Origin of the sequence: Leeia sp. (assembly GCF_041909055.1) — a bacterium.
GTDB classification, from domain to species: domain Bacteria; phylum Pseudomonadota; class Gammaproteobacteria; order Burkholderiales; family Leeiaceae; genus Leeia; species Leeia aquatica.
The window spans coordinates 112,907-169,556 of sequence record NZ_JAYREC010000005.1; the positions used below are offsets into that span (position 1 = coordinate 112,907).

Annotated in this window: 52 protein-coding genes and 1 tRNA gene (2 of these 53 cut by a window edge); 25 read left to right on the forward strand and 28 right to left on the reverse strand. The window is 61.1% G+C overall.

The features are described from left to right. Positions 1–350 carry the start of a nucleotide sugar dehydrogenase gene (locus ACE3O2_RS13420; protein ID WP_374338277.1) on the reverse strand. 940 nt of this gene lie to the left of the window's left edge, so the window shows 350 of its 1,290 coding nt (coding positions 1–350); its start codon is at positions 348–350; its stop codon lies beyond the left edge, outside the window. A 239-nt stretch (positions 351–589) separates the two neighbouring features. On the opposite strand from ACE3O2_RS13420, the gene ylqF reads away from it, so the two are divergent. Both ylqF and ACE3O2_RS13430 read left to right on the forward strand, forming a co-directional pair. After that, the gene (gene ylqF / locus ACE3O2_RS13425) at positions 590–1,498 is read left to right on the forward strand and encodes a ribosome biogenesis GTPase YlqF (RefSeq protein ID WP_374338279.1); all 909 of its coding nucleotides are present in this window, start codon (positions 590–592) and stop codon (positions 1,496–1,498) included. Further along, entirely contained in the window at positions 1,473–1,985 is a 513-nt protein-coding gene (locus tag ACE3O2_RS13430; RefSeq protein WP_374338282.1) for a DNA-deoxyinosine glycosylase, read from the forward strand. The genes ylqF and ACE3O2_RS13430 overlap by 26 nt, the downstream gene beginning before the upstream one ends. On the opposite strand, the gene ACE3O2_RS13435 is transcribed toward ACE3O2_RS13430, so the two are convergent. Both ACE3O2_RS13435 and ACE3O2_RS13440 read right to left on the reverse strand, forming a co-directional pair. After that, a complete protein-coding gene (locus tag ACE3O2_RS13435; protein ID WP_374338284.1) occupies positions 1,971–2,891 on the reverse strand; it encodes a tol-pal system YbgF family protein in 921 nt (306 codons plus the stop codon). The two genes, ACE3O2_RS13430 and ACE3O2_RS13435, sit on opposite strands and share 15 nt — an antisense overlap. Before the next feature lie 88 nt (positions 2,892–2,979). Further along, the gene (locus ACE3O2_RS13440) at positions 2,980–3,288 is read right to left on the reverse strand and encodes a hypothetical protein (RefSeq protein WP_374338286.1); all 309 of its coding nucleotides are present in this window, start codon (positions 3,286–3,288) and stop codon (positions 2,980–2,982) included. A 178-nt stretch (positions 3,289–3,466) separates the two neighbouring features. On the opposite strand from ACE3O2_RS13440, the gene ACE3O2_RS13445 reads away from it, so the two are divergent. The 4 genes from ACE3O2_RS13445 (at position 3,467) to ACE3O2_RS13460 (ending at position 10,545) form a co-directional block, all read left to right on the forward strand. Further along, the gene (locus ACE3O2_RS13445; protein WP_168877504.1) at positions 3,467–4,945 is read left to right on the forward strand and encodes a PLP-dependent aminotransferase family protein; all 1,479 of its coding nucleotides are present in this window, start codon (positions 3,467–3,469) and stop codon (positions 4,943–4,945) included. Between the two features lie 49 nt (positions 4,946–4,994). Next, positions 4,995–6,212 carry an aminotransferase class I/II-fold pyridoxal phosphate-dependent enzyme gene (locus ACE3O2_RS13450; protein ID WP_374338289.1) on the forward strand — a complete coding sequence of 406 codons (1,218 nt, stop codon included), beginning with the start codon at positions 4,995–4,997 and terminating at the stop codon, positions 6,210–6,212. Positions 6,213–6,409: 197 nt separating this feature from the next. After that, positions 6,410–8,233 (forward strand): ATP-binding protein, encoded by a 1,824-nt coding sequence (locus tag ACE3O2_RS13455; protein WP_374338291.1) that lies wholly within the window; start codon positions 6,410–6,412, stop codon positions 8,231–8,233. Between the two features lie 35 nt (positions 8,234–8,268). Beyond that, complete coding sequence (locus tag ACE3O2_RS13460; RefSeq protein ID WP_374338293.1) at positions 8,269–10,545, forward strand: hypothetical protein; 2,277 nt, start codon at positions 8,269–8,271, stop codon at positions 10,543–10,545. A 70-nt stretch (positions 10,546–10,615) separates the two neighbouring features. Here ACE3O2_RS13460 and ACE3O2_RS13465 read toward each other — a convergent pair whose 3' ends face one another. Genes ACE3O2_RS13465 through gltX form a run of 13 tightly spaced genes read right to left on the reverse strand, consistent with a single transcriptional unit; the run spans position 10,616 to position 24,993 of the window. After that, positions 10,616–12,454, reverse strand: coding sequence for a polysaccharide biosynthesis protein (locus ACE3O2_RS13465; protein WP_374338295.1), 1,839 nt, complete (start codon positions 12,452–12,454; stop codon positions 10,616–10,618). A 26-nt stretch (positions 12,455–12,480) separates the two neighbouring features. Further along, complete coding sequence (locus ACE3O2_RS13470) at positions 12,481–13,074, reverse strand: sugar transferase (RefSeq protein WP_168877507.1); 594 nt, start codon at positions 13,072–13,074, stop codon at positions 12,481–12,483. A 1-nt stretch (position 13,075) separates the two neighbouring features. Beyond that, positions 13,076–14,263 carry a DegT/DnrJ/EryC1/StrS family aminotransferase gene (locus ACE3O2_RS13475; protein ID WP_374338297.1) on the reverse strand — a complete coding sequence of 396 codons (1,188 nt, stop codon included), beginning with the start codon at positions 14,261–14,263 and terminating at the stop codon, positions 13,076–13,078. After that, positions 14,263–15,516, reverse strand: coding sequence for a glycosyltransferase family 4 protein (locus ACE3O2_RS13480; RefSeq protein WP_374338299.1), 1,254 nt, complete (start codon positions 15,514–15,516; stop codon positions 14,263–14,265). Before ACE3O2_RS13480 ends, ACE3O2_RS13475 begins: the two co-directional genes overlap by 1 nt. Next, the gene (locus ACE3O2_RS13485) at positions 15,513–16,622 is read right to left on the reverse strand and encodes a glycosyltransferase family 4 protein (RefSeq protein WP_374338301.1); all 1,110 of its coding nucleotides are present in this window, start codon (positions 16,620–16,622) and stop codon (positions 15,513–15,515) included. The genes ACE3O2_RS13480 and ACE3O2_RS13485 overlap by 4 nt, the downstream gene beginning before the upstream one ends. Next, entirely contained in the window at positions 16,619–17,713 is a 1,095-nt protein-coding gene (locus ACE3O2_RS13490) for a glycosyltransferase (RefSeq protein ID WP_374338303.1), read from the reverse strand. The genes ACE3O2_RS13485 and ACE3O2_RS13490 overlap by 4 nt, the downstream gene beginning before the upstream one ends. Next, positions 17,710–18,936, reverse strand: coding sequence for a DegT/DnrJ/EryC1/StrS family aminotransferase (locus tag ACE3O2_RS13495; RefSeq protein ID WP_374338305.1), 1,227 nt, complete (start codon positions 18,934–18,936; stop codon positions 17,710–17,712). The genes ACE3O2_RS13490 and ACE3O2_RS13495 overlap by 4 nt, the downstream gene beginning before the upstream one ends. A 1-nt stretch (position 18,937) precedes the next feature. After that, a complete protein-coding gene (locus tag ACE3O2_RS13500) occupies positions 18,938–19,492 on the reverse strand; it encodes a DapH/DapD/GlmU-related protein (protein ID WP_205882043.1) in 555 nt (184 codons plus the stop codon). Beyond that, the gene (locus ACE3O2_RS13505; RefSeq protein WP_374338308.1) at positions 19,489–20,763 is read right to left on the reverse strand and encodes a lipopolysaccharide biosynthesis protein; all 1,275 of its coding nucleotides are present in this window, start codon (positions 20,761–20,763) and stop codon (positions 19,489–19,491) included. The genes ACE3O2_RS13500 and ACE3O2_RS13505 overlap by 4 nt, the downstream gene beginning before the upstream one ends. Before the next feature lie 16 nt (positions 20,764–20,779). Beyond that, positions 20,780–21,871, reverse strand: a complete 1,092-nt coding sequence (locus tag ACE3O2_RS13510) for a DegT/DnrJ/EryC1/StrS family aminotransferase (protein ID WP_374338310.1) — start codon at positions 21,869–21,871, stop codon at positions 20,780–20,782. 39 nt (positions 21,872–21,910) lie between these two features. Next, positions 21,911–22,480 carry an acyltransferase gene (locus ACE3O2_RS13515; protein ID WP_168877515.1) on the reverse strand — a complete coding sequence of 190 codons (570 nt, stop codon included), beginning with the start codon at positions 22,478–22,480 and terminating at the stop codon, positions 21,911–21,913. An 8-nt stretch (positions 22,481–22,488) separates the two neighbouring features. Continuing rightward, positions 22,489–23,592 carry an acyltransferase gene (locus tag ACE3O2_RS13520; protein ID WP_168877516.1) on the reverse strand — a complete coding sequence of 368 codons (1,104 nt, stop codon included), beginning with the start codon at positions 23,590–23,592 and terminating at the stop codon, positions 22,489–22,491. A gap of 6 nt (positions 23,593–23,598) precedes the next feature. Then, positions 23,599–24,993: a glutamate--tRNA ligase gene (gene gltX / locus ACE3O2_RS13525; RefSeq protein ID WP_374338312.1), complete on the reverse strand. Its 1,395-nt coding sequence runs from the start codon at positions 24,991–24,993 to the stop codon at positions 23,599–23,601. Positions 24,994–25,098: 105 nt separating this feature from the next. Here gltX and ACE3O2_RS13530 point away from each other — a divergent pair, with 105 nt between their 5' ends. Then, on the forward strand, positions 25,099–27,621 hold the full coding sequence (locus tag ACE3O2_RS13530) for a DNA translocase FtsK (protein ID WP_374338314.1): 2,523 nt from the start codon (positions 25,099–25,101) through the stop codon (positions 27,619–27,621). A gap of 106 nt (positions 27,622–27,727) precedes the next feature. On the opposite strand, the gene ACE3O2_RS13535 is transcribed toward ACE3O2_RS13530, so the two are convergent. From ACE3O2_RS13535 to ACE3O2_RS13545, 3 genes are all read right to left on the reverse strand, one after another. Continuing rightward, entirely contained in the window at positions 27,728–28,831 is a 1,104-nt protein-coding gene (locus tag ACE3O2_RS13535; RefSeq protein ID WP_374338316.1) for an ABC transporter ATP-binding protein, read from the reverse strand. A gap of 50 nt (positions 28,832–28,881) precedes the next feature. Beyond that, the gene (locus ACE3O2_RS13540; protein ID WP_374338317.1) at positions 28,882–30,564 is read right to left on the reverse strand and encodes an ABC transporter permease; all 1,683 of its coding nucleotides are present in this window, start codon (positions 30,562–30,564) and stop codon (positions 28,882–28,884) included. Positions 30,565–30,782: 218 nt separating this feature from the next. Continuing rightward, positions 30,783–31,880 (reverse strand): ABC transporter substrate-binding protein, encoded by a 1,098-nt coding sequence (locus tag ACE3O2_RS13545; RefSeq protein WP_168877521.1) that lies wholly within the window; start codon positions 31,878–31,880, stop codon positions 30,783–30,785. A gap of 177 nt (positions 31,881–32,057) precedes the next feature. On the opposite strand from ACE3O2_RS13545, the gene ACE3O2_RS13550 reads away from it, so the two are divergent. From ACE3O2_RS13550 to coq7, 5 genes are all read left to right on the forward strand, one after another. Further along, positions 32,058–32,744, forward strand: a complete 687-nt coding sequence (locus ACE3O2_RS13550) for a response regulator (RefSeq protein ID WP_374338318.1) — start codon at positions 32,058–32,060, stop codon at positions 32,742–32,744. Next, positions 32,731–34,110, forward strand: a complete 1,380-nt coding sequence (locus tag ACE3O2_RS13555) for a sensor histidine kinase (protein WP_374338320.1) — start codon at positions 32,731–32,733, stop codon at positions 34,108–34,110. The genes ACE3O2_RS13550 and ACE3O2_RS13555 overlap by 14 nt, the downstream gene beginning before the upstream one ends. 63 nt (positions 34,111–34,173) lie before the next feature. Continuing rightward, positions 34,174–34,494: a hypothetical protein gene (locus ACE3O2_RS13560; RefSeq protein ID WP_374338322.1), complete on the forward strand. Its 321-nt coding sequence runs from the start codon at positions 34,174–34,176 to the stop codon at positions 34,492–34,494. An 11-nt stretch (positions 34,495–34,505) separates the two neighbouring features. Further along, positions 34,506–34,904 (forward strand): VOC family protein, encoded by a 399-nt coding sequence (locus ACE3O2_RS13565; RefSeq protein WP_374338324.1) that lies wholly within the window; start codon positions 34,506–34,508, stop codon positions 34,902–34,904. Positions 34,905–34,979: 75 nt separating this feature from the next. Next, positions 34,980–35,609: a 2-polyprenyl-3-methyl-6-methoxy-1,4-benzoquinone monooxygenase gene (gene coq7 / locus ACE3O2_RS13570; RefSeq protein ID WP_374338326.1), complete on the forward strand. Its 630-nt coding sequence runs from the start codon at positions 34,980–34,982 to the stop codon at positions 35,607–35,609. A gap of 37 nt (positions 35,610–35,646) precedes the next feature. Here the strand turns inward: coq7 and ACE3O2_RS13575 are convergent. The 3 genes from ACE3O2_RS13575 to ACE3O2_RS13585 all read right to left on the reverse strand — a co-directional run bounded on the left by ACE3O2_RS13575 (position 35,647) and on the right by ACE3O2_RS13585 (position 37,553). Continuing rightward, a tRNA-Lys gene (locus ACE3O2_RS13575) sits at positions 35,647–35,719 on the reverse strand. A 51-nt stretch (positions 35,720–35,770) separates the two neighbouring features. Continuing rightward, complete coding sequence (locus ACE3O2_RS13580) at positions 35,771–37,105, reverse strand: hypothetical protein (RefSeq protein ID WP_374338328.1); 1,335 nt, start codon at positions 37,103–37,105, stop codon at positions 35,771–35,773. 28 nt (positions 37,106–37,133) lie between these two features. Continuing rightward, complete coding sequence (locus ACE3O2_RS13585) at positions 37,134–37,553, reverse strand: OsmC family protein (RefSeq protein WP_374338330.1); 420 nt, start codon at positions 37,551–37,553, stop codon at positions 37,134–37,136. Between the two features lie 315 nt (positions 37,554–37,868). Here ACE3O2_RS13585 and rplM point away from each other — a divergent pair, with 315 nt between their 5' ends. From rplM to erpA, 6 genes are all read left to right on the forward strand, one after another. Beyond that, positions 37,869–38,297: a 50S ribosomal protein L13 gene (gene rplM / locus ACE3O2_RS13590; protein ID WP_374338332.1), complete on the forward strand. Its 429-nt coding sequence runs from the start codon at positions 37,869–37,871 to the stop codon at positions 38,295–38,297. A gap of 15 nt (positions 38,298–38,312) precedes the next feature. After that, a complete protein-coding gene (gene rpsI, locus ACE3O2_RS13595; RefSeq protein ID WP_168877528.1) occupies positions 38,313–38,705 on the forward strand; it encodes a 30S ribosomal protein S9 in 393 nt (130 codons plus the stop codon). Positions 38,706–38,890: 185 nt separating this feature from the next. After that, positions 38,891–39,919: an N-acetyl-gamma-glutamyl-phosphate reductase gene (argC, locus tag ACE3O2_RS13600; RefSeq protein ID WP_374338694.1), complete on the forward strand. Its 1,029-nt coding sequence runs from the start codon at positions 38,891–38,893 to the stop codon at positions 39,917–39,919. 4 nt (positions 39,920–39,923) lie between these two features. Continuing rightward, entirely contained in the window at positions 39,924–40,637 is a 714-nt protein-coding gene (locus tag ACE3O2_RS13605; RefSeq protein WP_374338334.1) for a DUF6776 family protein, read from the forward strand. A 13-nt stretch (positions 40,638–40,650) separates the two neighbouring features. After that, positions 40,651–41,070, forward strand: coding sequence for a polymer-forming cytoskeletal protein (locus ACE3O2_RS13610; RefSeq protein ID WP_168877530.1), 420 nt, complete (start codon positions 40,651–40,653; stop codon positions 41,068–41,070). 65 nt (positions 41,071–41,135) lie between these two features. Further along, positions 41,136–41,486: an iron-sulfur cluster insertion protein ErpA gene (gene erpA, locus ACE3O2_RS13615; protein WP_168877531.1), complete on the forward strand. Its 351-nt coding sequence runs from the start codon at positions 41,136–41,138 to the stop codon at positions 41,484–41,486. A gap of 47 nt (positions 41,487–41,533) precedes the next feature. On the opposite strand, the gene ACE3O2_RS13620 is transcribed toward erpA, so the two are convergent. Together ACE3O2_RS13620 and ACE3O2_RS13625 are read right to left on the reverse strand one after the other, a co-directional pair. After that, positions 41,534–42,625, reverse strand: coding sequence for an anhydro-N-acetylmuramic acid kinase (locus tag ACE3O2_RS13620; RefSeq protein WP_374338337.1), 1,092 nt, complete (start codon positions 42,623–42,625; stop codon positions 41,534–41,536). 70 nt (positions 42,626–42,695) lie between these two features. Continuing rightward, the gene (locus ACE3O2_RS13625) at positions 42,696–44,006 is read right to left on the reverse strand and encodes a peptidoglycan DD-metalloendopeptidase family protein (RefSeq protein ID WP_374338339.1); all 1,311 of its coding nucleotides are present in this window, start codon (positions 44,004–44,006) and stop codon (positions 42,696–42,698) included. Positions 44,007–44,153: 147 nt separating this feature from the next. Between ACE3O2_RS13625 and tyrS the strand changes: the two genes are divergently transcribed. Beyond that, a complete protein-coding gene (tyrS, locus tag ACE3O2_RS13630; protein ID WP_374338696.1) occupies positions 44,154–45,356 on the forward strand; it encodes a tyrosine--tRNA ligase in 1,203 nt (400 codons plus the stop codon). Positions 45,357–45,419: 63 nt separating this feature from the next. Here the strand turns inward: tyrS and ACE3O2_RS13635 are convergent, their stop codons facing one another. Further along, positions 45,420–45,788 (reverse strand): hypothetical protein, encoded by a 369-nt coding sequence (locus ACE3O2_RS13635; protein WP_374338341.1) that lies wholly within the window; start codon positions 45,786–45,788, stop codon positions 45,420–45,422. Between the two features lie 147 nt (positions 45,789–45,935). After that, positions 45,936–46,736, reverse strand: coding sequence for a class II glutamine amidotransferase (locus ACE3O2_RS13640; protein ID WP_374338343.1), 801 nt, complete (start codon positions 46,734–46,736; stop codon positions 45,936–45,938). 254 nt (positions 46,737–46,990) lie between these two features. Here ACE3O2_RS13640 and ACE3O2_RS13645 point away from each other — a divergent pair, with 254 nt between their 5' ends. The 5 genes from ACE3O2_RS13645 to ACE3O2_RS13665 all read left to right on the forward strand — a co-directional run bounded on the left by ACE3O2_RS13645 (position 46,991) and on the right by ACE3O2_RS13665 (position 53,257). Next, positions 46,991–47,434, forward strand: a complete 444-nt coding sequence (locus tag ACE3O2_RS13645) for a hypothetical protein (protein ID WP_168877538.1) — start codon at positions 46,991–46,993, stop codon at positions 47,432–47,434. Positions 47,435–47,556: 122 nt separating this feature from the next. Continuing rightward, positions 47,557–49,578, forward strand: coding sequence for an autotransporter domain-containing protein (locus ACE3O2_RS13650; protein WP_374338345.1), 2,022 nt, complete (start codon positions 47,557–47,559; stop codon positions 49,576–49,578). 393 nt (positions 49,579–49,971) lie between these two features. Next, a complete protein-coding gene (locus ACE3O2_RS13655; protein ID WP_374338347.1) occupies positions 49,972–50,415 on the forward strand; it encodes a hypothetical protein in 444 nt (147 codons plus the stop codon). Positions 50,416–50,534: 119 nt separating this feature from the next. Next, complete coding sequence (locus ACE3O2_RS13660; protein ID WP_374338349.1) at positions 50,535–52,595, forward strand: autotransporter domain-containing protein; 2,061 nt, start codon at positions 50,535–50,537, stop codon at positions 52,593–52,595. Between the two features lie 77 nt (positions 52,596–52,672). Further along, the gene (locus ACE3O2_RS13665) at positions 52,673–53,257 is read left to right on the forward strand and encodes a hypothetical protein (RefSeq protein WP_374338351.1); all 585 of its coding nucleotides are present in this window, start codon (positions 52,673–52,675) and stop codon (positions 53,255–53,257) included. A 63-nt stretch (positions 53,258–53,320) separates the two neighbouring features. Here the strand turns inward: ACE3O2_RS13665 and gabD are convergent, their stop codons facing one another. Together gabD and gabT are read right to left on the reverse strand one after the other, a co-directional pair. Then, positions 53,321–54,781 carry an NADP-dependent succinate-semialdehyde dehydrogenase gene (gabD, locus tag ACE3O2_RS13670; RefSeq protein ID WP_374338354.1) on the reverse strand — a complete coding sequence of 487 codons (1,461 nt, stop codon included), beginning with the start codon at positions 54,779–54,781 and terminating at the stop codon, positions 53,321–53,323. A 50-nt stretch (positions 54,782–54,831) separates the two neighbouring features. Continuing rightward, positions 54,832–56,106 carry a 4-aminobutyrate--2-oxoglutarate transaminase gene (gene gabT / locus ACE3O2_RS13675; protein WP_374338356.1) on the reverse strand — a complete coding sequence of 425 codons (1,275 nt, stop codon included), beginning with the start codon at positions 56,104–56,106 and terminating at the stop codon, positions 54,832–54,834. A 293-nt stretch (positions 56,107–56,399) separates the two neighbouring features. Here gabT and ACE3O2_RS13680 point away from each other — a divergent pair, with 293 nt between their 5' ends. After that, positions 56,400–56,650 carry the 5' portion of an amino acid adenylation domain-containing protein gene (locus ACE3O2_RS13680; protein ID WP_374338359.1) on the forward strand. Its footprint extends 6,181 nt past the window's final position, so the window shows 251 of its 6,432 coding nt (coding positions 1–251); its start codon is at positions 56,400–56,402; its stop codon lies off the right edge, out of view.

Below are 56,650 nucleotides of genomic sequence, written 5' to 3' on the forward strand. Positions count from 1 at the left end.
TCATACACCACGATATCACCCGGCTTCAAGGCCTTGCCAACGGTTTCCGACGCCTTCAGCATCGGCGTCAAGTCCGGCTGGTGCGCATCATCCACCGGCGTCGGCACGGCCACAATATGAAAGTCAGCCTGCGCCAGCTCTTCGGTCTGATCGGTATAATGCAGCTGCAAGCCCTGCAGATCCTCCGCGGCCACCTCTCCGGTGCGGTCATGACCGCGACGCAACTCATCCAGGCGTTCACGGTTGATGTCGAAACCGATGGTCGGCGCCGTACGGCCAAACGCCACCGCCACGGGCAGACCCACGTAACCGAGGCCGATTACCGATACCTTGCGTTGTTTCTGCATCATTTATTCTGCCCAGCATTGACATAAAGCACACATACCGTACTCACCCGCCATGACGGCGAGTCAGCATCAATCCATGGCGGATCCAGCAAGCCGCTTCCGCTGGCTCGCCCCAAAGGCCATATCTAGGCCTGCATTCTAACGCAAGTTCCCCGGTTTCACGCAGCATAACGGATGTCATCGCTGCAACAGGTCAAAAGCGCGGTAAAATGATCCGTTTGTCACACACGGTCGATCACCCCATGTCTATCCAATGGTTCCCCGGTCACATGAACGCTGCCCGCAAGAAGGCGGCGGAGAGCATGGAGAAGACCGATCTGGTGATAGAGGTACTGGACGCGCGAGTCGCGCATGCCAGCCGCAACCCAATGATCAATGAGCTGCGACTGTTCCGCCAGCGCCCTGCCCTGCTGATCCTCAACAAAGCCGATGCGGCAGATCCAGAGTGCACCCGTTTGTGGTTGCAGCGCTACCAGACCCAGCCCGGCGTCAAGGCGATTGCCATCAGCTGCAAGAAGCCAGGCGACGTGGCGCGCATCCCGGACGTGTGCCTGACCCTGGCCCCCCATCGCGGCACGGTGCAAAAGCCCCTGCGCATGATGATCATGGGCATTCCCAATGTCGGCAAGTCCACCCTGATGAACGCATTGCTCAAGCGACGGGTGGCCAATGTGGGGGATGAGCCCGCTGTGACCAAAACACAGCAGCGGCTGGACATCAATGAACGCATGATGCTGACCGATACGCCAGGCATGCTGTGGCCGAAGATTGCCTATCCGCAGGACGGGCTCAAGCTGGCCGCCAGTCACAGCGTCGGGCGCAATGCCTATATTGAAGAAGAAGTGGCCGCCTTTCTGGGAGACTACCTGCTGGGTAATTACCCGGCCCTGCTGCTGGCGCGCTATGGCAAGCTGGACGGTATCGCCGATGGGGTGGCGCTGGTCGAGGCCATCGCCAAACGTCGGGGTTTCCGTCTCAAGGGTAATGTGCTGGACCTGGAAAAAGCCGCACTGACCCTGCTCACCGAGTACCGCAGCGGCACACTGGGGCGCATCAGCCTAGAAACCCCGGAGCAGGTAGACGCCATGCTGGCGGTGCCACCGGAAGCCGAGCCGGTTGATCTGGATGATGGCGACGGTAGCGACGCCTGATACCGCGCGCTGCTTCCCGCCGGTCATCAGCCCACACACGCGGCTGCTGATCCTCGGCAGCCTGCCCGGCAAAGCCTCGCTGGCCGCCGGGCGCTACTACGCGCACCCGCGCAACCAGTTCTGGCTGTTGTTGCAGAGCGTACTGCAGCAACCCCTGGCTGCGCTTGACTATGCAGCGCGCCTGCAAACCCTGCTGACCCACGGGGTGGGCCTGTGGGATGTGGTGGCGCAGGCCCGGCGTCACAGCAGCCTGGACAGTGACATCCGCGATGCCGAGCACAATGACTTGCGCAGCCTGCTGCAGCAATGGCCCACGATTCGTGCCGTTGCCTTCAATGGGCAAACCGCCGGACGCGCCGCCCGACAGCTTCCAATGGATCTACCCTTTACCATCCTGCCTTCCAGCAGTCCGGCGCTGACCCTGCCCTTGGCCAAAAAACAGCAGTGCTGGCAGGATCAGCTCCTGCCGCTACTACATCCCGGTTGAAGACAGGGTGCAACGCGCCAGCAAGTTGGACAGCCAGTACAACGCAAACAGCAGTCCAGCCAGCTGCAACAGGCCAGGCCAGGAACGATACCCGCGCCACAGCAGAGTCAGCAGGCCATCCGCAGCCAGATCACGCGACAGCGCAGGCTTGATCGCCACCAGCGCACGAATCACCGCATTCTTGTAGCGAACATTGACGGCCAGCGCTTCATTCAACAGCGCAGGCTGCGCCTCAGCCACCAGCAGCAGGTATTGCAGAAACTGGGTCTGCCGGTCCGCCAGCAGATGGCGGTCGCCGCCGGCATCCGCCATGATCTGACATTGAATCCAGCCATTCAGCGCGGCATGGGTGGCACCATGGGCATCGGGCACCCCCAGCACCAGTACCGACAGCACCACGTCCAGCCCCATCTGCAACTGCTGCATGGCGGGCTGCATGTTTTTCGCCATGCGGAAACGCGCCGATACCGAATAGCAGCCCTGTGCCAGTTGCTGCGCCAACTCCAGCAGCTGGCACACCACCTCACGCCAGCTGATCTCCTCCAGGCTGCTGTGCTGCGTCTCCCGATCCAGTTTGGACAGCATGTCACACAGGGCAGCAAAACGGGCCTCGACGGTCTTTGGCGTCATGCTCTTCAGATAACACCAAGCCAGGCACAGCTGCGCATCAACATGATCCGGCTGCACCGCCAGCACTTTCTGGAAGGCCTCCACTGCCTTGGCGTACTCGCCAGACTGCATCACCAGCAAGCCCATCTGGTAGCGCTCCTCTGCCTTACCCAGCGACACGGCCGCATGGCTGCTGGCATCCGGCAGGTTCTTGCCGCCACAGTAATTGCACACAAATCCGCTGCTACGGGCGTTGGCTGGCGCGGGTGCACCACAGCCCTCACAGATGGTTGACATACCCGGCTCCCAATCCGCTAAGTGGTCATTGTTTTTCAGCCCCGGCAAGGGGCCTCGCGCGCCACTCTAGCACAGGCCGCCCAAAGCGTCAGGCAGCAGTCAAACGGCGCAAGCAACGAACTCCCTTCAGCAACCGGGTCAAAACAGAATCACGGTCTGGCATCAGCAGCACACCGCGTACGGCATCAGTCGCCTGCAGTTGAATTATGCCCTCTACCGGCAGCAGGGTCTCGCACGGTACTGCAAGGCTGGGAAACAGAACGGTCTCTGCCTGCCACTGTACTGGCAAGTGCAGATGCGCCTGGCCTTGCAGCAGATACAGCTGGCAGCCTCCCGGCAGCTGCCAGATGGCGATTTCCCCGGCTTGCAGGGAGAAAACGCGGCGGGTTTGCGTCATGATCAGGCTCCGTATAAGGGATGCCTGCCATGCTAGTGCGGCAAGCCATTGCTCCACAGGTACAGCCCGGAACCCGGCAACCCATACAGTGCATAAATTCCTTATCTGTTACCATCAATGCTGCAGAAAACTATATCTGTTACAGATGCAGCAAACCGGGCATCATGCGGGCATGGATATGAGCACACCTCCCCTATATCGCCGCTGGGCCAATCATTACCTGCATGCCATCCAGAGTGGTGCGCTGTCACCGGGCGAGCGCATGCCCTCGGTGCGCAAATTGATGCAGACCCACGGCATCAGCCTCTCCACCGCACTGCAAGTCTGTCGCGTGCTGGAAGAAGATGGCTGGCTGGAGGCCCGGCCCCGCTCCGGCTACTTCGTGCAGCTGCCCAAGCGCACCACGGTGCCGCTGGATGAGCCCAGCAGCACCCGGGTCGATCCGGCACAGTTTGTCGGCATTCACGACCGGGTGTCCCGCTTCATCCTCAGCCGCCGCCAGCACCCGATTGCGCTCAACCTGTGTGGCTCGCGTGGCGAGCCGGACTTCTATCCGGTCAAGGCCTTGCACAAAGTCGCCCAGCACTGCCTGCGGCTGTATCCGGAGGTACTGGTGTCGCCGGTTGCCAACAGCGGGCACAGCAAGCTGCGCCACATCCTGGCCCGCCGATCACTGGCCCGTGGCATGACCTTGTCGCCGGACGATATCGTCATCACCCACGGCTGCACCGAAGCGCTCAACCTGGCGCTCCGCGCTGTCGCCAAACCCGGTGACACCATCGCGGTGGAATCCCCCACCTTTTATGGCCTGTTGCAGATTCTGGAAAGTCTCGGCATGCGGGCGCTGGAGATTCCCACCAGCCCACAGCACGGCATCTCGCTCGATGCACTGGAGCTGGCGATGCAGACCTATGACAACATCCGTGCCGTGGTGGTCATCCCCATCCTGCAAAATCCGCTGGGCAGCCTGATGCCGGACAGCCACAAGGCCCGCTTGGCTGACATGTGCGCCAAAGCCAATATCCCGCTGATCGAGGACGATACCTACGGCGAGCTGGCGGACAGTCCAACCCCCGCCCATACGCTGAAAGCCTGGGACCGCAACGGCAACATCATCTACTGCACCTCGCTGCACAAAACATTGGCACCCGGCATGCGCTTAGGCTGGATCAGCGCCGGACGCTGGCAGGCGCGGGTAGACATGCTCAAGCACACCCAGACCCGGCAGAATGAAGGCTGGTCACAACTGGCTGCCGCCGAATACCTGGGCAGCAGCGCGTATGATCGCCATATGCACCGGCTGAAAGCCCTGCTGCGGCAGCAACGCCAGCGCACGGCCGAGGTGATTGCCCGCCATTTCCCGCCCGGCACCCGCCTGACCAATCCGGCAGGCGGTTTCAGCCTGTGGGTGGAGCTGCCAGACCGCATTCCGTCCGAAGCGGTGTTCGAAGCCGCCTTGAATGAAGGCATTCTGATCGCGCCGGGCGTGCTGTTCTCCAACAGCAACCGCTGGGAGCACTATCTGCGCATCAACTGCGGGGTACGCTTCGGAGCCAAAGTCGAAGCCGGGCTGATCCAGCTGGGGCAGATCGTCCACACCTTGCTGCAGCAATCACGGCGCACCCGTAATTCTCCGGCTGTCCCGCTGGCGGGATAAGGTTTAAAATCATCCCTTTGCATTCCAACCCCTCACAGGTAATTCCCACATGACGCTCACCACTGCCCAAGCCGATTATGATGCCTTCCGTGCGCAAGGCCTGAAGCTGGACATGTCGCGCGGCAAACCCGCGCCGGAACAGCTGGACCTCTCCAACGACCTGCTCGGCCCGCTGGGCGACCATCTGGCTGCAGATGGCACCGACACCCGCAATTATGGCGGTGGCATTGGCCTGCCGGAAGCGCGTGCGCTGTTTGCCAGCCTGCTGGACCAGCCGGTGGCCAATGTGATTGTGGACAGCAATGCCAGCCTGTCGCTGATGCACGATGTCATCGTCTATCACCTGCTGCATGGTGCACCAGACCAACCGTCCTGGCTGTCGCAAAAACCGGTCAAGTTCCTGTGCCCGGTACCGGGGTATGACCGTCACTTCTCCATTTGCCAGTCGCTCGGCATCGAGATGATCAATGTACGACTGAACGACGATGGCCCGGATATGGACCAGGTCGAAGCCCTGGTCGCCAATGACCCGGCCATCAAGGGCATGTGGTGCGTACCGAAGTACGCCAACCCGAGTGGCGCCGTGTACAGCGACGCGGTAGTCACCCGGCTGGCGAACATGAAAACCGCCGCTGCGGACTTCCGCCTGATGTGGGATGACGCCTACCGTCTGCACCACCTGACCACCAGCCCGTGCGACGTGGCCAACATCCTGAGCGCCTGCGAAGCCGCGGGTCATGCCGACCGTGTCTTCATCTTCGCCTCCACCTCCAAGATCACGCTGGCGGGTGCCGGTATGGCCGCCATGGCCGCCTCCGCCAGCAATCTGCAATGGTGGCAAAAGCATGCCAACATCCGCAGCATCGGTCCGGACAAGGTCAACCAGCTGCGCCATGTTCGCTTCCTGAAAGACCGCGCCAACGTGGAAGCGCTGATGATGCGCCATCAGGCCATCCTGCGCCCCAAGTTTGATGCGGTACTGGCCCAGTTTGAGGCCCACCTGTCCGGCATCGCCGAAGTGAGCTGGACCCACCCGAACGGTGGCTACTTCATCGACCTGCAAACCCCGCCTGGCTTTGCCAAAAAGACCGTCGAGCTGGCCAAGGCTGCCGGTATTACCCTGACCCCGGCTGGCGCGGCGTTCCCGTATGGCAAGGACCCGCAAGACCGCCATATCCGGATTGCCCCGAGCTTCCCGTCACTGGGAGACATTACCGAGGCGGCCAAGGGTATTGCCCTGTGCCTGAAGCTGGCGCTGGCCAGCTAAGCGCGCTTTATACCACGGGCCTGAAACCAGGCCCGGCATGCCCTGCGCCCCACCCTCCCGGTGGGGTTGCTCCCTCTGGCGGAAAGTTTCTTCCGTCTGCTTGGCGTCCTGCCGTGCTCTTGTCATAATCGCAGCCGGGATTTGATGGCCTGCATCCGCCCCGCCCTTTTTTTGCCTTCACTATTTAGATACCACATATGAACGATACCCTCAGCCAGGTCTGTACGGCCGATGTGGACCTGGGTGGCTTGATGACGGTGCTGGGTCAGCACCTGTACTCCACCCCGGTCGTCGCCCTGCGTGAGCTGGTGCAAAACGCACACGATTCCATCGTTCGACGTCGCATGGAAGACCCCGCCGTGCCGGAGCAACATCTGATCCGGGTCGAAGGTGATCTGGCCGCTGGTATTGTGCGGGTGGTCGACAGCGGTGCCGGGCTGACCGATCAGGAAATCCACCGCTATCTGGCCACGGTGGGCGTGGGTTACACCCGCAAGCTGCGCGAAGAAACCCAGAGCGACGAACTGATCGGCATGTTCGGGCTTGGCTTTCTGTCGGCTTTCGTGCTGGCCAGCAGGGTCACCGTCACCACCACCTCCTGGCAAACGCCGGAGCTGGGCTGGTGCTATCAGTCGAGCAACGGTGAGCAATACACGCTGACTCCGGCAGAGCCCCGTCCGGTGGGGACCGTGGTGGAGCTGGTTCTGCGCGACAGCTACCGCAATCTGGGCGGCAACGGCATGCTGGCCAAGATCCTGCGCCGTTACTGTGCCCTGCTGCACGTGCCGGTGTATATTGGCCAGGATGACGAAGCACTGAACGGTGAGGCACCGCCGTGGCGCCAGGTGCAAGGTACCGTGGTTGAGCACGCGGTGCAGGCACGCCGCAAGGCGCTGGCGTTTGCCACCCGCTTTGAAGAGCGCTTCGAGCCACTGTGTACCCTGCCAATCACCCCAAGTCCGGGCAGTGATGTCCGCGGCTTGCTGTGGGTGCAGGATGGCGCCACCTACGGCACCAGTGACAACCGCAATCTCTCGGTGTTTGTGCGTGGCATGCTGCTGGACGATGATGCCCGTGACCTGCTGCCCGCCTGGGCCGGGTTTATCGGCGGCGTGATCGAATCCAACCGCCTGACGCCCACCGCCAGCCGGGAGGATCTGCAACGCGACGATGCCTACCATGCCGCCCAGTCCGCCCTGACCGAAGCGTTGATTGACGGTCTGGCGCAAGTGGCCCGCCAGCAGCCCGAAGCCTGGCGGAGGGTCCTCAGCCGACATAATGAAGCGCTGCTGGGCGCAGCCCTGTGCGACCCACGCTTGTTCGACCTGCTGGCCGAATCAGTACGCATTCCGACCTCGCAAGGGGACCTCTCGGTACGCAGCCTGCTCGACAAGGGTCGCATCCATATCAATATGGGTAGCCCCGGTGGTTTTGAGGACATGCTGTTCCGCGCGCTGCACATGCCGGTGGCCCGTGGTGATCGCTATGCGGTGGTGCCCTTCCTGCGCGAATGGGTCAGCCGTCATGGTGGCGTGCTGATTGAGCTGGGGACCGAGCACGGTAACCGCAAGCTGTTCAGTGAGGACAGCTTGCCCGCCAACGAGCTGGATTGGCTGAACCTGGTACTGGGTAATGGCGAAAAGTTGGTGCCAGCCCGCTTTGAGCCCACCGCCTTGCCGCTGGTGGTGGTGCATGACCGCGAGGCGGAGTTGAAACGCCGCCTTGAGGCCGATGAAGCGGACAAGCGCATCTCGGTCGCGGCCCTGCAGCTGGTGCGCGCCTTCACTGCACAACTGGATGACAGCGTGACCCGTCGCCTGTATCTGAATCTGGATAATCCGGCGGTCACACAACTGCTGCAGGCTTACCGCCAGGGTCACCCCCAGGCGGAGGAAGCAGCGGGCCTGCTGCAGGCGCTGAAAGTGATTCTGGCATCCGGCGCCGAACAAGGCGGCCAGCTGGACCTCAATGCCGCGCTGGGCCGGGTCAACCGGGTCTTCTCCTTGCTGCTGTCTGCTTGACGCGGCCAGTCGCTACTGACACTAAAGGAATTCACATGGATATCTGGGCCTGGGTCTTTGACCTGCAACGTGACTTGCGCGCAGCGGGTTATGACCGTGTTGCCGACCTGATGGACAGCATCCCGTCGGATGCCACCGAAGACCGCCCGGAACGGGTGGTGGCCGCCCTGCCGGAAGCGATTGCCGCTGCCCGTGCATTGAAGAACTCGTGGCTGGAAGTCTACTTCCGCCACTGGGGGCTGGGTAACCGCATGAACAACCTGTCCGAAGGCGAGGTTGCCCTTGGTGAAGCCGCAGACCTGCTGGATTTTGCCCACCGGGAGGAAACCCAGAGCTGCCCGCAGTCGGTCTGCGTCACTCAGGACATCGCCATCTGTTATGGCAATGTCGATGGTCCGGGCTGGGCGCGGGAGCGCTTGCAGGTGTGCGAGGAAACCCTGGCCCGCATCAACCCGGAATGGCCGTGCTTTACCTGTATCAGCCGTGAATACGCCGACGCCCTGCTGGACGACAAGCGTCCAGCAGAGGCCATCGTGTTTCTGGACCGCCAGGCCAAGGCCATTCTGGACAGCGGCGACACGCTGACCTCCACCTATCGCGGCGGCCAGGCGCGCGCACTGTGGCTGAATGGTCAGGTTGATGAGGCACTGGCCATGCTCGATGCCATTGATGAGGACGAAAAGGATGGCAGCGACGATCGCTGGCAGAGCCGTGCCTTGCTGCGCGCCATCATCCATGCCGAGCGTGGTGACCTCGATGCCGCCAAGGCAGCCCTGCCCTCCTTTGGTGATCTGGTCCCCTCGTCGCATATGGACTGGGCCATGGCCGCCCGCCTGATGGTGAAATTGGCACCGGACAGCAATCATTGGGGGCTGGGTAATGCCATGCAAAAGGCCATGGCACATGCCAGCACGGTCGGCGCACATCGCAAAGCGGTTAGCCTGGCACTGTGGCATGCCGAGCTGGCCTTGCTGCGGGGCGCACACCGCAGCGCACGCCAAGCCTTGCAGGTTGCCCAAACCCACCTGGCCCGGATGCGTAAACCGGAAGATTTGCGTGCCGATGTCGAGGCACTGGCGGCCCAGATCGCCACGCTGCCGGCCCACGCGGCGCTACCGGTACCGGCAGACGAGCTGGCAGCTTACCTGCCCACCCAGGAAAACCGCAGCCCGGAAGCGGAGGTGGACTGGCTGCTGACCGCCTGCGCCGAGCGCCCGGCCGACCCGGAGCTGGCTGAATTTGCCGCCAATGCCTTACATGCCTGTGGTGACCAGCAAGCGGCCCGTGACCACCTGTGGCAATTCGTGCGTCGCAACCCGACTGTCAACGGGCCGAATTATCAATTGCTGAACCAGCTGATGGAGCACGACCTGCAGGACGACGTGCAAAGCCTGGCAGACCTGCTGGAAGCGGAGAACCCCGCTTCAGCGCACTGGTGTCGTGGCCGTCTGGCCTTCCGCCGCCAGCAATGGGCGCAAGCCATTGAGCAGATGCAACACTATCTGCAGCATGATGCGGAAGCCATTGGCCCGCGCAGCCTGTGGGCCGACGCAGCGCTAGCACTGGGGCAACCACAGGTGGCGGTCGAACAGCGCCGCATCCTCGCCAGTCGCGCCGAGCCCGGCAAAAATGAGGACTGGGACCTGCTCAGTACGGCTTGTGCTGCACAGGACTGGGCCACCGCCCGTGAAACGGCTGCCCGGCTTGAGCTGAACATCGACGAAGGCGAAGGTGCCATTGAGGAAAACTGGGGGCGCTGCTTCATCCGCTTCGAGGAGAACGGTGAAAGCAAGCAATACTACGCCTACCGCACCGGCCCGGTGACCGCCCGCATTGCCACCTTGTCGATTGCACCGTGGCAGCAGCGGGTGCGTGATTGGGTGGCCTTTGATGCTGCCTTGCTGGAGGCCCCACCCGAGGATGAGGAAGAGCGCAAGGAATTCATCCCTACCTTCCGCCCAATCTACACCATCGAAACCGGTGGCTTTGGCGAGAGCTGCTTCGTGGATGGCGCCGCCGCACCGGACGAGCAGTTCCAGGCCTTTGTCGAGGCGCTGGATGGCATGGGCTGGGAATGGTGGGTCAATAGTCCCGACGACTATACCGTCACCGACCCGGCCAGTGAGGAGCCGCTGCCGGGCCGCTACTTCCAGGTGGCTGCTCCACGGGCTGTGACGCCCAAGCAGGTCGATCACACCCTGCGTGAGCTGACTCGCGACTGGGCCCACCCGGTGTGCTGGCCGCGCTATGCAGACCGCCACGGTCTGCCGATGGCGCAACACGAGGATATTGTCGCCCGCTATGCGTTATGAGTTAGTGCGTTTGTCCTGCTAAAACAACAACGCCACAGCACGCTGTGGCGTTGTTGTTTTAGGGCCAGGCTCAGCCCGGAATGCCAGGGCGGGAGAAACCCGCCACATGCTGGCTCAGCAAGGCCAGCAATTGTGTCGGCTGCGCGCTGGCAATGCTTTCGTGCAACACCGTGAGTGCCGCCTGCAAATCAGCCTCGGTCCAGCAGGCTTCGTTCGCCATCATCACGCGGGGATGCGAAGTCTGCACAGCGTTATCATCTACCAGCAGCTCTTCGTACAGCTTCTCGCCGGGGCGCAGGCCGGTCAGCTGGATGGCGATATCTCCTTCCGGGTGGCGCTCGTCACGCACTTCCAGACCAGACAAGTGAATCATCTTCACCGCCAGGTCGTAGATGCGCACCGGCTCACCCATGTCCAGCAGGAACACTTCACCACCCTTGGCCATTGCGCCTGCCTGGATCACCAGTTGCGCCGCCTCCGGTATGGTCATGAAGTAGCGGGTAATGTCGCGGTGGGTCAGCGTCAGCGGCCCTCCCTGCCGAATCTGCTCGCGAAACAGCGGCACCACTGAACCACTCGACCCCAGCACATTACCGAACCGTACCATGCTGAACACCGGCTGGCTGTGGCGGGTGGCCAGGCTTTGCAGCACCAGCTCGGCCATGCGCTTGGTCGCCCCCATCACATTGGGCGGGCGCACGGCCTTGTCAGTCGAAATCAGCACAAAGGTTTCCACCCCGCAGGCAATCGCGGCCTGTGCGGCGTGGAAAGTACCGAGGATGTTGTTGCGCGCGCCTTCCAGCGGGTTGTCTTCCACAATGGGCACATGCTTGTAAGCAGCCGCATGGTAGATGGTCTGCACCCCATGTGTGCGGCATACGGATTCCAGCCGGGCCTGATCCACCACCGACCCCAGCATGGCCACCAGCCCGACCCCGCCAGGCAACTGCAAGCGCAGTTCGCGCTCAATCTGGTACAAGGCAAATTCGGAGACCTCAAACAGCACCAGCGCCTTGGGCTGCTGCCGGATGATCTGTCTGCACAGCTCCGCGCCGATGGAGCCCCCCGCCCCGGTGACCATCACCACCTTGCTGGTGATATTGGCCTGCATCAGCGCTGGAATCGGCTCCACCACCTCGCGCCCGAGCAGTTCCTCGATGGTGACTTCCCGAACGTCGGCCAGTTCAATGCTGCCTTCCACCAGATCCTTCATGTCCGGCACGGTCTTCAGCTGCACATGCAGCGGTTCGAAGGCATTGAGGATCTCGCGCCGACGCGACTTGGGCAAAGACGGGGTGGCTAGCAGCACCTGGCGAATCTGCAGGGCCTGAATCAGGCTGGCGGCATCTGCAGGCGGGTAAACATGCACCCCGGCAATCACCCGTCCATGCAGGCCTTTATCATCGTCAAAGAACGCCACAACCTCGTAGTGACGATCCGCCGCCAGCGCCAGCGCCAGCTGCGAGCCTGCTCGCCCGGCACCATAGATGGCGACGGCGGTACGCTCCAGCTGCTGGTTTTCCAGCGTGCGCAACAGGCCCCGCGCCAAGTAGCGGGTGGCGCCGATATAGGCCATCGCCAGAATCCAGTAGATCACGATGGCGCTGCGCGGCATGTTGACGAAGCGCCCCATGGTCACCACCGTCGCCAGCAGCAGCACCGACAGCGACACCCCGCTGAAGACGGTGACCATGATCTTTTCGTCCATATAGCGGACGACAGCGCGATACAAGCCCATCTTGATGAAAACCGGGATGGCCACCAAGGGGGCAATCGGCAGCAGTGGCCAGTATTTGTCCAGATCATGAGGCCAGCCGCCAAAGCGCAATACAATGGCGGTGAGCAAGGCCATAGGCAGCAAGAGCGCGTCCAGCGCCACCAGCGCCCACAGGCGCTGCGATCGGCTCATTCGGTCTAGCATGGGATGCATGGTGATTACCGGAAAAGCACCTGCAGCGTACGCCACAGGATGCCGATGTCACTGAATAATCCGTGATTGTCCACGTACTGCAGGTTGATGCGCAACTTGTTTGGCATCACTTCGTGCAGATAGGTGTGCTCCGGATCACTGGATTCCCCCAGCAGCCGGTTTTCATGGCGGTATTCGATGCTGGCGAGGTCGGTGAGGCCCGGGCGGACCGACAACACCTTGTCGCGCACGTCTGCCGGGTAGTGAGCCACATAGCGCGGCACTTCCGGACGCGGCCCCACCAGGCTCATCTGCCCCAGCAGCACATCCAGCAACTGTGGCAGTTCGTCCAGCTTGTAGTGGCGCAGGAACTGGCCGCTGCGGGTCACCCTGGGATCCGCGCCAACCGTCAGCTGCAAGCCACGCGCTTCCGCATCCACATACATGGTGCGGAACTTGTGGATACGGAAGGGTTTGCCAAAGCGCCCTACCCGCTCCTGACGGAAAAATACCGGTCCCGGCGAATCCAGCTTGATCCACAACATGATCAGCAGCAACACGGGCAGCAGCAGCAACACACCGCAGCCTGCCGCCAGCAGGTCAAATACACGCTTTGGCATGTCAGGCAGCCGGACGCAGAATGCCCCGCAGCGCGGCAATCACCCGCTCAACATCTGCATCGCTCATGCGGGTATAAAGCGGCAGGCTGAACGCGCCCTGATATACCTGCAGCGCGTGCGGGAAATCTTCCGGCTTCAGCGCATAGGTATCACGCCAGTACGGCTGCAGGTGCAGCGGGATGAAATGTACGCTGCAGCCGATGCCACGATCCGCCATCGCCTGGATCAGCTGATCCCGGTTGATACCCGCCTCAGGCCGGACTTGCAGCACATACAGGTGCCAGGAATGGCTGTCACCGGCTATCGTCGCCTTGGGTGGCAGGATCAGCGGCAGGTCAGACAATGCTGCGTTATAGCGCTCGGCCATCTGCTGGCGCCGCTGCTGGAAGCGGTCGGCCTTTTTCAGCTGCTGGATACCCAGCGCCGAGGCAATATCGGTCAGATTGTACTTGAAGCCCGGGGCCACCACTTCGTAGTACCAGGCCGGGGTCTTGGACACATAGCGGTCGAAGGCATCCCGGTTGATGCCATGTAGACGCATGGTACGGCAGCGTTGCGCCAGCGCCTTGTCCCGCATTACCACCATGCCGCCTTCACCGGTGGTAATGGTCTTGGTGGCGTAGAAGCTGAACACCGTGGCCTCGCTTTGCAAGGTACCAATCAAGGCACCGCGATGGCGCGAGGGCAAGGTATGCGCCGCGTCTTCCACTACCTTCAGCCCATGCTGGCGTGCCAGCTGCAGGATGCGGGTCATGTCGCAGGCCAGACCGGCAAAATGCACCGGGATGATGGCGCGGGTGCGCGGGGTGATGGCGGCCTCAATCTTTTCCGGGTCGATATTGAAGGTGGCCGGGTCAATGTCCACGAACACCGGGTGTGCGCCCAGATAGCGAATCACCTCGGCACTGGCCGTAAAGGTGTAGGGGGTGGTGATCACTTCATCGCCAGGCTGAATGCCGATGGCCTCCAGCGCCAGATGCAAGCCGGCAGTGGCCGAGTTGACCGAGATGGCCTGCAATGGGTCCGCCTCACTACTGCCCAGATACTGGGCAAAGTCAGCCTCGAACTGACGGGTCTTGGGGCCGGTGGTCACCCAGCCTGAACGCAGGGCATCGACCACTTCGGCAATTTCTTCCTCGCCGATATCTGGCAGGGCAAACGGTAAGAATGGAGTAGCGTGTTCAGACATCAGGGTTCCCGCTGTTCATCATCAGTATGGCCCATGGCGCACAGAAACCGGCGCGCTAGGACAGGATAATCATGGTTTTGCATGACAAATTCACGCCCGCGCGCGCCCATGGCATCCCGCACGGATTCCGGCAAAGCCAGCATGCGGCGGATACCCTCGGCCAGCGCGGCGGGGTCTTCAGGCGGCACGGACAAGCCGCAAGCGGCATCCTGCACCGCATCGTTGCCCGCTTCTACCGCGTGCAGCACCGGCTTGCCTGCCATCATGTAGTCCATCAGCTTGTTCGGGTTGATGCCGAAGCGATAGATTGGCTGGCGCTGCCAGCCAATGTACAGAGCATCCATCCACGCCAGCGCGCTCGGCACCTGCGTTTTGGGAATGGCGTCCAGAAAGTGTACATTTTCCAGCTCCAGCGCGTGCGCCAGGCGCTGCAAGGCTGGTTTTTCCGGGCCATGCCCGATCAGCACAAAGCTCACTGGCAGGTCTTTCACCTGCGCAGCGGCATGCAGCAACACCTCCATTGCATTGGCCACCCCCATGGCACCGGCGTAGCCGATGACGAAACGGCCTTGCCGTCGCAGCTCCGGCAGCAGGCTGGCCATGTGCTCTGGCAAGGAGTCGCCCAAGTCTTCCTGCCAGTCTGCCACCACAATGCCATTGGGCACATAGTGGAAGCGATCGGCAGGCATGCCATGCTGCTGCAGATGGTGCGACGCTTTCGGCAGCATGCTCACCACCGTGTCGGCATGGCGGCAGATATGATTTTCCCCGGCCTGCAACAGCATGATGAAGGGGTGGCGTGCCGACATGCCCCCCAGCTCCATCGGCGACAGCGGCCACAGGTCGTGCAGCTCAAACACCAGTCGGGCGCCGTATTTCCGTGCCAGCCAGCGTGCCGGGTAGCCATCCAGCGGGTAGGTGGAAGACGCAATCACCACATCCGGCTTGAACGATCCAAGGTGACGGCGCAAGCCAAACAGGCGGCCCACAAAACGAAAAATGTTCAGCACCCGCCCAACACCATTGCCCTGATAGCGAGGCGTGTCCAGCCACAGGTAACGGATACCGTCCAGCCACTGCTCGGTGACCTTGCCGGCGCAATCCGGCTGACGGCTGCGGGTGTGGGCAAACGAAGCCGCCACCATGGTGACCTGATGCCCCATGCGCACCCATTCCCGCGCCATGTAATAGGGGCGGTATTCCATGCCCAGTTGCGGCGTACCCGCGTAGTGGTTGATATACAGGATATTCATGCGCCAGCAGCCTGCGCCAGTTGGCGGTACAAGGTCAAGAGCTTCGCTGCCTCAACCGACCATTGATAGTGTTGCTCCACCGCACGGCGTCCATTCATGCCCAGCACCTGAGCGCGTGCTTCATCGGCCAGCAGCTCGCGTATGGCCTGGGCGATGGCGGCCGGGTCCAGCGGGTCTACACACAGGCCGCAATCGGCATCCTGCACAATCTGTCGCCACAAGGGAAAATCCGACGCGACCACCGGAATGCCTGCGGCCATGTATTCAAACAGCTTGATTGGCAAGGCATCGAGGTAATTAATGATTGGATGCAGTGTCACCAGCCCTACCCGCGCCCGGCCCAGCACCTGCTGCACACCAGCGCGATCCACCACGCCCAGGTAGTCGGTTTGCTGCCAGCCGGGATGCGCGCGGGCCTCGTGCTCCAGCGCGGTTTCATTGAAGGCACCGGCCAGCAGCAAGCGGCTGTCGGTCTGCACCAGCGCCTCCAGCGCCTCCATGATACCGCGCACCCGGGTAATTCCCCCCAGATAGCACACCGCATGCTGCTTGTCCTGCCAATCCCCCGCCGGGGTCAGCTCGGACAGGATGGGAAAGTTGTTGACGTCCACCGTGCGCGGCTGATGTGGCAGAAAACGGTCACGAATGGTCGGCGTCGCCGCCACCACGGCGGAGAAGCAACCCGCAGCCCAGTCCTCCAGCCATTCGAACACCCGGGCAATGCCCCGCCGCAGCGCCGGGCGGATCCAGGGCTTGGCCAGAATCTGCCGGGGCACATCCTCATGCACGTCATACACCACCTGACGATCATCCAGCCGCAGCAGCAAGCCGACCGGGATCAGCTCCGGGTCGTGGAAATGGTAGGCATCGGCCTGCAGCTGCCAAGCCGCGCGACCGACCCGCCAGATTCCCTGCGTCATGCGACGCAGGCGCCCTGTCGGCTTGCCGACATCCTTGACCGTAATACCCTCCACCACGGCATCGCCCAGCCCATCGGCCACCACCAACGTGACCTGATGTCCGCCAGCAGCCAGGCTGCGGCACTGCTTGACGAAAATGCGGATGTCACCGCGCGGGTGAGCGCTGGTCAATACGGCGATCTTCATGCCCGCCCTTCCAGAATACGTTGGTACAAGGCGGCGCATTGCGCCATGTTCTGCGGGAACCAGGCGGTTTCCCGAATGCGTTGATGGTTAGCCAGCATCTGCTGCTGCCAGCGCTCCGGCTGTTGCTCACACCATTGCATGGCCCGCCACAGGTCGTCAGTCAGTTGCTTGACGTCGCGGCAAAGGAAGCCTTGCTGACCATCTTCCACCCATTCGCGGTTGGCAGGCAAATCGGAGAGTACCGGCAGGCAACCGTAGGCCATGGCTTCGAGCAGGCTGACCGGGGTGCTGTCACTCTCCGGCACGCTGACAAACAGCCGGGACCGCGCATAGGCTTGCAACAGCTCGGCGTGGGGCATGAAACCGGTGAACAGCACACTCCCACCCAAACCCAACTCACGGGCCAGCGCCTGTAGCGCCGGGGTGTCCGGGCCACTGGCGGCGACTTCCAGCTGCCAGTCCTGCCAATGCCCATGCTGCTGCAGCACCGCCACCGCTCGCAAGATGGCGTCCACCCGGTACAGGGGCTTATGCAAGCGGCAGGACAGCATGCGTTTGGGGCGGCTGGCCAGATCAAGCGGTGGTGACGGCAACTCGGGCAGACCAAACAGCAACCACTGTCCCGCAACCGTTTGCCCCGCCACCTTTTGCGCCTGCTGCAGCAGCACCTGGGAATCCGCCGTCAGCAAGCGCGCCGCCCGCAGATTGCCCCGCACCATCCAGTGGTGCAGCGGGCTGCGCTTTGGCAACAGCAGCACATCCGAGCCCCAGCAGGACAGCACCATCGGCAGCGCACTGCCTTTGAGGGCTCGCCTGGCATGCCAGGCCACGCTATTGGCTTGATGGACATGCACCAGTTGTGGCTGGTACTGCGCAATCACCTGCCGGATACGCCGGGCTGTGCGCCAGGCACGCAGGCCAAAATCGACCTGCACCACTTCACACAGATTGGGCGGGCACCACTCCGGCCCTGGTTCACCATTGCTGATCAGCACCACCTGGCGGCAATGCGGCGCAATCCCGGCCAGAAAACGATGGGTATGGATGGAGTGCGTGCCAATCAGCAGCAGGGTATCCAGTACCGGGCTCATGCCTGCGCCTCCTGCAGGCATTGCCGCAAGCGTGCCAGCCGTGCCGCACTGAGGCGGACATGGCGACCTAGCGGCAAGTTCAGCATGGTCGCCGCCACCTGCTCCCCCTGTGGGCATTGCCCATCCACATAGCCATGCCCGCTGCTGCCTGCCGGATGCACCACGTGGTTGAACCACATCCCGACCGGTAAACCCGTCGCGTCCTGCAGCGCCTGCATGATGGCCTTGCGTCGCGAGGCGAGCGTACCCTCCAGCAGCAAGGGGAACCGCAGCAAGGCAGCCCCGTCTGGAAGCGGCAAGCAGCGGACCCCTGCCAGCCCGGCCAGCGTCTGCTGATAGGCAATCGCCTGCTCACGTCGCAACTGCTTGGTTCCGGCATAGGCACGCAGCTGCTGCCAGCCCAGATGGGCCGCACCAGTGTGCAGCTGCAAAGGATAGTGTGCCGGGCGTAGCCCTGATAGCTCTTCCGAGGTCGCGTACAGCAGACCGAGGCGACGCAGCACGCCTTGTGTCCAGCGTCCGAGTGTCACCGCGCCGCTGGCGGCCAGCAGATGGCTGAACACCGTCATGCCTAGCTGCAGACGCTGGCGCAGACTGAATACCGGCAGTTGTAACCGCTTTTTTGCCAGAGTCTTCCGCAGTTCCGGTTCACGCACCCACAGCGCACCGCCCATGCCGGTAGTCAGGCACTTGGAGAATTCAAAACTGAAAAAGGCGGCATCCAGCGACCGTGTCGCCAGCACCGGTTCGGGCATGCTGCCCAAGGCATGTGCCAAGTCTGCCACCAGCAGCAGCTGGGGGAATCGCGCACGCAGCGTGTCCAGCCCCAGTAGCGGCAAACCATAATTGGCAGGCAACACCAGTACCCGGGTCCGCGCATTCACCGCTTCCAGCAAGCGTGGCAGGTCATACGTCAGCGTGTGCGGGTCGATGTCCACGTAGCGCACGGTGGCCCCGGCAAAATGGGCGGCATTGGGCACCACCACGCAGGTATAGGCGGGCAGGATCACTTCGTCACCGGGCTGCAGGGCCAGCTGATCCAGCCAGGCATACAGCCCCATGCGGCCCGCACCGTACAGCAACAGCTCGTCCGTCGGGCAACCCAGCTCGTCGGCCAGCGCTTGCTGAAAGCGTTGCAATGCCGGCGCGGCAGGCGTCCACAGCCGGTCCAGCTGCGCGCGCCACCACATCGGCCAGGTCAGGGCAGTACACACCAGCGACATGTCAGGCCGGGCCTCCTGCCAGGGGTTTCTTTTTCACCGCCGGGCTACCCGCGTAGAGCCACCCCCGCTCCAGCCGCCCCTGCACCACCGAATTGGCGGCCACGCACACATCATCTTCGATGAGGGTACCCGGCAGGATCACGCACTGCGAGCCGATAAACACATTATTGCCGATGGTCACGCCAGCCTTGTGTTTGACCGTCGCCATCGCCTGCGTCAGGGTGGGGACATTGCTGACACAAAATACGCTGCAAAAGGGGCCAATCGCCACCTGCTCACCAATCTGCAGGCACTGATCCTCGATCAACAGATAGCCCCAGGGTGCCAGGTGCGAACGTGCGCCCAGCTGGAACTGCCCGCCCGGGGTCACCATCACCTGCACCTGCTGGTAGAGCATGCTACCTGCCCCCAGTGTACAGGCAGATGGCGTCAGCAAGCGCACGCCCTGGTCGAGCCCCGCCCCTGTCGCGATGCGGGCACCTCGCCAGCGTGCCAGCGTCACCCGCAGTCGGCGTTTGGCATAACCCCAGCGTTGCAGCACGCGATCCAGACTCATGCTACCCCCCGTTGCCGGTCATCATGGCGGGCGATATGCCACAGCCAGAGCAGGAACACGGCAAAATAGGTGGTCATGAGTGCCGAGGTCAGACCCAGCCCCCATTCCACGTTGTGCCACACCGTGCTACCGATCAGCAAACCCAGCAGGTAAGCCAGGATGCCGACCACGGCGAAGGCAAAGGCCGTCCGTTGCCGCCCCAGCACCAGCGGCAGGGTCGACAGTGGCGAAGCCACGAAGTAAAGCAGCATGTACGGAGCCAGCCACTGCGCGTAACGACCCGCAGCATCCCACTGCGCGCCAAACAGCAGGGCAAACAGCGGCTCGCCCCACAGCAGCAGGATCACCACCGGCACCACCGCCAACCCACCCAGCATCAGCACCATCTGCCGCACCAGCGGGGCAATGGCCTGCCCGGCGTGGCGCTCAGTGGCAATGCGCTGGTACAGCACCTGAGCAACGACCCCGCCCACCAGCCCGATCGGCGCTTTCAACACCCGGATGGTCAATCCATAATAGCCCAAGGCACTGGCACCACCGGCATGTGACAGCACCCACAAGGCCCCCGTCTCCTGAAACGCAGTGACAAAGGCGTGCATGGCGTTAATGGTCGGGAATTCGCGATAGCGCCAAGCCACCACTTTGATCTGCTGCCAGCGCAAGCGCGCCAGCCAGTGCCCGCCTTGCCGCAAGGCGTCCACCGCCAACCAGACAGCCGCCAGCAGGGTACCCAGCAATTGCCCGAGGATCAGCCCACCTGAGCCAAACTTTGCCCAGCCTGCCAGCCATTGCGTTCCCACCGTGCCACCGCTTTGCAGGAAACGGGAACTGGCCATCACCCCGTCACGACGCCGCCGGTTGGCCCAACACCCCAAGGACTGACCGCACCCCACCGCAAACACGGTCACCGCCAGCACGGGCAGCCAGCGTGCCACTTCGGGGTGCCCCAGTACCCTGGCAATGGTGGTTTCTTCCACCAGACTGAGCGGCAGCAACAGCAGCATCCAGCCAAAGGCGATCAGCAGCGACAGGGCCAGCAGATGCAGCGCCTCGTCGTCGTCCTCCGGCAGCACAATCGCCATCTCATAGCGACCACCCGCCATGACCGCAATATTGCTCATCAGGCCGCTGAACAGGGCGAACAGGCCGAAGTCTGCCGGGCTGTACAGGCGTGTCAAGGCAGGCGCTGCCAGCAGGGGCAGTGCCTGCGCCAGTGTAGCGCCGGTCAGCAGGGTGAGGATGCTGCGGAGGAACCCGCGTTGCGCGGTCATGCCGGGCAAGCTTGCCTCAGGCGACCGCCGCCCGCACCGCATCCACAACACGGTCCTGGCTGGCTTCGTCGAGGAAGGGGTGCATCGGCAGGCTCATCACCCGACGTCCTGCGGCCTCAGCACGCGGGAAACTGCCCGCGCCCAGCCCCAGACCGGCAAACACCGGCTGCAGGTGCAGTGGAATCGGGTAATGCACCGCCGTCGGGATGCCCGCCGCCTTCAGGCTGGCTTGCACCGCATCACGGTTGTCCACTTCGATGGTGTATTGTGCGTACACGCTGCTGCAGCCTGGTGTGAGCTGCGGTGTGGTGACGATGCCGGCCAGCATGTCGCTGTAACGGGCGCCGATACGCTCGCGTGCAGCCACTTCGTCGGCAAAGGTCGGCCACTTGCCCAGCAAAATGGCGGCTTGCAGGGTATCCAGCCGGCCGTTCAGGCCGAGCAGCGGGTGGTGGTATCGGCGGTCCTGTCCATGCACACGAATCTGCCGCATGCGCTGCGCCAGCGCGTCATCATTGGTAAAGCAGGCGCCGCCATCACCATAACAACCCAGCGGTTTGGACGGGAAGAAGCTGGTGGTGGCCAGGGTGCTCAGACCGCAGGAGCGTCGGTCATGATAGCGCGCGCCGAAACTCTGCGCGGCGTCCTCAATCACTGGCAGGCCATGCTTGGCAGCCACTGCGTTGATGGCGTCAAAATCAGCACACTGGCCATACAGGCTGACCGGCATGATGGCGCGGGTGCGCGGCGTAATGGCCGCCTCCAGCAGGGCCGGGTCCAGGTTCCAGCTCACCAGGTCGATATCCACAAACACCGGTTTGGCCCCCACCAGGGCGATCATTTCACCGGTGGCGATAAAGGTAAACGGGGTGGTGATCACCTCATCACCCGGCTGAATGTTCAGCGCCATCAGCGCGATCATCAGCGCGGTGGTGCCATCGGCCACCCCTACACAGTGCTTGACGCCCACATAGTCGGCCAGCACCGCCTCCAGCTCGGCCACCTCCGGCCCCATGATGAACTGCCCGTGGTCCAGCACCTGCTGGATACGTTGGTCAATCGCCGGTTTCAGGTGGCGATACTGGCTTTTCAGGTCAATGAATTCCATGCAATAAGGCTCCAGGAGCGGTCCAGGGTTGCAATCCGGTTAAAGCGGCGAGCAGCGTTCGCTGTCGACCATGTAGCGGGCAGCGCAGGTGGCACAGCTCAGCTCACCGCTGCCCTTGGGCAATTTCTCACCGCACTGGCACATCCAGCCCATGCGCCGTGCCGGGGTGCCTACCATCAGGGCGTACGCAGGCACATCACGCGTCACTACGGCACCGGCACCGATGAAGGCATATTCGCCGATCTCGTTGCCGCAGACCACGGTGGCATTGGCGCCAATGCTGGCACCTTTGCGCACCACGGTGCGGCGGTATTCGTGCTTGCGGGTGACATGGCTGCGCGGGTTGTGTACATTGGTAAACACCATCGACGGACCGCAAAACACATCGTCTTCCAGGGTCACCGCATCGTAGATCGACACATTGTTCTGTACCTTGACGTTGTTGCCGATCTGCACATCGTTACCGACAAACACGTTCTGCCCGAAGGAGCACCGCTCACCAATCCGCGCACTGGCACAGATATGCACCCAATGCCAGATGCGGCTACCGGTGCCAATCTCGGCCCCTTCATCCACAATGGCGGTTGGATGTACGGTATATGCGGTCATTTTGCTTCCTAAGCAGTGCGTTCACGCCAGCGCTGGATCACACGCTTGCCCCAGTGATGTGAAGGCAGTTCAACATGATGATGGATCAACGCAGCCAACCCCAGAGCCAATCCAGCCATCAAGGGTAGGGCCACCAGCGGTGAAACCTGCCATTCTAGCATGAGGCGCAGGCCGCTGTAGCCCAGTACGGCATGGACACAGTACAGCGGGTAGCTGACATCGGCCAGCCAGCGGGTGGGGCGTTGCAGACGGATATGGGCGCGCAACAGATACAGCCCGCCAAACAGCCCGGCTGCAATAGCGTAGCTGAGCAGCAAGTTGGGTGGAAAATGCAGCCAGCGTGCCGCCAGCAGGAACCACAGGGCAAAGCCCAGCCCGATCCACAGCACACACTCCCACCACGGCCAGTTGCGCTGGTAGGCTTGGTGAAACACGATGCCGATGCAGGCGAACACCAAGTACAGCAAGGTTCCCGGTACCGCATGCCCGCTCATCTGCCAGCCTGTGGCCAGCAGCAGCAAACCGGCGGGCAGCAGCAACAGCCCGCGGCTGCCCCGCTGTAGCGGCCCGATGATCAGCAGCGCCAGCAGGTAGAACTTCATCTCGATGTCCAGCGTCCAGACGATACCGTCGATATTGGCTCCGCCCAGCATATCGCGCAGACCGGGCAGCAGATGTAACAGCACGTCTTTCAGGCGATGCGGGAAAGCGTGGCCCTGCCACGCGGCCACGGCCCACAACACCAGCAGCGTCACCGCGAACCCGGCCCAGTACGTCGGCAGAATGCGAAACGCCCGCCCGATCATGAAGCCGCCGCCATCCACTTGCTTGCGGAAGGAGAAAGGCAGCACAAAACCGCTGATCAGGAATAGTGCTCCCACCGCAATCGCCCCCAGATTGAGCGAAAACGCCTGCAGGAAAGCAGCATGCCCTGGCCACAGCGCCATACCTGCAGGCAGCACCGGCATGCCGGTCAGTTCCGCCACCCGCGCCGGACGTTGCCAGAACAGAATGCCGTAATGGAACAGCAGCACCGCCAGTGCCGACAAGCCCCGCAGCAGGTGGGCAAACTCGACCTGATCAGGTCCGGGTGCGGCCTGCGGCGGGCGCATGGACACTTAACCTGCCGCCAGGCGTGACAGCACCAGCTCGCGCGGCAAGGCGGCCAGCACGGCATCCAGGCTTGGCGTTTGCGTGGTACCACACAGCAGCACCCGTACCGGCATGGCCAGCTGCGGGAATTTCAAACCGGCCTCTGCCACTACGGCTTTAAGCTCAGCGGCAATACTGTCCTTGCTCCAGTCCACCAGCGCCTGCAGGCGGGACACCAGCGTCGGCAGGTGTGGCAGCACGGCATCGGTCAAATGCTGGGCTCGCAGTGCCGGGTCGGCTTCTGGCGTGCGGAAGCAGAACGCCAGCGCTTCTGCCAGCTGGCACAGGTTCTCCACCCGCTCCTTGTACAGGCCAACCAGTGCGGGCAGATCAATCGCCTCATCAACCGTCACGCCAATTTTCTCAAGGAAGGGGCGCACCAGCGCGGCGATGCGCCCGGCGTCAGCCTGCTTCAGATAGTGCGCATTCACCCACATCAGCTTCTTGCGGTCCAGCCGTGACGGCGAACCACTGATCTGGCGGGTATCAAACCACTCCACCAGTTGCGCCCGGCTGAACAGCTCATCATCACCATGCCCCCACCCCAGACGCGCCAGATAGTTGAGCAAGGCTTCCGGCAAGATGCCCATCTCGTAATACTGCATCACCGAGGCGGCACCGGTACGCTTGCTCAGCTTCTTGCCGTCTTCGTCGAGGATCATCGGCACGTGGCCATACTTCGGCAACGGCGCCCCCAGTGCCAGCAGGATGTTGATCTGGCGCGGGGTGTTGTTGACGTGATCGTCGCCGCGGATCACATGGGTGATCGCCATGTCCCAGTCGTCCACCACCACACAGAAGTTGTAGGTCGGTGTACCATCTGGTCGGGCAATGATCAGGTCATCCAGCTCGGTATTGCTGATTTCGATACGGCCCTTGACTTCGTCCTCCCATGCCACCACACCGTCCAGCGGATTGCGGAAACGCACCACCGGCTGCACGCCCGCTGGCGGCTCCGGCAAGGTCTTGCCGGGCTCAGGACGCCAGCGACGGTCGTAGCGTGGTTTCTCGCCACGTGCTTCCTGCTCCGCACGCAGTGCGTCCAGCTCTTCCTTGCTGCAGTAGCAGTAATAGGCCGTACCGGCCTTGAGCATCTCGGCCAGAACCTCTTTGTAACGGTCCATCCGCTGCATTTGATAGAACGGGCCTTCATCGTATTCCAGGTCCAGCCAGTGCATGCCGTCGAAGATGGCCTTGACCGATTCCGGCGTGGAGCGTTCGACATCGGTATCTTCCACCCGCAGGATGAACACGCCCTGATGGTGGCGGGCATAAGCGTAGGAAAACAAGGCGGTGCGGGCACCACCGATGTGCAGCTCGCCGGTCGGGCTGGGCGCAAAACGGGTACGGACTGGGGTCATGTCAGCTCAATCATCATGATGAATAGGGTTCAGACCGGATATTTTACGTGAAGCCCTCCCCTTCCGGCTATAATCGCCAGATTGTCCAAGCAATATCCATCCGGCATGTCGTCGAACAAACGCAACACGCGCAACACCGCCCAACCGGCCATGACGCCCCAACTTGGCAGCCTGCTGCGTGAATCGTGGTGGCTGCTGCTGGTGGCCGCCGCCATTTATCTGGTACTGATCCTGATCAGCTACGATCAGGCAGACCCCGGCTGGTCGCACAGCGCACCACCCGCTCCGATTCACAACACGGGCGGCAGCTTTGGGGCCTGGCTGTCAGACCTGCTGCTCTACCTGTTTGGCGGATCGGCCTGGTGGTGGGTCTTGCTGTGCCTCTCCGGCATCCTGTGGGGCTACCGGCGGCTGGATCGCGATGATGACACACCCCGCTACCCCTTATGGCTGTCGCTGGCAGGCTTCTTCGTAACACTGACGGGTAGTTGCGGGCTGGAATCACTGCGCCTGTACAGCCTGAAAATCGCGCTACCGGATGAGCCAGGCGGCATGCTCGGCGCCGCGGTCAGTACGCCGCTGGCCCATACCTTTGGCTTTACCGGTGCCACACTCGTCCTGCTGGCCAGCATCGCCATTGGCCTGTCGCTGTTTGCAGGGGTCAGCTGGCTGCAGTTTGTGGAGGGCCTGGGTCATGTACTGGAAGGCAGCCTGCAGCGCATCACCGGCATCTGGCAAACCCATCAGGACCGCAAGGCGGGCGAGGCCGCTGCAGCCGAACGCGATGCGATGGTGGCCGAAGAAAAACGCCGACAGCAAGACCGTGCGCCGGTGGAAGTGGTGGTGCCGGGTGAACGGGTTGAGCCCTTGATCCTCAACCACCCCACGGCCCCTGCCGAGCTGGAGCCCTTGACCACGGATGACGACACCTCCGTGCCGGAAACCGAGGACGATGTGGTTGACGAGCTGCCGCCTTGGCAGGAAGAGGAAGCGGAACCCGCGCCACCCCCACGCCCAGTCCGCCCGGAGCCGGTAGTGGAAGCTGCACCACAGCCGCGCCGCGACGCCATCCCTGCGGTCAAGATCGAGCCATCACGGCAAGCCATCAAGGAAAAGCAGGCGCCGCTGTTCAGCGACCTGCCGGACTCCCCCTTGCCACCGCTTTCGCTGCTGGCCATGCCGCCCCTGGAATCCGAGACCGTCGCCGCCAGTACGCTGGAATACACCTCACGCCTGATCGAGCGCAAACTGGCCGACTTTGGCGTGCAAGTGCAGGTGGTCGCCGCCTACCCCGGCCCGGTGATTACCCGTTATGAAATCGACCCGGCCAGCGGTGTCAAGGGTTCACAAGTGGTCAATCTGGCCCGCGACCTGGCGCGGGCGCTGGGGCTCGCCGCCATCCGGGTGGTGGAAACCATCCCCGGCAAGACCTATATGGCGCTGGAGCTGCCCAATCCAAAACGGCAGACGGTCAGGCTGTCGGAGATTCTGTGTGCCAGCGTGTATGGCAACTCGACCTCACCTTTGACCCTGGCGATGGGCAAAGACATTTCCGGTACGCCAGTCGTCACCGATCTGGCCAAGATGCCGCATGTGCTGGTGGCGGGGACCACCGGCTCCGGTAAATCCGTGGCCATCAACGCCATGCTGCTCAGCCTGCTGTACAAGGCCACCCCGCAGCAAGTGCGGCTGATTCTGGTCGACCCGAAGATGCTGGAAATGTCGGTCTATGAAGGCATCCCGCATCTGCTGGCCCCGGTGGTGACCGACATGAAACAGGCTGCCAATGCGCTGAACTGGTGCGTGGCGGAGATGGAAAAGCGCTACAAGCTGATGTCTCACATGGGGGTGCGCAATCTGGCGGGCTTCAACCAGAAGCTGGCCGACATGGAAAAGCGCGGCGAACGCCCGACCAACCCGTTTACCCTGACGCCGGACAATCCGGAGCCGCTGGAAGCGCTGCCGATGATCGTGGTGGTGATCGACGAACTGGCCGACCTGATGATGGTGGCGGGCAAGAAGATCGAAGAGCTGATTGCCCGGCTGGCGCAAAAAGCCCGTGCGGCAGGCATTCACCTGATCCTTGCCACCCAGCGGCCGTCGGTGGACGTGATTACCGGCCTGATCAAGGCCAATATCCCGACCCGCGTGGCGTTCCAGGTCTCCAGCAAGATCGACTCACGCACCATTCTGGACCAGATGGGGGCGGAAACCCTGCTCGGCATGGGCGACATGCTCTACCTGCCACCCGGCACCGGCTACCCGCAGCGCCTGCACGGTGCGTTTGTAGCCGACGAGGAAGTGCACCATGTGGTGGACTATCTCAAGCAGCACGGCGCCGCCAATTATATTGAAGGCATTCTGGAAGGCAGTGTCGGCGACGGCGGCAGTGACAACCTGAAGGGCAGCATTCTGGAAGGCGACAGCGAAAACGACCCGCTGTACGACGAAGCGGTTACCTTTGTGCTGAAGTCCCGCCGCGCCTCCATCTCGGCCGTGCAACGGCAACTGCGCATCGGTTATAACCGTGCCGCCCGTCTGATTGAGCAAATGGAAATGGCCGGGGTGGTGAGCCCGATGGAGAGCAACGGCAACCGTACCGTGCTGGTCCCGGCACGTGAGGAGTAAGCCGACCACAGTGGGACGCTGAGCGGCAGCCTCACCTACTGATAGATAGCCATGAAAAAAGCGGGGAAGTCCCCGCTTTTTTCATGGCTATCCCAGTACCCGCCCATCAGCCCTGCCCGGCAAACACCCAGACATGGCGAGATGGCAGCTCCAGATGATCATGCCCGGCTTGCCAGTTTTCCTCGCCAAACGCACGCAGACGCAGCGCGCCAGACTCACACAGCAGCTCCCAGCGATCGCCCAGATACATGCCGGTCACCGGTTTGACGGCCAGCCGGTTGTCACCCGCGCCACTCACCGGGCGCACCCGCTCCAGCCGGATCAACGCAGTAACCGGGTCTCCCACTTTGACGGGCGTACGCGGATCCCCCCACAGTGACCAGCCCTCACCTTCTACCCGTACCAGGCCCCCTTCCATCTGCACCACCTGCCCGACCAGCCGGTTGTTGCTGCCCATGAAATCGGCGGCATACAGGGAGCGTGGTTGACCATACAGTTCCTGAGGCGTGCCCGCCTGCTCGATCTTGCCGTCCTTCAACAGCAGAATGCGATCAGCCATGGCCATGGCCTCGCTCTGATCATGCGTCACCACCAAGGCAGAGAGCTTGAGCCGGATGATCAGCTCCCGCAGCCAGGCCCGCGCTTCCAGCCGCAGAGCGGCATCCAGATTGGACAGCGGCTCGTCCAGCAGGATGACTGGCGGGTTGTACACCAGCGCGCGGGCAATCGCTACCCGTTGCTGCTGTCCACCGGACAGTTGATGCGGGTAACGCTGCCCCAGATGCCCCAGGTTCAGGTTGTCCAGCGCCTGCTGCACCCGCTCTGCGGATTCCCCCTTGTCGATACCGCGCAGCTTCAGGCCATAGGCCACATTTTCCTGCACGGTACGATGTGGCCACAGCGCATAGCTCTGGAACACCAAACCCAGATCCCGTTTCTCGGCTGGCAGCTCGATGCCTTTGGCCGCATCAAACAGCGCCTTGTTGCCATCCAGCAGGATCTGCCCATGGTTGGGCTGTTCCAGCCCAGCCACAGCGCGCAGCAAGGTGGTTTTACCCGAGCCGGAGGCCCCCAGCAGTGCCACCACTTCACCTGCAGCCAGCCCGAACGACACGCCTTTCAGGATCGGGTTATCGCCATAGGCCAAACGCAGGTCCCGCACTTCCAGCTTGGCAGCCGATTGCCGGGCTGCCGCATCACGTTGATTCATGTTCTGTCTCCTCATCCTTCCCGTCAGGGCCACTACCGGCCCTGATCCGACTAGTCATGCAGCTTCACACCCAACTTGAGGGCAATGGCGATGCCGGTTCCCACCAGCAGCACATTGATCAGCGACAACACCGCCACCAGATCCACTGCGCCAGCCGCCCACTGCGATACCAGCATGGAGCCGATCACCTCCGTACCCGGTGTCAGCAGATACACCCCGGTGGAGTACTCCCGCTCAAAGATCATGAACACCAGCAGCCAGCTGGCCAGCAGGCCAAAGCGGATCAGTGGCAAGGTGATCTCGAGGTTTACCCGGGTGCGCGACGCGCCCAGCGTACGAGCACTCTCTTCCAGCTCAGGCGCCACCTGCAACAAAGCGCTGGATACCAGCCGCATGCCATAGGCCAGCCACACCACGGCATACGCCAGCCAGACACTGAACAAGGAAGAGCGCAGTTCCTTCAGCCCCGGGATGAACAGGAAGACCCACAGGAAAGCCAGCCCGGCCAGCAAACCCGGTACCGCACGCGGGATCAGCACCATGTAGTCAATACAACGGGTCAGGATGTCACTGCGGCGATGCGCCACCAGTCCCAGTGCGGTATAGCAGGCGACCGCCAGCCCCCCGCCAATGACGCCAATCAGGATGGTATTGAAAATGGCGCGGATCACCCCGGGTTGCTCGGCCAGATCGCGGAAATGTTGCAGGGTGAACGCTTCCGACCATTGCACCCCCAGACCCCAGTTGGTCACAAAGGCACGCAGGGTAATACCGGACAGCGGCACCACCACCGTCACGAACAGCCAGCCACCGACCAGCGCCAGCGCCATCCAGCGCCAGCGCCCCAGCGGCATCAGGCGTTGCCGGGTAGCTTTACCCTTCACCGCAATGTAGCGATTGGCCGTTTTCAGCAAATGGCGCTGCAACAACACCAGCGGGAAGGTCACGGCAATGATGCAGACTGCAACCGCGGCCATCAGGTGGTAAGACGGCAAGCCCAGCTTGTTGGTCAGCTTGTACAGGTAGGTAGCCAGTACCAGATGTCCTTCGGGGTCACCCAGGATCAGTGGCAGCCCGAAAATCTCGAAACCAAGGAAGAACACCAGCACGCCACTGTACAGCAGGCTGGGCGCCACCATCGGCAGACTGATGCTGCTCGCCACCCGCAGCGGCCCGGCGCCGGTCACCCGCGCGGCCTCTTCCACATCGGAGCCCAGGTTCTTCAGGGCCGCACTGGAATAGAGGTAGACGTGGGGAACGTGGGTCAGACCCGCGATGATGGCAATGCTGGGCAGCGAATAGATGTTCCAGGGGACAGAACCAAACCAGGACTGCCACATCAGTGAGTAGAAACCCACGGGCCCGGTCGCCACCACGTAGCCAAACCCCAGCACGAAGGGGGACACGAACACCGGTATCAGCACCAGGACTTCGATCCAGCGGCGACCCGGCAGGTCTGTACGGCTAAGCAGGAAAGCCAGAGCAGCACCCAGTGGCAAGGCGATGACGATCATGCCGACCGCAATCATCAGCGAATTTTTGGCCGCCATCCAGAAATCCGGGTCATCGAAGATGAACTGGTATGCGGCCCAGCCATACTCATGGTTGGGGAAGAAGAACGGTCCGGACAAGGCACTCTGCCAAAAAACCAGACCGATAGGCAGGAACACCGCCAGTGCCGCCAGCAAAACGACGGCAATACGGGTCCCGCCCAAGCGAGCAAGGGCATTCATGATTACATCCTCAAGCAAGGGCTCAGAACCGGCTAACCGCCTGTGGGTGAGGGTGAGGCAAGGCGAATACGACTGCACAAGCAGGATTCGCCCGGGAGAGACAAGTTCCCCCCGAAACTGACGCAACGCCGTATCGCCACCACACCGCAGACGGTGAACAGATTCTCAGACCGGTGCACCGCCAGGCAGGCGATGCACCGCTGCGTCAATCCATCCGCTTAGTTACGGGCCAGCGCGGCTTTCCACTGCTTGAGGTATTGCAGACGCATGGACTGGTCCAGATAGGTCAGCAGCCCTGCGCCCACCGGGATCGGCTTCATCGCGCCGCCCAGTACCCGGCCCAGATAGGTACCGGTGGAATTGCCTTCCATGTCCGTCCGCACGGCATACAGGTCGCTGGCTGCCAGCAGGCTCTGACCACGGGTCGAGATCAGGAAGTCCAGCCACAGCTTGGCGGCGTTCGGATTTTTGGAGGCCTTGCCAATCAGCGCCAGGCGAGAGATCACCAAGGTATAGTCGGTCGGCAGTACATAGCCAATGTTGGCGTCCTTCTTGGCACGCGTCATCGCGTAGGAGCCCAGCAGGTTGTAGCCAATCAGGTTTTCACCGGAGGAGATGCGCTCCATCATGGCGCCTACGCTGGTCTGCAGCTTGACGTCTGCGCCACCCAGCGCTTTGGCCAGATTCCAGAAGGACGGGTTGGCCTTGCTGTCCTGACTGGCCAGCAGGAAACCCACCCCGGACTTTTCCGGGTCATAGCTGGTGACCTTGCCCTTGAACTTCGGGTTGTTCATCAGCGCGGCAAAATCCGCATGGGTTTTCGGTACTTCGCCTGCGGACACCAGCTTGCGGTTATACACAAACGCAATCGGCTCATAGGTGGTGCCGTACACTTCATCGCGCCAATGCGCCCAATCCGGCAGTTTCTTGGCATCCGGGGAGGTATAGCGCAGCGCATAACCATCGTTGGCCAGCTTGACCTGCAGGTCCATGGCAGAGGACCACAGCACGTCAGCCGAGCCCGCTCCAGCAGCGGTTTCCGAGATGAAACGGTTATACAGTTCGGTGGAATTCAGATCGTTGTACTCGACCTTGATGCCGGGGTAGAGCTGCTGAAAGCTCTGGATCAGCGGTTGAGCCAGTGCCGCATCGGTGGTGGCATAGACCACCACTTTGCCTTCCTTGGTGGCGGCATCAATCACCGACTGGTAGCTGGCCGGGTAACCGGCAGGAACGGCGGCCTGCAGCAGCTGCAGCGGCGCGGCGGCAAAGGCCAGGGTCAGGGCGGTTGTCAGCAAGCGACGGCGGTTCAGCATGATAAGTCTCCTGTTATGGGCTGTCCCAAATGGGTTTGATCCGACCTCTGAGGGTCGATGACAGCCATGTTACGAAGCTCATCCTTTCAACCACCTTTCAATACCTTTCAGGGGTGACAGCCTTCCCTTTCGGTTGTGCTAGCATGAAAACCATTCTGGCTTCCCCCCGGTTTCATCATGCGTATCTTGCTGGTTGAAGACAACCTGCCACTGGCGGCCTCCATTCAGGAGGCCCTCACCGCGGCCCGCTTTGCGGTGGATGTGGTACACGATGGCCGTCTGGCCGATCAGGTGCTGCACAAGCCGGATCACGCCTTGGTGGTACTGGACCTGGGCTTGCCCCGCATGCCGGGGCTGGAGGTCTTGCAGCGGCTGCGGCAGCGCGGCAATGCGGTACCCGTGCTGATCCTGACCGCCCAAGGCAATGTCGAAGACCGAATTCGCGGCCTCGACGCGGGTGCCGACGACTATCTGGCCAAGCCTTTTGATCTCAATGAGCTGGAGGCACGCCTGCGTGCCTTGTTACGCCGTTCACAAGGCGTATCCAGCACCGATCATGTTCTGGGTGGCTTGGTACTGGATAGCAAACGCCGTGCCTTTCGCCTGCATGATGCGCCACTGGCACTGACACCAAGAGAGTTCGCGGTGTTGGAGGTACTGACGCTCAAGGCGGGGAAAACCGTGAGTAAAGATGTTTTGCTGGAGCAAATCTGTAATTTTGACGACAGCCTGTCGCTGGAAGCGATTGACATCTACATTCACCGCCTGCGGAAAAAGCTGGAAGGTTCAGGCGTCAGTATCCTGACCTTGCGCGGCTTGGGCTACCTGCTGGAAACCCAGGAGCCAGAGCGTGCCCAGCCTTAGCCTGCGCAGCAAACTGCTGCTGTGGCTCTTGATCCCCCTGGCCCTGATCCTGGCGGGCAATAGCCATATGACGCGCCAGACGGCACAGCACATGGCCAATGTCGCGTACGACCGTACCTTGCAGGCCTCCGCCCTGTCGATTGCTGAAGGGGTGCGGGTTGAAGACGGCCAAACCACCATCCACATCCCCTCTGCCGCACTGGAGATGTTCGACTATCAATTTCAGGATCACGTTTACTATGCCGTGCGTGGCCCGGACCAGCAGCTGCTGGCAGGCTACGGCGATCTGCCGCGCCCGCCGCGCGCTGGCAAGATGTATGGTCTGGTCTTCTATGAAGCCCTGTACCGGGGCGAGCGCACCCGTTTCAGCACGCTGCGGCGTGCCCTGTTTGACCTGGGGCCGGACGCCAGTGTGGAAGTCATCGTCGGTGAAACCATGAGTAGCCGCGAAGCCCTGGCGGACCAGATCACTCAGGATGCGATCAGCAGCCAGCTCTGGCTGATCGGTGGTACCGTACTACTGGTACTGATAGGCGTGCATTTCGGTCTGAAACCCATGATGCGGCTGCGTGATACCTTGCTGAACCGCAATGAAAATGAGCTCAGCCCACTGCCACTCGACAGATTACCCGGCGAGCTGCGGCCACTGGTAGATGCACTGAACCAGACCATGGCACGCCTGACCCGTCAGCGTGATGCGCGCAAGCGCTTTGTAGCGGACGCCTCGCACCAGTTGCGCACCCCGCTGGCACTGATCCAGACCGAAATCGAGCTGACCCTGCGCCAATCCGACACCGAGGGCATGCGCGCTGGGGTGGCTCGCGTGCATCGTGCCACCCGGCAAGCCATACACCTGGCCAACCAGCTACTCTCCCTGTCCCGTGCCGAGCCCGGCTATGTGGCACAGCTGCAGTTCGAGACAGTCGACCTGCTGCCCCTGCTGCGCGAATGGACGGCCGACATGGTGCCTGCCGCTCGTCGCAAACAGCAGGACCTCGGTTTTGAAGGCGATGGCCCTTGCCTGATACACGGCAACACCTTGTTGCTGCACGAACTGTTGAGTAATCTGATCGACAACGCCATTCGTTACACCCCGGAGCAAGGTCAGATTACCGTATCCGTGCAGACCGAGAAGGCCGCGGTTGTTTTGGCCGTATGTGACAGCGGCCCCGGCATTCCACTGGCCGAACGGCAGCGGGTATTTGAGCGCTTCTATCGCTTGCCGGATGCCCAAGCGGAGGGCTGTGGGCTCGGCCTGACCATTGTCCGCGAATGCGCCGATGCCCATCACGCCCAGATCCGGCTCGACGATGCCACTACGGGAGGGCTGCTGGTCACGGTACGCTTCCCGTTAGCCGCCGCTTGAGCATGGCCGACGCGAGTCGCGATATAGACTTTTACCGCACTTCTTCTACAGCAGGGAAACCACATGAACACGGTGGAACAAGCGTATCAACAGCTGACCACGCGCCTGACGGCACAAGCGGGTGTCAGCGCTGGGCAGATGTTTGGCAAAGCGTGCCTGAAGATCAATGGCAAGGCGTTCATCGCACTGCATAAGGACACCGTGGTGTTCAAACTCAATGGCCCCACGCATGCGAGTACCCTGGCGCTGGCGGATGCCGTATTGTGGGATCCTTCCGGTAAAGACCGGCCGATGAAGGAGTGGATTGCCCTCTCCGCGCAGCACAGTGCCCACTTCCCCGCACTGGCGGACGCAGCGCTGGCCTACGTGCAGCCATCCCGCTGAGTACACCGCCCATGCTTGCCGGACTGAACCACCTGACCCTGGCGACCGCAGATCTGGATCGCAGTTTCCGTTTCTACGTGACCTTGCTGGGCTGCCGACCACATGCCCGCTGGGCACGCGGTGCTTATCTGAGCCTGCCCGGCCTGTGGCTATGCCTGTCACTGGCCCCGGATACCCAGCCACGCAAGGACTACACCCATTACGCCTTTTCGGTCACCGACTTTGACCGGGCCCGACAGTGCCTGCTGGAGGCCGGTGTCACCGTCTGGAAAGACAATCACAGCGAGGGTGACTCCCTGTATTTTCTAGACCCGGACGGGCATCGCCTGGAAATCCACAGCGGCGACCTGCACAGCAGACTGGCCACCTGCCAGCAGCAACCCTATGCCGATATGGTGTTTTTTGACTGAACACCACCCTGCTCTGCCCTGCCAGGGCACAGCCCGGTTTATAATAGGGATGCTCACATTCACCGGGAAGATGGCATGTTGCCCAAGCTGGATCAGTTGATTGTTGAATTCGACAAAGGCGTACGCACGCTACTTGCCCCCGCCCATAGCCGTCGCCCCCACCCGGACCAGGACATTCCCGATTGCGAGCTGAGTGACGCTGAGCGCAAACATGCCGCTCGCCTGATGCGGATCAATCACTGCGGCGAAGTGTGCGCCCAGGCCCTCTACCAGGGTCAGGCCCTCACCGCGCGCGACCCGGCCAATCAGCATGCTTTCACCGAGGCCGCGTTTGAAGAAATCGAGCATCTGGCCTGGACCGAGCGCCGTATTCACGAGTTGGGGGGGCGCACCAGCCTGCTCAATCCACTGTGGTACACCGGCTCACTCGCCATCGGCATTACCGCCGGGCTGCTGGGCGACAAATGGAACCTCGGCTTCCTGTCCGAAACCGAGCAGCAAGTCGCCCGTCACCTGGAAGAGCACCTGCAGAAACTGCCCGAGCAAGACCAGAAAAGCCAGGCCATCCTGGCCCAGATGAAAACCGACGAACTACATCACGCCGAGCAGGCTGACGAGCATGGCGCCGCGCCACTGCCCGCACCGGTCAAGGCGCTGATGAAGCTGTCGTCCAAGGTGATGACCCGCAGCAGCTACTGGCTGTAAACCAGAAAGCTCGCAGATCAAGAATGCATTAAAAGCCCCTTGAAAGCAGGGCTCGAACCTGCGTCCAGCCGGTCCAAGAGCCGACCGCTCTACCACTGAGCTATTTCAAGGGGCATATGTACTTTGCCAGCGCGCTCTTGCTGACGTCAAGCGTAAACACCTCATTGCTTACCAGAGAACCATCCGAGTTTGCGCATCAGCAAAGCCATGCCCGGGTGTGCTATTGCTACACCATGAACCAGTTCAGGTGTAGGAGCAAAAGGCACCACTCCTCGTTGAACTTTAGGCCCCGTCCATCCCTGACCAACCGGGTCTACACCGTACATGGCACAGGCAGCTTCGACAAACTGACGCGTGCACTTGGCCTCACCCGACAGAACATCCCAAGGCGCGGGGAGTGCCGCCCAGACACATGTGTCCGGGTCAAGCCCCTTTCCGGACATCCTATGCCAAGCCACCACATCAGCCGCCATCAACCGCATGACTTTACCTAGGCACATGGCATCAATACTCTCGGACATGCCCAGCGAGATTGCCAGCGTCAACCAAGCTTGACGCATGGCATTCCAAGCCCCAGCCAATGCGTTCCAAGTTGACGAGTCATCACCTCGCTGAACCACCATGCGGTCGCGTCGAAAAGCGCTTTTCGTCCATGTGAGTCGCAGCAGGTCTGCAATCTCATGCAATTGCTGCAGGAAGGTCATATAAAGCGTCAATTTCTCGACTCCTGACAACCGTGCAACAACGCACTCATCAGGAAACACATGTGCAATGGCACGCCAACCGGCACTTGGCATTGTGTGGCTGCAACGACGGAACAGCATGTCGGCGATTTCATCATAGGCCGACTGTTGACCTTCGTTACTGAAAACACTTCTTCGGTTCTTGGTTGCGCTGAAATAGGCAATGAAGCAGGCAGCATCAACAGAGGCAGAAAAATCCTCCCATGTGATCAACGTTGCCAACCCGGTTTTGGCCATGCGCGCGACTGCGTATTTACGCTGTTCGAACTGAAAGGTTTTCAGCTTTTCTTCAAGCCTCCCCAAAAAACGGAATAACTTGTTATACCGCCGTTTTGACAGTTCAAGACCCGCTATCACCCGCAAGGCCCGGCTCAAACGGTCCTGTTTAAAATCATGACACTCAGCTCGCATGTGCAGGGTCTGAGATAGTTCATATACCAGGCGTTGTAGCTGCTCTATATCCTCATGGACATCAGGTTCCACATTGCGCATGACATCCGCAAACAGTTCGCGCGCTTTATGGATCTGACGAATAGGCGGGCTAGGACGAAGAAAACTTGTCGGCATACTGCTAAATGAATATGTGCCTTGCTTTAGAGCCCCCCTCGCCGCACGTGCCAGCAAACGCTCCTCATCACTCCGCAAGCGCCCTTGCAACACAACCAATACCTTCTCAGCAACATCCTCGGGCCGCAGTCGCTGCTGTAGTGATTGGTACAGCAGCAGCACCCCCTCTGTTTCTGCCCCACGCATACCTATCCCTTTGTCAACAGTAAAACCTTCACTCGACCTCAACCACCTCAAAGTCGTGGGTGACTTCTGCCGTCTTGGCCAGCATCAGTGTGGCTGAGCAATATTTTTCGGCGGACAGATCAATGGCCCGCTTGACCACTTCCGGCTTCAGCCCCTTGCCGGTCACGACAAAGTGCATGTGGATGCGGGTAAAGACTTTGGGGTCCGTGTCGGCGCGCTCGGCTTCCAGCTGCACCACGCAGTCACGCACATCGTGACGGCCGCGCTCCAGGATCAGCACCACATCAAACGCAGTGCAGCCGCCCGCTCCCATCAACAGCATTTCCATCGGGCGCGGCCCCAGGTTCCGCCCTCCCGCCTCGGGGGCACCATCCATCAGCACGGCATGGCCGCTGCCGCTCTCCGCCAGAAAACTCTTGCCTTCCACCCACTTGACGCGCGCCTTCATAGCCTTGCCTCTCTTGGTTAAACGAACGATGTGGGCCATTGTAAACGAGGGGCAAGGGACCTGCATTCATGTTGCAATGCACAGTTAAGTGAGCTATAGTTCACTTAACGTTAAACGTCATCAAGGTGATGCGTTAATGTTGTCTCCTCCATCCTCCTTAATTGATCAGGTGGACTTGCCACGCGATTCTGTGTCAGGATCGCGTTTTTTTTGCCGTCCAGCCGGGACGTAAAGAATCCGGTTTGACAGGCATTGATTTATCTGCGAAAATCTCGCACTTTCTCGAACCGACTTGTTTACTTGGAACGAATTCAGATGAAAACCTACTCTGCCAAGCCGCAGGACATTCAGCGCGATTGGTTTGTGGTGGACGCCTCCGATCTGGTGCTGGGCCGGCTTGCCGCCGCAATCGCACATCGCCTGCGCGGCAAACACAAAGCCATCTACACCCCGCACATGGACACCGGCGACTTCATCGTCGTTGTGAACGCAGACAAGATCCGCGTGACCGGTAACAAAGCGGAAGACAAAGTGTACTACCGTCACAGCGGCTACCCGGGCGGCATTTATGCCCGTACCTTCACCGAGATGAAGAACCAGTTCCCGGAACGTCTGATCGAGAAGGCCGTTAAAGGCATGCTGCCGAAAGGCCCGCTGGGCTACGCCATGCTGAAGAAGCTGAAAGTGTATGCTGGTGAAAACCACCCGCACACCGCTCAGCAGCCGAAAGTTCTGGAACTGTAAGTCAGGGATCACATCATGATCGGTAAATACAACTACGGCACGGGTCGTCGCAAGAGCGCGGTAGCACGCGTGTTCCTGGCGTCTGGCACCGGCAAGATCGAAGTCAACGGCAAGCCGGTTGACCTGTTCTTCTCCCGCGAAACCGGCCGCATGGTCGTGCGTCAACCGCTGGAACTGACCAACCACCTGTCCACGTTCGACATCAGCGTCAACGTGCAAGGCGGCGGTGAAACCGGCCAGGCTGGCGCAGTTCGCCACGGCATCACTCGCGCACTGATCGAATACGATCCGTCGCTGAAGCCGGCCCTGTCGGCCGCTGGGTTCGTGACCCGCGATGCACGTGAAGTGGAACGCAAGAAGGTCGGTCTGCACAAGGCCCGTCGTCGCAAGCAGTTCTCCAAGCGTTAATCTGCTGCCACGGCACACAAAAGCCACCTTCGGGTGGCTTTTTGTTTTACTGGCTGTCCGGTCAATTTCTGCGGGTTTCATGCAGAAATCATGACTCATGGGTTGTCCTGCTCTCCTTCGCGTTTTATTATCGACGGCTACGCGCCGCTTCAGGCTGGCTGAACCTGTACGTGAAAGAACACACTATGATCAAAGTGGGCATTGTCGGTGGCACCGGGTATACCGGGGTTGAATTGTTGCGTTTGCTGTCACGCCACCCGCAGGTGAGCCTGCGCGCGGTAACCTCGCGCAAGGAAGCTGGCATGCCGGTCGCCGACATGTACAGCAGCCTGCGTGGTTTTGTCGACCTGCGATTCAGTGACCCGGCAGACCAGCCCTTGCAGGACTGCGATGTGGTGTTCTTCGCCACGCCAAACGGCATTGCCATGCAGCAGGCGCAGGCCATGCTGGATGCCGGCATCCGCATCATTGATCTGGCTGCAGACTTCCGTATCCGCGATCGTGCCACCTGGGAGCAATGGTATGGCATGGCGCATGCGGCCCCGCAATTACTGGAGGAGGCTGTCTATGGCCTGCCGGAAGTCAATCGCGCACAGATTCGCAACGCCCGGCTGATTGCCAACCCGGGCTGCTACCCAACGGCCGTGCAGCTGGGTTTCCTGCCGCTACTGGAAACCGGGGTGATCGACACCCGACACCTGATTGCCGATTGCAAGTCCGGGGTATCCGGCGCGGGTCGCAAAGCGGAAGTGCACGCCCTGCTGGCGGAAGCAGGGGACAACTTCAAGGCCTACGGGGTACCTGGCCACCGCCATCTGCCGGAAATTCGCCAGGGCTTGGCCCGCATGTCCGGGCAAGACGTTGGCCTGACCTTTACCCCACACCTGCTGCCCATGATTCGTGGCATCCATGCCACGCTGTATGGACGCCTCACCCGTGATGTCGACCTGCAGCAGCTGTTCGAGCAGCGTTATGCGGATGAACCGTTTGTGGATGTGCTGCCTGCCGGCAGCCACCCGGAAACCCGCTCGGTGCGCGGCGCCAATGTCTGCCGTCTGGCCGTACACCGCCCGCAGGGTGGCGATACCGTGGTGGTGCTGGCAGTCGAAGATAATCTGGTCAAGGGTGCCGCCGGTCAGGCCGTGCAAAACATGAACCTGATGTTCGGCTTGCCCGAAACCACCGGCCTCGAGCTGGTCCCGCTGCTGCCTTGATGTGATGCGTCGCCGCTCCCAGCGTCACCGCAAGCTGCTCACCGCGCCACGCCTTTCGGTGCAGGCGCATACCAGCTGGCCGATGCGTTTGCTGCATTACGCCATCCTGCTGGCCATTTTGCTGGCGTGCTGCGGCGTGGCTTATCTGGCGGGGCGTCTGGGCAATAATGAGTTCCGTGGCATCACGGTACAGGATGTGTTCAAACTGCGTCAGGATGTCGGCAGCCTTAGCCGGGACAACCGGCTGCTGCTCAAGCGCGCCACCCAGCTGGAACAGGATCAGCGCATCGACAGCGACGCCAGTGTACGTCTGCAGCAGCAGGTGGGTCGGCTGGAAACCGAGAACCTGTCCCTGCGGCAACAGCTCGGTCTGTTCGAGGAAATGCTGAAGCGCCCGGATAATCATGAGCCATTGCGTGTCAGCCATTTCAGCGCTTACCCATTGGCAGACGGACGCTGGCACTTTCAGGCCCTGCTGGCACAAGGCAGCAGCAGTAATCCGTTTGAAGGTTACTACCAGCTAAAATGGGGCGGTAACAGCAGTGGCAGCTGGCCCAGTGATCCGCAGGATGCCCGCAGCCGCTTGCAGTTTCGCCACCTGACCCGGATCGAGGGTGACCTGCCCGCCGGCATCCAGCCGCTGGACAAGCTGACCCTGACCTTGTTTGCACAAGGCAACACCACGCCGGCTGCGGAGTGGTCCACCACATTGAAATAAGTAAGGAGTCGCCATGTTCGGCAGCAAGAATCACAAGCCGCAGAACCGCATTGACAGCCTGATTGGTGAAGAGACCAGCATTGATGGCGATGTCCAGTTCGTAGGCGGTCTGCGGGTGGATGGCTGCATCCGGGGTAACGTCACCGCTGTGGGCGACAAGCCCGCCACCCTGGTGGTCTCCGAAAAGGCCGTGATAGAGGGGGCCATCCGGGTGGCTCATTTGATTGTGAATGGCCGCATTCATGGCCCGGTGCATGCCACTCATTTCATTGAACTGCAACCCAAGTCGCAAATCGTTGGCGATGTGCATTACCGCACTTTGGAGATGCACCCGGGCGCCATCATCGACGGTCGGCTGGTGCATGAGCACGAGCTGCTGAAGGACAACCCGACCCTGCACCTGACCGCCAGCAGTGAGAGCAAGCCGGATTGACCTTTACCCGGCAGCGATGGATAATGATAATATCCGACTGAAACACTAGGGTTTAAGGAGTTTGCATGAACGCCGCCACTGAACTGCCGAGCCCGCTGGTCTTTACCGACAGCGCCTCGAACAAGGTGCGTGAACTGATTGAGGAAGAAGGCAACCCGGATCTGAAGCTGCGCGTATTCGTCAGCGGCGGGGGCTGCTCCGGCTTCCAGTACGGTTTCACCTTTGATGAAATCACCAATGACGACGACACTCAAGTGGAAAAGAACGGGGTCACCCTGTTGATCGACCCGATGAGCTACCAGTATCTGGTCGGCGCGGAGATCGACTACACCGAAGGTCTGGAAGGCTCGCAGTTCGTGATCAAGAATCCGAACGCCACCTCGACCTGTGGCTGTGGCTCGTCGTTCTCGGCCTGAGCTACCGCGTCCCCAGAAAACAGGGCCGTATGGCCCTGTTTTTATTGCTACGCCGGGTAATAGCAACCCAGGATACGCTCTCCGTTCGCACCAGTGACCGAAGGCAGATTGCCCGGCTGACCCTGCAGATAGCGCCAGCCCAGCCAGGCGAAGGCAAACGCCTCCAGCCAGTCCCCCGGCACCCCAACCTGATCCGTCCTCATCACCGGCACCGCCCCCATACCGCTTTGCAGTGCCGCCATCAGGCAGGCATTACGCGCTCCGCCACCACACACCAGCACCCGCTTGATGTTGGGGCAATAACGCTGCACATCCTGTACGATGGCCTGTGCGGTCAGCGCGCACAGAGTAGCCTGCACGTCCACCGGTGCATGGTCAGCCAGCGGCCAGCGCGACAGCCAGTCCGGATTGAAATCATCGCGCCCGGTACTTTTCGGCGGCGGCAGCTGGAAAAAGGGGCTGCTCAACATCGCTTGCAGCAAGGCGGGCTGTACCTGTCCCTGCGCCGCCCACGCACCGCCCGCATCAAAGGGCTGGCCCAGATGGCGCTGGCACCAGTGATCCAGCAATACATTGCCGGGCCCGCAGTCAAAGCCCAATACACCGCCATCATGTGCCAGCCAGCTCAGGTTGCTGATGCCGCCGATATTGACCACCCCATCACCCGGCTGAAACAGGCCTTTGTGAAAAGCGGGCACCAAGGGAGCACCCTGCCCGCCCGCCGCCACATCCCGGCTGCGGAAATCGGCGATCACAGGCAAGCCGGTCAGCTCGGCCAGCAGCGCATGGTTGCCGATCTGCACCGTATAGCCGAGGTCTGGCCGGTGGCGAATGGTCTGGCCATGATTGGCAATCGCCCTCACCTGCGATGCCAGCAGATCGGCTTGACGCAACACCTGCTGCACGGCTTGCGCATACAACTGCGCCAGCTGGTTAGCCGCGAGCTGGCAGGCATGCAGCTCATCCGGCTGTGGCTGGTTTAGCGCCAGCAAGGCCTGCTTGAGGTCTTCCGGCATGGGCACGAATGCGCTGGCCAGCATGGCGGGCTGTGGCTCAAACCGGGCCAGCACGGCGTCTACCCCATCCAGACTGGTGCCAGACATCAAACCAATCAACAGCGGTGCATCTGCATCACTCATTCATCCGCTCCGAAATAAAACGGGCCAGTGCATGCACACTGGCCCGTAAATGGATTGCGTCAACGCAGCCTCAATCGAGGTTACGCTCCTGCAGGGTCTGCATCAGGTCAAAGCGTGCCGTCAGGGTCGAGGCGTGCGCGGTAAACTGTGGCAGCACCTTGTCGTCCATCGGCTTGGCAATCGGCACCACATCCGACAGCGGGTCGCGCGCCTCGCCCGCCACCCGGAACTCATAGTGCAGGTGCGGGCCCGTTGCCCATCCGGTTTGACCGACAAAGCCGATCAGATCCCCCTGCGACACCTTGCTGCCCACCTTCAGGTTCGGCGCAAAGCCGGACAAGTGAGCATACGCCGTGGTGAAGTCGCCAAAGTGCTTCACTTCAATCAGGTTGCCGTAGCCGTTCTTGACTCCGGCAAACGTCACCACGCCATCGGCAGTCACTTTGACCTTGGTGCCGATCGGTGCGCCGTAATCCACGCCTTTATGCTGCTTCCACTCACCGAGGATCGGATGCATGCGCATGGCGAAGCCGGAGGTCACCCGGGTGAACTCCATCGGTGACTGCAGGAAGGCCTTGCGCAGGCTCTTGCCTTCCGGGGTGTAATAAGCAGTATGCCCGCTGGCATCGGTAAACGACACCGCACGGTACACCTTGCCACCATTGATGAATTCTGCTGCCAGCAGGCGTCCTGTCTGCACCACCTGGCCGTTGTAGGACATCGTTTCATAGACCACCTTGAAACGGTCGCCCTTGTGCAGGCCTTTGTGGAAGTTGATCTGCGAGCCGAACATGTCGGACAGGCTCGTAGCAATGTCATCCGGCAGATCAGCCGCATCGGTTGCCGCAAACAGGGTGCTCTTGATGGTGCCGGCCTTCATGGCCGTACCCACCGTCATCTGCACCTCGTCCTTGCTGACACTGAAGGAATCGCCCGCAGCCGTCACCTTGACCAGCACGCCATCGGCATCCATGTACTGCAGGCCCAGCAATTCACCCTCGGCATCGGTCTGCGCCTGGACGGTGCGCCCCAGCTTCAGCTGCTTTAGGCCGGACAATTCGGTTTGCTTGCGCAGGTATTGCAGCGCCGCCGGGTCGGACACTCCCATGCGGGACAGCAGGCTACCCAAGCTATCACCTTGCTGGATACGCTCTTCACGCCAGTACACATCCGGCGCTGCGCTTTGCAGGTTCGGCACCGTGAGCTCATCCACCACTGCGACGGTATCCACCGGCGTGCGCTGCTGTTGCCCCACCACGGCAAACGCACCGGCAATGCCCAAGAGCGGCACGCTGGACAGCCACAGCAGCCAGTTGATGCCGGATTTACGTGCAGCCGGTACGGTGTTTTCGGTTAGAATATCGTTTTTTGTGTTCGACATAAGGCGTAAAGATTCTTTCCGCAAGTGGCGGAGGGTAACAGAAAAGCCTGATTCAGCAAACATTTTTCCGGTTGGCGCCCTTCTCTTTCGGGCTGAATACAACCGGCGGCCTGACCATTTACTGTCAGCCACCAGCAAGGGAACATGATGACAGCAGACCTGCAACAAGCCTTGGCCCAGATCAAGCGGGGCGCAGATGAGCTCCTGCTTGAAGCCGAGATGATCGACAAGCTGAAGGAAAACCGCCCGCTGCGCATCAAAGCAGGGTTTGATCCCACCGCCCCCGATCTGCACCTGGGCCATACCTTGGTCATCAACAAGATGCGCCAGTTCCAGGATCTGGGGCATCAGGCCATCTTTCTGATTGGGGATTTCACCGGCATGATTGGCGACCCGACCGGCAAGAACGCCACCCGGCCGCCGTTGTCTCGCGAGCAGATTGAGGCCAACGCCAAGACCTATGCCGAGCAGGTCTTCAAGATTCTGGACCCGGCACGCACCGAGATCCGTTTCAATTCGGAATGGTGTGAGGCCTTGGGCGCAGCGGGCATGATCAAGCTCGCCTCTCGTCACACCGTGGCGCGCATGCTGGAACGTGATGATTTCAAGAAACGCTACGCCAACAACCAGCCCATTGCCATCCACGAATTCCTCTACCCGCTGATGCAGGGTTACGATTCGGTCGCCTTGCAGGCCGACGTGGAGCTGGGGGGTACCGACCAGAAATTCAACTTGCTGGTGGGGCGCCAGCTGCAGCAGGAGTATGGGCAGAAGCCGCAATGTCTGGTGACCATGCCGCTGCTGGAGGGGCTGGATGGGGTCAACAAGATGTCCAAGTCGCTGGGTAACTACATCGGCATCACCGATGCGCCGGGCGATATGTTCGGTAAGCTGATGTCGATTTCCGATGAGCTGATGTGGCGTTACTTCGAGCTGCTGTCCTTCCGTTCACTGGGTGACATTGCCCAGCTCAAGCAGCAAGTGGCAGAAGGCCGTAATCCACGTGATGTGAAGTTCGAGCTGGGTCAGGAAATTGTGGGCCGCTTCCACGGCGCAGATGCGGCCCAAGCCGCGCTGGAAGGCTTCCTCAACCGCTTCCGTGACGGCGCCATGCCAGAGGACATGCCGGAGCTGACCCTGCCCACCACCGATGGCAAGCTGGGCATCGGTCACGCCCTGAAAGCCGCTGGCCTGGTGGCTAGCACCTCGGAAGCCCTGCGCCAGATTGATGGTGGCGGCGTACGCATCAATGGTGAAAAGGTCAGCGACAAGGCACTGCAACTCAGCAGCGGTGAGACCCTGGTGCTGCAGGTCGGCAAGCGCAAGTTTGCACGGGTGACATTGGGCTAATCATTGCCATCCTCACAGCGAAGTGCACCACCGGTGCACTTCGCTGATGGTCACACCCCGGCCTTAAATGGTCAGCGCAATCGGGCCCGTCGTCCAGACAACGCCATCGCCATTATTGGAGGGTGGTAGCGAGTAGGTCTGCCCGTTCAGGGTAAACGTAAACGCTTGTGGCCCACCCCAGTCAATCCCGATGGCCACCAGCTGATACTGCCCCGGCGCAAGCGTCACAGGATAAGAGCCACTGAGTGGACTGTTGACACCGTTCAACTGCAGTCCCCCCTGGTACTGCCCCGCGACCAGCGGGAGTGCCACATTGACGGGCTGGCTGTTGCCGCTGTTGATGTTGCCAATCACAAAGCTGGCTCCCCACTGATAGGCAACCAGTAACAATTGATTGTCGCATGCGGTAATACGAATCATGTTCTCTGCCATGGTCTTGCTCCTGTCCAGGTTAATGGTTCACGCCACCTTGCTGGCCTCGCTCCCGGTGAGCATGTTGCAGCGCAAACAAGGTGCCTGGACTATAGAAGGTGCTTGACCTGCCGCCCCTGACCCTTTGGGCAGCCCCTGTCCCTGTGGTCAGGCAGGCAAAAACGGAAAGACCGACACCCGGCCACCCGACCAGCGCAGACCATGCCCTTCCGGTACGCTGTGCCAGTTGGACTCGTCGTCGTCCGAGGGTTCAGACGCAATGGTATTGACTTGCCCATCCGCCGCACGGTCCTTGGCATGGGTATCCGGGTTGCCATAGTAGAGACTGGGCGAGGCCTGATCCGACGAGAAACGGAATGCCCAGATGACGGTGCCATCGGTCAACGCAGCAGACATGCGAAAGGGTTCACTATCACCGTGCACCGCCATGATCTGCAACACCTTGCCGATGGTGCGTGACATGGCACCAATCGGATCATCCTGCAAACCCTCGGACAGTGCGGCCATGAACAATGCCTCGCTGTCCGACGTGCCCGCCCGGTGACGATAGAATTCCGGGCTGATCAGCGACTCCACCTCACGGCGACAATCCTGCCAGTGGCCAATCTTGCCATTGTGCATGAACACCCAGTTCTGAAACTGGAACGGATGGCAGTTGCTGCGTGACACGGAAGTGCCGGTAGACGCCCGCACATGGGCAAAGAAGAGCCGGGACTGCACCTGCGCCGCCAGCGAGCGCAGGTTTTCATCATTCCAGGCGGGCAGAATGTCACGGAACAGGCCAGGCCGATTGCGCTGGCCATACCAGGCAATACCAAAACCGTCTCCATTGGTGACCTGACTGGCATGGCGCGCCCGCAAGCTTTGGCTGATCAGCGAATGCTGCTGCTCAAACAGCAGGTCTTCCAGAAAAATGTCCGGCCCGGCATAGGCCACCCAGCGGCACATTCCATTCTCCCGCGCATCTCCTCCCCGCAGTATAGCCCCTCCTGCTGGATACCAACGACTTGTCATTCTGGAAAGTAAGACCCTGTCCAGACAAAACCGCCTTCGCTCATCCAGGGTTGGGCATTTTGGCATTCATTAAGCATATTCAAATATCATTACCATTAGGACGATGAGATGAATTCCCCTCGGAGTACCGCTCCTTGCCAAGGGGATGATCAACATCATTAAACCCAACACAACTGAAGGATGGACTTGTGAGCGAACAACGTACCCTGAACCTAGCTGAACGCCGTGCCATCGCAGCTTATCAGGAAGAAACCTTCAACGGCCTCAAGGCGCAGATGATCGAGGCCGTGGGCAAAGACATCACCATTGACGTGGAATGGGCCGCCCTTGCCCTGCCGGACCAGGCTGAGCGCTATAGCCGCGAAGACTTCTGGACCAATATCTTCTTTGTGCCAACCGTGAAGGCCCTGAGCGACCTGGGTGCAGATGCCATGGGCAAGGAAGCCTTGCAAGGTGCCCTGCAACGTATCGTCTTCACCTATGACGAAGCCACCGCACCTTCCATGGCCTATGAAAATGGGGTGAGCTTTGCCGATGGCACGTTGACCATCAACTTCAAGCCGTTCACCAACGCCGACTACATCGACGACCGCGCCAGCGCCATCGTCAAGGAACTGGAACGCAAGCTGTAAGCCGCACCCCATGCCGGGAATGATGAACTCACACCCGGCTGAATCAGCCTTGTAGACGCCTGCCGGGTTCTGACCTCTGGGCGTCCACGCCACAGACACAGAACAAGACAGACTCAACACACATGAAACCGAACACGCATAATCGGGTGCTACGCTTGCGCCCAATAAACGCCATTGTCATGTATGGCCTGGCGCTCATGGCAGCCCCGGCGGTGCAAGCTGCAAGCACTATCTCGCAACTGGACCCATCAGGCACCTATTTCGCAGGCGATGGCTTGGCGATCACCCCGGATGGCAACACCGTCGCGGGTCGCGTCCAGACCGGCAGCCTGGATGGCGGTATGCGCTGGACCGCTTCTGGCGGCGTCCAGGCATTGGGAAGCCACAATGGCTGGACCACCTGGATGCGAGGCATTTCGCACGATGGCACAACACTGGTGGGTTTCTCGCAAGATGGCGCCCAGACGAATCAGAAAGCCTTGCGCTGGACACAGGCCACCGGGTACCAGGATCTGGGGTCACTCGGCGGTACACGCTCCATTGCTCAAGCCATATCCGGTGATGGCACCACGATCGTAGGGCATTCGACGGATGCAGGTGGTATCCAGCGTGCATTTCGCTGGACAGCCGCCGGGGGCATGGTTGCCCTCCCGGCGCTCGGCAGTGGGAATGGGGCAGGCGCGGCTAAAGCGGTGTCTGCCGATGGCAGTGTCATTGTTGGCTATGCCAATAACGGGAGCGGTACTCAAAAGTCCTTTCGCTGGACAGCTGCCGGGGGCATGCAAGAGCTCGCCAGCCCGACTGGTGCCGGTGAGGTCCTGGCCCAAGCCGCCTCCTCGGATGCAAATACCATTGCCGGTCGTGCTCAGGTAAGTGCCACAAGTCATCAGCAGGCCTTTCTATGGACCAGCACAGGGGGTGCAGAATGGCTGGGTTACCTCCCCGGCGGAAGTTACTCCAATGCCATGGGCCTCTCCATGAACGGAAAGGTAGCCGTTGGCGAGGCTTACAATAGCAATGGCACACTCAAGGCTGTAGTCTGGATCCGGGGCAAGAGCATTCAAACCGTGGAAGAATGGCTGGCGGCAGATGGGGTGGTGGTCAGTCCCAGTCTTTCCACCAACGCCGCCTATGCTGCTAACCAAGACGGTACCGTCATTGTTGGCCGCTTGACGAACGGTCATGGCTTTATTGCGCGAGGCTCTGTGGGGCTGATTGATACCCAGGATTTCAACAGCTCCCTCTACAGTGTGGCACATCAACAGAGCCGTGCGCTGAACGAAGCCGATCTGGTCATGAACGGGCTGCACAGCCGCCCGACGGCGTTCACCCTCAAGACGGGCCAAGGCACCATGTGGGTGGGTGGTGACCTCGGGCGGGCCGAGCGGGTGCCCGGCAAGGGCACTGTCGGCAATGGCGAGCTGGGTGTGGCATATGGACTGACGGACACACTCATGCTGCGGGCTGCGGTTGGCCGTACCGGTAGCGACATCGACAGCGATGGCGGCTCCAACGTGGAAACCAGCGGTACCTTTGTCTTGCCGGAGCTGGTGGCCCAGCTGGGTGACAGCCCGTTCCTGTTGAGCGCAAGTGCCTATTACAACAGTGGCAAGGCACGCATCCGCCGTGGTTATCTCAATGCTGGCACGCCTGAACATGCCGATGGTACGCCGGATGTCAGCAGCAAGGCACTCCGCCTGCGCCTGGATTGGCTAGATGCCTACAAATCAGAACGCCTGTCGTTGACGCCTTATGCCAGCATGAGCTGGTACCGCAGCCATGTGGATAGCTATACCGAGAAAGGCGGCAACTTTCCGGTGAGCTGGGAGGCCCAGCAGGAAAGGCAAAGCATCCTGCGGCTGGGGACGGATCTGCGCTATGCGTTGAGTGACGATGTGACCTTGACCGGTTTGCTGGAGCTGGCACACCGCTCACGCCAGAACGGTGAGGGTGCCCAGGGCCGCATTATTGGTCTGAGCAGCTTCAAGCTCGAAGGCATGGCTTATCCCCGCAGCTGGGTACGTCTGGGTGTGGGGCTGGATGCCAAAGTGGGGCCAGGCGTCCTCGGCATCATGCTCAATGCCAATAGCCGCAACAGTGGCAACCGCTGGTGGCTGAACGCCAGCTATCGTATCCCGTTCTGATCAATCCCGCTCTACCGGGTACAACCCTGCCGTTGTTGGCAGCGTTGTACCCCGGCCTGCTCCACGCTCAACCTCCATACCCGGCGCGGGGACTATCGTGCCACGCCGCACGCCCAATGAGCATTTCATCAGCCACCGTCCCCACTTGACCGTTATGTAACCCCCTCCGGAAGACAAGCGCCTTACGGCGGAGTAAATCTTCCTGTCAAGCCAGAAATGCGCAGCTTCCTGATTTTTCAGCTCATTCTTTGGCATTCATTAAGAAGCCACAAAATATCATTGTCATGCGACAGGAACCTGAATATGCCAAAAGCGTGTTCCGCCCAAGCGGAAAACCGGTGTTGCAAGCGCTCCTGCCTGACATTAAACCCAACACAACTGAAGGATGGACTTGTGAGCGAACAACGTACCCTGAATCTGGCTGAACGCCGTGCCATCGCTGCTTATCAGGAAGAAACCTTCAACGGCCTCAAGGCGCAGATGATTGAGGCCGTGGGCAAAGACATCACCATTGACGTGGAATGGGCCGCCCTTGCCCTGCCGGACCAGGCTGAGCGCTATAGCCGCGAAGACTTCTGGACCAATATCTTCTTTGTGCCAACCGTGAAGGCCCTGAGCGACCTGGGTGCAGATGCCATGGGCAAGGAAGCCTTGCAAGGGGCCCTGCAACGTATCGTCTTCACCTATGACGAAGCCACCGCACCGTCCATGGCCTATGAAAACGGTGTGAGCTTTGCCGATGGCACGTTGACCATCAACTTCAAGCCGTTCACCAACGCCGACTACATCGACGACCGCGCCACCGCCATCGTCAAGGAACTGGAACGCAAGCTGTAAGCCGCACCCCATGCCGGGGCTCACCTGCCCCGGCATGCTCGAACTTATAGATACTCGCCAAATGCAGCGCTCGGGGCGAGCGCCTGCCAGCTACAAATCATAAAACCGAATCAACACACATGAAACCGAACTCACATGCTCGGGCGCTGCGCCTGCGCCAAAACAATGCCATTGTCATTTATTGCTGTGCCATGCTCTCCATGAACGTCGCCTTGGCTGCAGGTGGCGGTCTGGCCGAGTATGCACCCTTTAATGGCGGGACCTATGCCAATTTCCAGGTGATCTCTCCGGATGGTAGTACTGTTGTTGGATATGCCCGGGACGGCAGCCGGACCGTTGCCGTGCGTTGGACCTCTGCTGGAGGAATGGAAAACCTGGGGTCCATGTTTGGCGGCAGCGCCACATCGGTTACCGGGCTTTCCGCTGATGGCAGCGTACTGGTCGGAACCGGCCAGCTTGCACACAACGCGTTGTCTTACCGTGCCTATCGCTGGACAAGGGCAACCGGGCCACAAGATCTGGGTACGCTGCCCATGGGAGGCAACAGTCATGCGGCAGCCGTATCCTCCGATGGCAACATGGTGGTGGGTGTCGCCTATAACGCTGCAACCTATCAGCGCGGTTTCCTGTGGACGTCCGCACAAGGCATGCAGGATCTCGGCGAGCTGAATGGCGGACATTCCAGTGCGGCGCTGGCCTTGTCTGCCGATGGCAGTGTCATCGTAGGCAGAGCGGCTGATGGTCATGCCGGTGGCAACGATCGCGCAGTGCGCTGGAGCAATGGCAGTGGCCCTGTGAGTCTTGGGGTGCTGTCAGGACACCAGAACTCGGTGGCAAACGCCATCTCAGCCGATGGTCAGGTCATTACGGGAACGTCGTATCCAGGGCCCGGCATTACCGATGCGCGCGCTTTCCGCTGGACCGCCACCGATGGCATGCAGAATCTCGGCACTTTACCAGGAGGGACTTACTCACTGGGCCTGGGCATTTCAGCGGACGGCAGTACCATCGTGGGTCGCTCAGAGGCCATCAACCAGGGAGCCCTGCGTGCCTTTCGCTGGACCCAGGCCACAGGCATGCAGTCCGTCGAGCAGTGGCTGGCTGATAATGGCGTCGTGGTGAACTCATCCCAAGGCACACAGGAGGCACATGCGACCAATCAGGACGGTTCAATCGTGGTTGGTAGCATGAACAATGGCAATGCCTTCATTGCATGCGTCAGAAGCTGCGGCAATGGGGGTTCCGGCCTGATTGATGTGCAGCAATTCAATGGCTCCCTCTACAGTGTGGCGCATCAGCAGAGCCGGTCTTTGGGTGAGTCTGATCTGGTCATGAACGGCCTGCACAGCCGCCCGACGGCGTTCACCCTCAAGACGGGCCAAGGCACCATGTGGGTAGGGGGTGACCTCGGACGAGCCGAGCGCGTACCCGGCAAGGGCACCGTGGGCAATGGCGAGCTGGGTGTGGCATATGGCCTGACGGACAAACTCATGCTGCGTGCTGCAGTTGGCCGTACCGGCAGCGACATCGACAGCGATGGCGGCTCCAACGTGGAAACCAGCGGTACCTTTGTCTTGCCAGAGCTGGTGGCCCAGCTGGGTGACAGCCCGTTCCTGTTGAGCGCAAGTGCTTATTACAACAGTGGCAAGGCACGCATCCGCCGCGCTTATCTCAATGCCGGCACGCCTGAACATGCCGATGGTACGCCGGATGTCAGCAGCAAGGCACTCCGCCTGCGTCTGGACTGGATGGATGCCTACAAGTCAGAACGCCTGTCGTTGACACCTTATGCCAGCATGAGCTGGTACCGCAGCCATGTGGATGGTTACACCGAGAAAGGCGGCAACTTTCCGGTGAGCTGGGAGGCCCAGCAGGAAAGGCAAAGCATCCTGCGGCTGGGGACGGATCTGCGCTATGCGTTGAGTGACGATGTGACCTTGACCGGTTTGCTGGAGCTGGCACACCGCTCACGCCAGAACGGTGAGGGTGCCCAGGGCCGCATGATTGGTCTGAGCAGCTTCAAGCTCGAAGGCATGGCCTATCCCCGCAGCTGGGTGCGCCTGGGCGTGGGGCTGGATGCCAAAGTAGGGCCGGGCATTCTGGGTGTCATGCTCAATGCCAATAGCCGCAACAGTGGCAACCGCTGGTGGCTGAACGCCAGCTATCGCATCCCGTTCTGATCAGCTCCGGCGATCATGGAACCTCACAGGCAATGGTCATGTCATAATGCGGACATGCCTTTTCACGGACCTCTGACATGACCTTGCCCTCCTTACTCCGCCCCACCCTGCTGATCGTGCTGGGCTTGGCTTCCCTGCAGTCCATGGCCGCCAGTAGCCCTGCCATGGTAGAGCTCCGCCCCAGTCAGGAAGACCTGGGCTGGATGGAAGTTCACACTTGGGGTGGTGGCGCGCGCTATGAGTTTGAAATCAACCGCAAAGCCCAGCCGCTCCCGGCGGGTCTGGCGGGCAGTCAGCCACAGCTGTTTGTCGGTTGCAGCCAGCAAGGCCAAGGTGGTGCCTGGCAGTTCTACGTCGGGCTGAGTGATCCCGGTGCCTGGATGCAGAAAGACCTCAAGGCCCTGCGCGCCTTTGAAGCGACCCGTAAACAGCTGTTCGGCACCGCTGGGAATGTCATCCTGGTAGGCCCGCAAGGCCAGAGCAAGTGGATACCCATCAAACCGGCTGATTTTGGCCTGAAAGCCACCCCGCTTGATGCCGCTACGCTACAAGCCCTGCAGCAGGCGGTCCAGATTCAGGTGTATACCCCGACCCTGCGCATGCACATCCCGGCCAGCGACCTCAACAAACTGCTGACCAGCCTGAAATTGCCCTGCCGCTAACACGCTCACCATGAAAAAGCCCGCTGGCACACAGCGGGCTTTTTCGTTGGACTGACGTCCTGCTTAACGATCAATGCCGCCCATGCACAGGTACTTGATCTCCACGTAATCCTCAATGCCGTATTTGGAACCTTCACGGCCCAGACCGGACTGCTTGACCCCGCCGAACGGTGCGGCTTCGTTGGAGATGATGCCGGTGTTCAAACCCACCATGCCGTACTCCAGCCCTTCTGACACGCGCCAGATGCGGCCAATGTCGCGAGCGTAGAAGTAGGACGCCAGGCCAAACTCGGTATCATTGGCGTAGCCCAGTACTTCTTCTTCCGTCTCGAAGCGGAACAGCGGTGCCAGCGGGCCAAAGGTTTCCTCGCGGGCCACTTTCATGTCGGCGGTCACACCGGTCACCAGCGTCGGCTCAAAGAAAGAGCCGCCCAGTGCGTGGCGCTTGCCACCGGCCACCACCTTGCCGCCCTTGGCGATGGCGTCGGCAATGTGCTCTTCCACTTTCAGCACCGCATTCTGGTCGATCAGCGGCCCTTGGGTAATGCCAGCTTCCATGCCATTGCCCACTTGCAGCCGGTTCACCGCTGCAGCGAATTTCTCGGCAAAGGCGTCGTACACCCCGGCCTGCACATAGATACGGTTGGCGCAGACGCAGGTCTGGCCGGCGTTGCGGAACTTGGAAATCAGCGCCCCTTCTACCGCCGCATCCAGATCAGCATCGTCGAACACGATGAACGGGGCGTTGCCCCCCAGCTCCAGCGACACCTTCTTGATGGTGCCCGCACATTGTGCGGCGAGCTGGCGACCAATCTCGGTCGAACCGGTAAAACTGAATTTCTTGACGATGTCGCTGCCGGTCAGTTCACCACCAATGGCTGCAGCCGAACCGGTGACCACGTTGAACACCCCGGCCGGAATACCAGCGCGCTCGGCCAGTACCGCAATCGCCAGTGCGGAAAGCGGAGTCTGGCTGGCGGGCTTCACCACCATACTGCAGCCTGCGGCCAGTGCAGGCGCCGCCTTGCGGGTGATCATGGCATTGGGAAAGTTCCACGGTGTCACCGCAGCACACACCCCGATCGGCTGCTTGATCACCACCACCCGCTTGTCGTTCGCCGGTTGCGGGATCACGTCGCCATACAGGCGCTTGCCCTCCTCCGCGTACCACTCGATATAGCTGGCACCGTAGGCGATCTCGCCTTTGGCCTCAGTCAGCGGCTTGCCCTGCTCGGCAGTGAGCAGCATGGCCAGATCGTCCTGATGGGCCATCATCAGGTCATACCACTTGCGCAGCAGGACCGAACGTTCCTTGGCGGTTTTCTTGCGCCATTGCTTAAAGGCTTGCTCGGCAGCCTGCAGTGCGCGGCGGGTTTCTGCCACGCCCATCTTTGGCACGGTCGCCAATACTTCGCCGGTGGCTGGATTAGTCACGGCAATGGTTTCGCCATTATCGGCATCCAGCCACTCGCCATTGATATAGCACTGCTGGCGCAGCAGGCCAGCATCTTTCAGGTTCAGCATGGAAAGCTCCTGTTGCACGGGGCGCCGCAGCGCCCCGTTTTCAATCTGTTTTACTGGGCTTCTTGCATGGCCGCTTGCAGGATGGCCAAGCCTTCAGCCAGTACTTCGTCCTGAATGGTCAGCGGCATCAGGAAGCGGATCACGTTGGCGTACACACCGCAGGTCAGCAGGATCAGGCCTTTTTCCAGCGCTTTTTGCTGCACGCGCTTGGTGTAATCGGCATCCGGTTCATCGGTTCCGGGCTTGTTCAGCTCCATGGCGATCATGGCGCCCAGGCCACGCACCTCGGCAATGTGCGGCACGCTGGCTTTGAGGCCATTCATGGCTTCCTTCAGCTTGTCGCCCAGGCGGTTGCTGCGCTCCAGCAGCTTTTCCTCTTCGATCACGTCCAGCACGGCGAGCGAAGCAGCTACGGCCAGCGGGTTACCTGCATAGGTGCCACCCAGGCCACCCGGGTTCGGCGCATCCATGATCTCAGCCTTGCCGCAGACGGCGGACAGGGTAAAACCACCGGCCATCGACTTGGCCATGGTCATCAGGTCCGGCACCACGCCGTAGTGCTCCATGGCAAACATGGTGCCGGTGCGGGCAAAACAGGTCTGCACTTCATCGGCAATCAGCAGAATGCCGTGCTGATCGCACAGTGCGCGCAGCTGCTGCATGAAATCCTTGGGCGCCACATAGAAACCGCCTTCGCCTTGCACCGGCTCCAGAATGATGGCGGCCACCCGCTTCGGATCGACAGAAGACTTGAACAGCTGCTGCAGGGCGTCCAGCGAATCCTGGGTGCTGACGCCATGCAGTTCGTTCGGGAACGGTGCATGGTAGGTTTCTGCCGGGAACGGGCCGAAACCGGCCTTGTACGGCAACACCTTGCCGGTCAGCGCCATCCCCATCATGGTACGACCATGGAAGGCCCCGGAGAAGGCGATCACACCGCTGCGGCCGGTGGCAAAGCGAGCGATCTTGATGGCGTTTTCCACCGCCTCGGCGCCAGAAGAGAAGAACGCGGTCTTCTTGGCGTGCGAACCCGGTGTCAGCGCGTTGATGCGCTCAGCCAGTTCAATATAGGAAGCGTACGGCACCACCTGATAGCAGGTATGGGTGAACTTCTGCAGCTGGGCCTGCACCGCAGCCACCACCTTGGGGTGGCAATGGCCGGTGTTCAGTACGGCGATCCCACCGGCGAAGTCGATGTAACGTCGACCTTCCACGTCCCACAATTCAGAGTTCAGCGCACGCTCGGCAAAGAACGGTGCCATCACACCTACCCCGCGTGGGGTAGCCGCGTCCTTGCGCTTGAGCAGGGATTGATTGTCAGCCATGTCGGGTCTCCATCCGTTAGACCGCCCCACGGGCGGGTGTTTAATATTTAACGACAGAAAGATAGCAGGATTTTAAACATTTCACCAGTATTCTGCCTTATTAAGTTTAACATTCCAGCAATGCTGCGTGAAAATCGCCTTTGGCGTGTTTAATTTAAAGAACAAGCACAGCAACTTGTCTCTTTGCCAACCTTTGCGAAACGGGCAGTGTGACAAATATCAAATGAGATTGACTATCAATTGCATTTAAAAGACCATCACCCGTCATCCTGAACCCCAGCAAGTCAAAGCCCATGGACACCCGCACGACGGACTCACGCAGTCAACGCCTGACCCAAGCCCTGCAACAACGCCTGCAAAACCAGCAACAGCGTACTTTTCGAATCACCGTCGACCCGGCACAGCGCCATTCGCCTTTCCCGCTGGCCGACATGCAGTATGCCTACTGGGTGGGTCGACAGGACACCTTCTCCCACGCTGGGGCGATCCAGTTCTATGTACAGTTGCATACCCGTAACCTGGACTTACCCCGGCTGACACACGC

Excerpts from the sequence above, each read along its gene's own strand:
- argC (WP_374338694.1), top strand. The coding sequence starts at position 38,891 with ATGATCAAAGTGGGCATTGTCGGTGGCACCGGGTATACCGGGGTTGAA.
- coq7 (WP_374338326.1), top strand. The coding sequence starts at position 34,980 with ATGTTGCCCAAGCTGGATCAGTTGATTGTTGAATTCGACAAAGGCGTA.
- ACE3O2_RS13450 (WP_374338289.1), top strand. The coding sequence starts at position 4,995 with ATGACGCTCACCACTGCCCAAGCCGATTATGATGCCTTCCGTGCGCAA.
- ACE3O2_RS13620 (WP_374338337.1), bottom strand. The coding sequence starts at position 42,625 with ATGAGTGATGCAGATGCACCGCTGTTGATTGGTTTGATGTCTGGCACC.
- ACE3O2_RS13545 (WP_168877521.1), bottom strand. The coding sequence starts at position 31,880 with ATGCTGAACCGCCGTCGCTTGCTGACAACCGCCCTGACCCTGGCCTTT.
- ACE3O2_RS13490 (WP_374338303.1), bottom strand. The coding sequence starts at position 17,713 with ATGAGCCCGGTACTGGATACCCTGCTGCTGATTGGCACGCACTCCATC.
- ylqF (WP_374338279.1), top strand. The coding sequence starts at position 590 with ATGTCTATCCAATGGTTCCCCGGTCACATGAACGCTGCCCGCAAGAAG.
- ACE3O2_RS13475 (WP_374338297.1), bottom strand. The coding sequence starts at position 14,263 with ATGTCTGAACACGCTACTCCATTCTTACCGTTTGCCCTGCCAGATATC.
- ACE3O2_RS13530 (WP_374338314.1), top strand. The coding sequence starts at position 25,099 with ATGTCGTCGAACAAACGCAACACGCGCAACACCGCCCAACCGGCCATG.
- ACE3O2_RS13500 (WP_205882043.1), bottom strand. The coding sequence starts at position 19,492 with ATGAGTCTGGATCGCGTGCTGCAACGCTGGGGTTATGCCAAACGCCGA.
- ACE3O2_RS13440 (WP_374338286.1), bottom strand. The coding sequence starts at position 3,288 with ATGACGCAAACCCGCCGCGTTTTCTCCCTGCAAGCCGGGGAAATCGCC.
- ACE3O2_RS13550 (WP_374338318.1), top strand. The coding sequence starts at position 32,058 with ATGCGTATCTTGCTGGTTGAAGACAACCTGCCACTGGCGGCCTCCATT.
- ACE3O2_RS13510 (WP_374338310.1), bottom strand. The coding sequence starts at position 21,871 with ATGGAATTCATTGACCTGAAAAGCCAGTATCGCCACCTGAAACCGGCG.
- ACE3O2_RS13660 (WP_374338349.1), top strand. The coding sequence starts at position 50,535 with ATGAAACCGAACTCACATGCTCGGGCGCTGCGCCTGCGCCAAAACAAT.
- ACE3O2_RS13515 (WP_168877515.1), bottom strand. The coding sequence starts at position 22,480 with ATGACCGCATATACCGTACATCCAACCGCCATTGTGGATGAAGGGGCC.
- ACE3O2_RS13535 (WP_374338316.1), bottom strand. The coding sequence starts at position 28,831 with ATGAATCAACGTGATGCGGCAGCCCGGCAATCGGCTGCCAAGCTGGAA.
- ACE3O2_RS13430 (WP_374338282.1), top strand. The coding sequence starts at position 1,473 with ATGATGGCGACGGTAGCGACGCCTGATACCGCGCGCTGCTTCCCGCCG.
- ACE3O2_RS13520 (WP_168877516.1), bottom strand. The coding sequence starts at position 23,592 with ATGCGCCCGCCGCAGGCCGCACCCGGACCTGATCAGGTCGAGTTTGCC.
- ACE3O2_RS13650 (WP_374338345.1), top strand. The coding sequence starts at position 47,557 with ATGAAACCGAACACGCATAATCGGGTGCTACGCTTGCGCCCAATAAAC.
- ACE3O2_RS13470 (WP_168877507.1), bottom strand. The coding sequence starts at position 13,074 with ATGCCAAAGCGTGTATTTGACCTGCTGGCGGCAGGCTGCGGTGTGTTG.
- ACE3O2_RS13435 (WP_374338284.1), bottom strand. The coding sequence starts at position 2,891 with ATGTCAACCATCTGTGAGGGCTGTGGTGCACCCGCGCCAGCCAACGCC.
- ACE3O2_RS13625 (WP_374338339.1), bottom strand. The coding sequence starts at position 44,006 with ATGTCGAACACAAAAAACGATATTCTAACCGAAAACACCGTACCGGCT.
- ACE3O2_RS13540 (WP_374338317.1), bottom strand. The coding sequence starts at position 30,564 with ATGAATGCCCTTGCTCGCTTGGGCGGGACCCGTATTGCCGTCGTTTTG.
- ACE3O2_RS13460 (WP_374338293.1), top strand. The coding sequence starts at position 8,269 with ATGGATATCTGGGCCTGGGTCTTTGACCTGCAACGTGACTTGCGCGCA.
- rpsI (WP_168877528.1), top strand. The coding sequence starts at position 38,313 with ATGATCGGTAAATACAACTACGGCACGGGTCGTCGCAAGAGCGCGGTA.
- gabD (WP_374338354.1), bottom strand. The coding sequence starts at position 54,781 with ATGCTGAACCTGAAAGATGCTGGCCTGCTGCGCCAGCAGTGCTATATC.
- gltX (WP_374338312.1), bottom strand. The coding sequence starts at position 24,993 with ATGACCCCAGTCCGTACCCGTTTTGCGCCCAGCCCGACCGGCGAGCTG.
- ACE3O2_RS13635 (WP_374338341.1), bottom strand. The coding sequence starts at position 45,788 with ATGGCAGAGAACATGATTCGTATTACCGCATGCGACAATCAATTGTTA.
- ACE3O2_RS13640 (WP_374338343.1), bottom strand. The coding sequence starts at position 46,736 with ATGTGCCGCTGGGTGGCCTATGCCGGGCCGGACATTTTTCTGGAAGAC.
- gabT (WP_374338356.1), bottom strand. The coding sequence starts at position 56,106 with ATGGCTGACAATCAATCCCTGCTCAAGCGCAAGGACGCGGCTACCCCA.
- ACE3O2_RS13495 (WP_374338305.1), bottom strand. The coding sequence starts at position 18,936 with ATGTCGCTGGTGTGTACTGCCCTGACCTGGCCGATGTGGTGGCGCGCG.
- ACE3O2_RS13605 (WP_374338334.1), top strand. The coding sequence starts at position 39,924 with ATGCGTCGCCGCTCCCAGCGTCACCGCAAGCTGCTCACCGCGCCACGC.
- ACE3O2_RS13610 (WP_168877530.1), top strand. The coding sequence starts at position 40,651 with ATGTTCGGCAGCAAGAATCACAAGCCGCAGAACCGCATTGACAGCCTG.
- ACE3O2_RS13580 (WP_374338328.1), bottom strand. The coding sequence starts at position 37,105 with ATGCGTGGGGCAGAAACAGAGGGGGTGCTGCTGCTGTACCAATCACTA.
- rplM (WP_374338332.1), top strand. The coding sequence starts at position 37,869 with ATGAAAACCTACTCTGCCAAGCCGCAGGACATTCAGCGCGATTGGTTT.
- ACE3O2_RS13465 (WP_374338295.1), bottom strand. The coding sequence starts at position 12,454 with ATGAGCCGATCGCAGCGCCTGTGGGCGCTGGTGGCGCTGGACGCGCTC.
- erpA (WP_168877531.1), top strand. The coding sequence starts at position 41,136 with ATGAACGCCGCCACTGAACTGCCGAGCCCGCTGGTCTTTACCGACAGC.
- ACE3O2_RS13665 (WP_374338351.1), top strand. The coding sequence starts at position 52,673 with ATGACCTTGCCCTCCTTACTCCGCCCCACCCTGCTGATCGTGCTGGGC.
- ACE3O2_RS13480 (WP_374338299.1), bottom strand. The coding sequence starts at position 15,516 with ATGAATATCCTGTATATCAACCACTACGCGGGTACGCCGCAACTGGGC.
- tyrS (WP_374338696.1), top strand. The coding sequence starts at position 44,154 with ATGACAGCAGACCTGCAACAAGCCTTGGCCCAGATCAAGCGGGGCGCA.
- ACE3O2_RS13485 (WP_374338301.1), bottom strand. The coding sequence starts at position 16,622 with ATGAAGATCGCCGTATTGACCAGCGCTCACCCGCGCGGTGACATCCGC.
- ACE3O2_RS13565 (WP_374338324.1), top strand. The coding sequence starts at position 34,506 with ATGCTTGCCGGACTGAACCACCTGACCCTGGCGACCGCAGATCTGGAT.
- ACE3O2_RS13585 (WP_374338330.1), bottom strand. The coding sequence starts at position 37,553 with ATGAAGGCGCGCGTCAAGTGGGTGGAAGGCAAGAGTTTTCTGGCGGAG.
- ACE3O2_RS13505 (WP_374338308.1), bottom strand. The coding sequence starts at position 20,763 with ATGACCGCGCAACGCGGGTTCCTCCGCAGCATCCTCACCCTGCTGACC.
- ACE3O2_RS13455 (WP_374338291.1), top strand. The coding sequence starts at position 6,410 with ATGAACGATACCCTCAGCCAGGTCTGTACGGCCGATGTGGACCTGGGT.
- ACE3O2_RS13445 (WP_168877504.1), top strand. The coding sequence starts at position 3,467 with ATGAGCACACCTCCCCTATATCGCCGCTGGGCCAATCATTACCTGCAT.
- ACE3O2_RS13560 (WP_374338322.1), top strand. The coding sequence starts at position 34,174 with ATGAACACGGTGGAACAAGCGTATCAACAGCTGACCACGCGCCTGACG.